Source organism: Photobacterium sp., from assembly GCF_057456235.1.
Genome location: NZ_JBVCPH010000005.1, coordinates 115,343 through 173,013, shown reverse-complemented (window position 1 = coordinate 173,013; position 57,671 = coordinate 115,343). Strand labels below are relative to the sequence as shown.

Here is a 57,671-nt window from a genome sequence, read left to right as displayed (position 1 = left end):
ATTGGGTGGTGTGAACCATTTATTAACACTCAGAATGCTCTGAGTGGAGTTAGTACAGATCCCTATGACGACATCAGACAAGCAAAAACAGCCTGAATCCGATCACAAGCCGGAGTCAGAATTAAAGCCTGATCCGGTATTAAAGCAAGGCGCAGCACGCCAGCCACCAAGTAAACGAAAGTGGCTGAAATTGGGCGGTATTGGCGCCGTTATGTTTACCTCAATCAGTATGGTATGGATGGGGTTTTCACTTAACCAGACAGTGACGGAGAAGTTTGAAGGGCAGTTGTGGCAACTGCCATCCATCGTGTATGCCCGCGAACTGACTCTTCAGCCCGGTACGCCAATCCGATATGAAGATTTGGTGAATGAGCTGGAGGTGCTGAAGTACCAGAAGGTTAATGCGCCGCGTCGAAGTGGCGAATATTCAACCGGACGACTGAACGTTGAGTTTATCCGCCGTCCGTTTGAGTTTAAAGAAGGCAGCGAAGATCAGCGTCATGTGGTTGTGGAGTTTGATTACTCGGCGGTGAAACGTATTTATGAGGCAAAGACGCAGCGAGAATTAGGCTTTTTGCGTATTGAACCGAAAATGTTAGGCATGTTGGAAGCCCGAGCTGAAGAGCAACGTATTTACTTGCCGAAAGATGAAATGCCGGAGCCTTTGATTGATGCATTGATCGCAACGGAAGATCGAAATTTTTATCAGCATGATGGCGTCTCTCCGGTTGCCATTGGCCGTGCATTTTTGGCGAACTTGAAAGCAGGCCGCACGGTTCAGGGGGGAAGTACCCTGACTCAGCAGCTGGCAAAGAACCTGTTTTTGAGCAGCGAGCGCAGTTTATGGCGTAAATTCCGCGAAGCGTATATGGCGCTGATCATTGATTATCGCTATGACAAAGATCAGATCCTCGATGCCTATCTTAACCAGGTGTATCTGGCACAAAGTGGTGCTGATGCGGTCCATGGTTTTGCATTGGGGGCGCGGTTCTATTTTGGGCGTCCGCTTTCTGAGTTACGTATCGATCAGCAGGCCTTGTTGGTCGGGTTGGTAAAAGGGCCGTCGTATTATAATCCGTGGCGTTACCCTGAACGTGCAAAACAGCGCCGTGATTTAGTGCTGAAAATGATGTTTGATAATGGTCAGTTAGAACAAGACGAGTATGACATCGCCATTAAGCGCTCCATTGGGGTGCAAGATAAAGGTCGGTTGGCAAATCGACAGCCCGCCTATTTTGAACAGCTTAAGCACGAACTTGAAGAAAATGTCGGCGATAACTACCAGCCAGGAAAAGGGCTGCGTTTATTCACGTCGTTAGATCCGCTTTCGCAAGAAAAAGCAGAGCAAGCGGTACGAAATGCAATTCCTAAGCTTGAAAAACAGGCCGGAAAAGAGCTGGAAACGGCAATGGTGATTGCAGATAGACGATCTGGTGAAATTCGAGCGATGGTCGGGGGAAGTCGTCCCGGTTATGCCGGTTTCAACCGGGCGATTGATGCAAAACGACCAATAGGCTCTATTGTTAAGCCCGCGATCTATCTTGCCGCACTTGAGCAGCCTGAGCGTTTTTCACTGGCGACCACGCTCCAAGACCGTCCGCTGACCTTGAAGGGGGCGAAAGGAGAGGACTGGTCACCGCGCAATTATGACCGGCAATATCACGGTGAAGTGCCGTTGTTTATGGCACTGGCGAAGTCGTACAATATTCCGACGGTCAACTTAGGCATGGCGGTTGGTATAGACAATGTTATCGACACGATGGAAAAGCTCGGAGTCGATCGTAAAGAAGTCCCTAAGCTGCCATCAATGTTACTGGGCGCGTTTACCTTAACGCCGCTGGAAGTGACTCAGATGTACCAGACCATTGCCAGTGGCGGCCATAAAGCCAACCTGACCGCATTAACGGCAGTTACCGATAGTGAAGGTAATGTGCTTTATCAGAACTGGCCGAAATCTTCACCTGCCGTATCTGAACAAGCTGCCTGGCTGACCATGTACGGTATGCAAAAAGTGGTGAGTTTAGGCACCGGACGTTACCTGAATACCCAGTTCGCATCGTCGCATTTGGCTGGAAAAACGGGCACGTCGGATAATGGCCGAGATAGTTGGTATGTCGGTGTGGATGGTCGTGAGGTCGTGACGGTCTGGATGGGCCGGGATGATAATAAAAGTGTCAACTTAACCGGGTCTTCTGGCGCATTGCGTTTATATGCTGATTATATTCAGCGTCGTGATCCTGAAGCGTTAGTACTGCGCCGGCCCGCAAAGGTCACTGATTTTTCTTATCGACAATCTCAGAGTGGCAGTTTCTCTCAAAGTTGCCTCGGTCAAACTACATTGCCCGCCTGGGATCCCAGCGGCCGCTTAAAACCCAGCTGTGTAAATAATGTCGAACGCTTCTTCCAGCGGTTACTCGATTGGTGATTTTTAATCTGTAATGGTTAGGCCTGTTTATCTCCCCACATTGCAAAACGGTTGAAAGATAAACAGGCTCCAAAAAGAGGATTTATGAAAACAGGCCAACTTACGTTAGAATAGCCGACCTTTCATGCTCCTAAACTGACGTAGACGAACTGAGCCATGCGATTATTAAACTCTTCAGTGCATCCTGATATCGAAAACCTGGATGCTCGTATTTTCCACCGTAAGGCTGCCCGTGGCATTATCTTGAATGGTGAAGACATTTTGATGCTATACACCGCACGCTACCATGACTATACCCTGCCCGGTGGTGGGATAGATGATGGTGAAGATGCTGAAGCGGGTCTGATCCGTGAACTTCAGGAAGAAACGGGGGCGCAAAATATACGAGACATTAAAGAATTTGGTTTATATGAAGAATATCGTCCCTGGTATAAGCCCGAGCACGATATCGTTCATATGGAGTCTTACTGTTTTGTGTGTACGGTCGATGCTGAGTTAGGTGAAACGCGGCTTGAAGATTACGAAATCAAAAACGGCATGAAGCCTGTCTGGATGAATATCTATGATGCGATTGCACATAATGAAGACACTATGGCGAACAGTGAAAAGAAAGGTATGTCGATTGAGCGTGAAACATTTTTGCTTAAATTGATTGCAGAAGAACTTCTGCCGTCGCTCGCGTTAAAACAAGCGAGTTAATAAAAACGTTTGTTGATAATAGTGATGATTAAAAAAACCTGCGAAAGCAGGTTTTTTTATCGCTGTCGCTTTTGTTTCGTTATTAATCATTATCTAATTCCTATGGTGGCTCAATAATAATAAAAAAATAACAAGTAATTCACCTATATTGATTGAATCAGAAACCCAAAAATAGGAACATTCTTGATGAGACTACACCATGTATTGATCACTGGCTGTGCTTTATTAGCAGGGCTACCCGCCACAGTGTTTGCTGACTGGATGTTGGATAATGCGCAGTCGAATGTCAATTTCTTATCGGTAAAAAATGCGGCGGTGACAGAAATTCATCAATTCAGAGAGTTAAGCGGATCGGTCTCTGAGCGTGGTGATGTAATTGTTTCGATTGATCTTACCAGCGTTGATACACTGATCCCTGTTCGGGATGAACGCATGAACAAGATGCTATTTGAAACAGAGTTGTTTCCAGTCGCCACACTGATGGCGCAAGTTGATAAAGCGGCGTTGGTGGCTCTAAAACCGGGTCAAACTATGTCTCTCGAAGCTGAAGTCGATCTGGACCTTCATGGCAAGAAGCAGCTTTTAGTCGCCAATTTGCAAGTGGTGGGATTAGAGAATGGCGGGATTTTGGTTAACACCATCAAGCCTGTCGTGATTGACAGCAAGAACTTCGCGTTGGATAAAGGGGTGGAGGCGCTTCAGAATATCGCGAATTTAAACTCTATCGCGACGAGTGTTCCCGTTAATGTTCGTCTCACGTTTGTGCAGAACACAAAGAAAGAATGACAACACCACCCTGATCCGTGAATTAGTCTCATGTGCTGTTTAACGTGTATTTAAAGGAATAAATATGAACCATGTGCGCTTTAATGACCGTTTATTATCACCCAGTAAAATCGTCTGTGTAGGCCGTAACTATGTCGAACATATTCATGAGTTAGGTAACGAGATACCTGAACACATGGTGTTATTCATTAAACCGAACTCTGCGATTACAGCAAGTCTTACCGCTTTTCATGGCAATGATAAATTGCACTATGAAGGCGAAATTGCTTATCTTTATCAAGGCGGTAAATTTGTGGCTGCCGGTTTTGGTTTCGATTTGACTAAGCGTGCTGTGCAGAGTGCCTTAAAGGCGAAATCTTTACCTTGGGAGCGCAGCAAGGCTTTTAATGGTTCTGCGGTATTTAGTGAGTTTGTGCTGCTGCCAGAAAATGCGCAGCCATTGGGATTGACTCTGTATATTAACGACAGATTGGTACAGCAGGGTGACACGACCTTAATGCTGTATCAACCGGATGAGATCCTCGCCGAGATACAGACCTTTATACAGTTAGAAGATGGCGATATTGTCATGACAGGCACACCAAAAGGTGTGGGCAGAGTGAAAGCGGGCGATGTCTATACTGGTGCGTTAGTGCAAAATGATCAGCTTCTGGTTCGCCAGTCATGGTTAGCTCAAGAGAGTTAACCTGCTGCCATGATTGTTGAAATCGAAGAGCGTGTTACACTGATTTTATAAGTCCGGTGCTAGGTTATAAGGATTGCTTAAGCGATGTTTGAAAAAGAACATTTGGTAAAGCTTGCGAATGTAAAAATGCCGTTTGGTAAATACAGTGGTCGGGTATTAATCGATTTGCCAGAAGAGTATTTGCTGTGGTTTCGAAAACAGGGTTTTCCAGATGGAGAGCTGGGAACGCTGATGGCGTTGGCATTAGAGTTCAAAATCGAAGGCTTGGAAAGTATTATCAGGCCATTAAAACGTGTGTGATTATTAGTTTAAATAAGAGCCCGCAGTTTATCGCTGCGGGCTTTCTGTTATCTGGCGGTTTTTGTAACGTAAGCGCCCATTTCTCCCCATATTCCGATACTCGAATCCTTCCGCGACTGGTTGGATAAAGCTGCCGCAAAACTGCTACCTCAAAGCCCAATGGGGAAAGCGGTCAGTTATGCGCTCAAACAGTGGGTCTACTTGGAAAGGTACGTTGAGGATGGCGACTATCCGATAGATAACAACCGTGTCGAACGGGAAATCCGTCCTGTTGCGACCGGGCTGGAGGCATGGCTGTTCGCCGATACACAAAGTGGTGCTGATGCGAGTGCGACCTTGTTAAGTATCATGCTCACCTGCCGTGCCAATGAGGGGAAACCGTATACTTATCTGCGTCATGTACTGACAGAACTACCACAGCGAGAACAAGGTTGTGATGTCAGTGATCTCTTGCCTTATAGCAATACGACCGTTCAATAGCGAGGTGGATGGGAACACTCGCTTACTTTTCAACCGATCATAAAGCGTACAAGTCTCTATTGCTCTTCTCTGTTTTGAAAAAGTTGGATCAATATATCTGATCTTCATCCTTTTTATTTCGTACTGAAAAAAATGTTGGTTATAATTGCCAGCGACTATATTCAACTGTTTGCATTAATGATCTTGTCAGTGAGGCTATATGGATAATGACCCGTTAGGTGAAGCGAATCGCCGACCACTTGCCGTTCGTGATGTTATTATAACCAGATGTATCGCAATTTGGTTAAGTCAGAAGAACATCACTCCTAATCAAATTTCTCTGATGAGTATGGCGTTTGCTCTTATGGGCATTGGAGCAATGCTCAGTTACCACTTTTTTTACTTTAACGTTTTTCTTCTGATTGCTGCACTGTGCATTCAAATGCGTCTGCTGTGTAACTTGTTTGATGGCATGGTGGCCGTCGAAGGTGGTAAGAAAACACCCGCAGGTGAACTGTTTAATGATGTGCCTGATCGCATTGCAGATCCTTTATTCATTGTAGCAGGAGGTTTTGCTACACAGTCAGTATTTGGAATGTCTTTAGCATGGAGCTGTGCGCTGATTGCTGTCTTAACTGCGTATGTGAGAGTATTAGGTGTGAGTATGGGGTGTCCTGCTGACTTCCGAGGCCCAATGGCCAAGCAGCACCGAATGGCATTGCTGACATTTACTTTTGTTTTTCTTTTTATCCATCGAAGTTTTGAGTTATTACCTGCGGTTTTTGATTACAGTATGGATATGGCTTTATTGATCATGTTGGTTGGCAGTATTTTCACTACTTGGTGTCGATTAGCTTCAATCTATCAGTTCAAAAATACGCAAGAACTCGGCAATGAGGTAAGGGACGGAAATGAATAAGATCCCCCCACACTCACTACAGATGATGGCGGCAATTATCGCCGTTCTTATTGTTGCTACTTTAGTTTACTTATGGCTATCTCGAAAACATCGTGACCGAGATTATCTCGAGTTAAAACTGCGTATTCGCTCGTGGTGGTGGATGATCGGTATTGTCTTTGTTGTGCTTTATCTGCCACTACAATACACGCTTTTCTTTGTCGGTTTCCTCAGTTTTATGGCTCTGAAAGAATTTCTTTCAATTGTTCCGACACGCATGGCTGATCGACGAGTGATCTTCTGGGCTTACCTTTCTATTCCTTTTCAGTATTACTGGCTGTCGATTGGCTGGTACGGAATGTTCATTATCTTCATTCCAGTTTACATGTTCCTCTATTTACCGATGGTGGCCGTTTTAATTGGAGAAACCAAAGGATTTATCCGTTCTGTTGGTGTTATCCATTGGGCACTCATGCTGACGGTATTCTGTATCAGCCACATGGCTTACTTGCTGGTGCTGCCAAGCCAAAACCCAGAGGCAAGTTCAATGGGGATGCTGTTGTTCCTCCTCGTGTTTACCCAGTTTAATGATGTCTGTCAGTACGTATGGGGTAAATCATTCGGCAAGCATAAAATTGTGCCAAAAGTCAGCCCGAACAAAACTTGGGAAGGCTTTGTTGGTGGCAGTTTTACTGTGATTGGTGTTTCTTATTTTATAGCCCCTTATCTGACACCTTTAACTTCTTTTCAGGGGCTGCTCGCAGGAATGATCATTGCGTTTAGTGGGTTTATCGGTGATTTGGTTATCTCTTCTGTAAAACGCGATTTGCAGATAAAAGATACCAGCCAGTTTATTCCCGGCCATGGCGGGATATTGGATCGTATTGACAGCTTAATGTTTACTGCTCCTTTGTTCTTCCACTATATCTATTATCTCTACTACTGAGGATTTATGGCTAAAATACTAAAAGTGTTATTTATACTGCTGATTGTAAAGCCACTTGTCTATATTGGTTTAGGGTTGAATATTATTGAGCGGCAAAACTTGCCAACCAAAGGGCCTGTCATTGTGGCTGCCAACCATAATAGCCACCTCGATACGCTGGTGTTGTTGGCGCTATTTCCAATTAGTTTGGTGCATCGTGTACGTCCTGTTGCGGCTGCGGATTACTTTTTGGCGAATCCCATTGTGTCTTGGTTATCACTCAACGTCATCGGCATTATCCCTATTCGTCGCGCCCCCTCTAAAAGTGAGCGTGCTGCCATTTTTGACGAATGCCATCACGCACTCAATCAGGGGGATATCCTGATCATCTTCCCAGAAGGAAGCCGAGGTGAGCCAGAAGTAATGAGCGGTTTAAAGAAAGGAATTTATCATTTAGTAAAGAACTATAACGGTTGTCCAGTGGTGCCTTTAGTTATGCGCGGACTCGGGCGCTCATTACCTAAAGGGACCGCCATGTTCGTCCCGTTTAATTGCGATGTTGTATTAGGGGAGCCTATTGTGGATTTCATCAGTTCAGAACATTTCGTCGATACCATGCAGGTGGAATACGACAAACTCAGCGAACTATGTATCGTGCAGGCTGTTGAGTCGAAATAAGCCATATACCCAAGTGACCTCAAGATGCAGGATTCAGAGTGAGCTCTGCGAGTTCAAATTGAAAAAGGGTAAAGCGCTGGCTTTACCCTTTTTGCTAACTCAAGCCAGCTTATACCAATCTGGAAAAGTATATGACTATTGACCAGATACTTATCCCGGTTGGTATTACTTGCCCATGTAAGCATAACCGGTCGTAAACGCCGCTTCCTGGAACTGACGTAGTCCAGTACTGCGGAAGTCAATCGCCAAAGGATTACGCTTCAGTTTTTGTTTTATTTCAGCGCTGCTGATGAAGTCTACTTCTAAGCCTTCTATCAGCTGGATCGCCGCTTCTAATTTGAAGCCAGTTGCACTGCCGGCAAATTTACCGCGGGTTTCGCGAGTTCGGATCACGACGCGATCAACCTTGTAATCATCCAACAGTTTTTTGAATGCGAATTGGAAATCTCTCATTTGTTGATTATCGAGAGAATCTTGCATGATGAACTTCTGAGTACGGCACTGAGGAATATCAAACAGACCATTTTGTAGAGACAGAAGGCAAATAATTGCCTCGTTGCTTCTTAGCTCAACTGCACAAACTTTCATGTAAACACCTAATTATTTTATTAACCAGTTATTATAGGCTAAAACACCGCCGCTTGTTAGACCTTCATGCGATTTTTTAAAACAAAAAACGCATGAATTGGATCTGTCCAAACGACTTCAAGGTGAAACGCCTCATGTATCTTGAAGGCGTTTGGCCAAAAGCCTGTTTATGAATAAATTGAGCCAATCATGTCAAGTTGGGTCAGGTATAACCGCATATCGAATTCAAGCTGGTGATAGTTAGGTTCCATGTGGCGGCAGAGTTGATAAAAAGCTTTGTTATGTTCCTTTTCTCTCAAGTGGGCAAGTTCATGAACTGCAATCATACGCAAAAAGGGAAGAGGAGCATTTTTAAAGACGCTGGCAACACGGATCTCATGCTTAGCTTTTAACTTCCCGCCTTGAATCCGGGAGACAAAAGTATGCAGGCCCAAAGCGTGATGAATGACATTGATTTTATTATCGTAATTCACTTTACTGATTGGGGCTGACTTCTTTAGATATTTATTTTTTATATCAATAACAAAATCATATAACGCCTTTTCCGTTTTGACATTGTGTGTGTCGGGATATTTGTTCAGCAAGAACGACGCCAATTTCTGATCATCGATCAGCTTTTTTACCTGCTCGGTTAAATGTACAGGATAGCCTTGGAGGTATTTAAATTCTGGCATTATGAAAATCTCGAAACTAACAAAGAAAAGCGCGAACTGATTCTATAAGTCTTACACTGGTGTGGCAATATAATCATACTATGTCGTGTCATTTAGGGTGTTTTATCAATGGCATCATCGCTCCTGTCGATAATAATCATTATTTTATCTATCGATTGTATATCCAGTGAAATACCTGACTCCTACTATTAGTATCTCAAATCGATGATCTTCTGATATTCTACCGGAGTACGTTAAAAGGAGTCAGGAATGTATCTGAAATTGCCACCGCCACTCGTCCTGCTGATAACATTGAGTGGGATGTATTTTCTTGCGACGTATTGGCCTTTATGGTCTTTTTCGTTTGCAGGTCAGCAGGTTATTGTACTTTTACTGTGCTTGATTGGGGCCATGTTAGGTTTGGCTAGTATCATCTCGTTTGCTAAAGCGCGCACCACCGTAGATCCTCACCGGCCCCACAAAGCGACGCGTTTGGTGACAACAGGGATTTATCGTTTTTCACGAAATCCGATGTATCTGTCTTTAGCGGTATTACTTGTCGCTGCATTTATCTATTTTGGTGCCATCTCTAGTCTGGTGATGATTCCATTATTTGTCTTTTATATGAATAACTTTCAGATAGAACCGGAAGAAGAGGTGCTATCTGAACTCTTCGGTGATGAATATCAACAATATTGTACTCAGGTGAGGCGCTGGTGTTAGGCGATTGACCATAGCAATGCAGGGGGTATTATGTGCGACAGTGATTTACTAACCCTGAATATTCGTTATGAAAAACCCTTTTGTTGCACGTTGGACCTCAGTTGGCAACACCTTATGCCTCGGGCACTGGGAGATGTCGTACAAGGGAAGTCGCCTTAGCATACCTCAAGAGCGTCTGGAAAAAGACATGGGAACTTACGGCATTTATAATTTTATGGATCCTGACGATCTTCTGTATGCGGAGGGGGATAAAGACGATGACTGGATTGTTGCAAATGTCGATTGGCTGGCCGATATGTTCGTCGAACACGACATTCCTATTGATGAAGAACATTTCAGACTTTTTTACCTGGCTGCGAATGCTGAAGACTGGCGCTGCGGTAGTTGTGGTGGGTGTTAAAGCTTTAGGCAAAATTGTAATCGGTGGTCAGATTTACCTGACCACGTTATAGCCCTTTGAACGGATATTAACTCGCCATGGTTTCAGGTCTCAGGTATTGCTGCCAGACTGACTGATACAAGTTAATAGATATATTACGTAACGAATTTATCTGAGAGACTTCCAGCTCGTTCAATTCCCTGTTCTGAGAAGACGCTGTGCGTTCAATCGTTTGGAGCTGTTCATAAATTTTATGTTCAACGCCATTTTTTATATCTGAAATAGCTTGCAAGTGAAGCTGGATTTCAGCGACGTGTTGAGTCTGAGGAAGGCGTACCAGCATTTTTAAGTCGCGATAACCGGATGTAGCTGGCTGCTTGAAACGGTTTCTTACTTCAACAATAGTCACTTTTTTACTGAGTAATTCAAACGCCTGAACTAGGCTGCCTATATCACTGGCGATCAGTGAGCCTCGTGCTAAATCAGTAAGGCGATTTACCTCACCATCCAATTCTGTCGATATTTTGTATTTGGCCCTGGTGAGTGATTTTATACCCGGGAGTTGGCTCTGTGTATCGGTAGAGAGTGAGATTTGCTGTATTAACTGTTCAAGCTCAGTCTGTGCCTGATGTGCTTGTTGGTATAGCGAATCAAAGTCATCGTGGGGCTGAGTGATCTGACTTTGTCTCCAGCTCGGAATGGAATAAAGGCCACTGAGAGAACGTTGAAAAGATTTCTTTGAACTTTGGCTAGAAGAGATAATTTCGTAATCAGAGTCGGTGTCAGCGGGTAAGCTGGCAGCGGCAGCAGGATTACGACTTAATACACACAAAAGAACGAAACAGGTGCGAAGTGCTGATTTTACAATCATTTAAGCTCCATTTTAACCATTCTTAGCGATACATACTAAAGAGGCTGTATCGAATCGGACAAGCGATATGTCCTTTGAATTAAGATATCTGTCCTTCAGGGGTATTTTCAATGGGTGAACACATAAAACCGGGTACTAGATTATTGAGGTTGTGATTAGGCTCTCAATCTAACATTCTCTGGCTCTCTTTGAGTGAGCATTGTGTAACAAATGGTAATCTCAATTGCCTGGGGTATAATCATTGACGTTGAGTTAATTGAAGTGTGAGTAAGATTTTGCAACAAGATCTATTGATTGTATTAATGGTGATCTGGCTGGGGATTTCTGCTGGTAGTGTAATGCTTTTTCAGCGTGGCTCAGATGTTCAACGTAAACGTAAGTTATGGCCGGGCTATACGATATTCAGCAATACGGTCATTGCAGGATTTATCATCTATATGCAACCACCGCTAGTTATGATGATTGGCCTGGTTACGTTGCTGCTGCCTTTGACTTGGTTGACGATACGTTCGACTAAATTTTGTGATTCATGTGGAAAAGCAAGCCGTTCACCATTCTTCATGAAGCCACCAACAGAATGTAGCCATTGTAAAAAAACGTTGTAAAAACGATAGAAAGGGGTTGTCGGCCCCTATTGGCTTTATTATACGGTTAACGCCGCTTTTTTTCTAAAAGAGCATCTCCCGCAAAGCGAATACCCAGCCATCCGTATTTCATGAAGTTACGGATGTTCAGATGATCATCGTTACTAGGGTTTTGCAGTACATCTATTCGATAAAATTTGCCAAAGCAAGCGAGGGTTTCTGCTTCAGATAGTTTATGGCGTTTAGCAAAAGCAAAAATACGGCATGATCCTTCATTCGTTCCTGCAGGGTTAGCGAGTGTCTCATTGCCTAACCCATTGCTAAAGGCGGTTGGCCGGTAGTCATAATGATCGTTAATGGTGTTGATCACCGTATCAAAGCCAACTGATTCTGGTGTGTTCTTTAGAGTACTGAATAGCGCATCCATGGCATTACGCCCCCCGTTTCTATTGTCTATTTTAACGATTAAAAGAAAATAATAGTGCATTGTGAGTAAATAAGCATAACGTTGCACTAAAGAAATAAAAAAGGGCCAGATTGAGCCCTTTTATTGCCATAAAATGTTGGTCACGAGTATAGCCTGGTATTCAATCCCCAAGGGATTATCTGTGTAGACTCTTCTCTGCTAACTAATTGGCTAACCGGTATTATTTCCCTTTTTTCGCTTGCTGCTTCAGTTCATAGTCAAGTTCATCAGGGTATACCACTAAGCCGTCTTCATCCTGGTTTGGAAAGATCACGATGGCAAGACCATCGTCTTCAAGACCATGGGTCCAGCGACTATGCCATTTATTGAGGGAAACCGCTTCAGCTTTACACGAGTCCCATTCACCTGTTGCCCATGCATCTGCAAACTCTTTATTGGGCCAAACTGGCACACAATCTTCGTCATCAGTGTTCAGCATGACGCAGCCGTGCTCATCAATCAGGATCCATATTTGGCGGTTGGTGACGACTTCTTTAACCAAGTACTTGAAACGTTTTTCGGCATCATAGCGTTGAATAGTTTCAATCATCGCTGGCTCTAAAGGGGTGGACATGATTTGTGTTCCTGCTACAGCTTTTACTTAAGAGCCATAGGATAGAACAAAATGAGGCTTGAGTCTTTTACTGTGTGACATAAAGTAAAGCCCCAAAGCTGTAGAAGCAAGGGGCTTTTTGTTGTCATTGGTGGTCGTTTCTATCATGGTTTATTTTGACGTATGTCTAACCGTTGATTCGGCTCTGAAAGCATTAGGGCTTAAGTGTATATGGCACCCTGACTGTCAACTGGAAATCCGGTGCATCAGCCGTAAGACCCGCAGACGCGCCGACATTAATTGTAGTATTTCTGTTAAGCGCATAGTTCGCACCAAAAGAAAGGGAATCTAGCTGCAATAACTTGGCGTCTGATGATGTTGCTCCGTTTACTTTTGATTTAAGGATTGTCTTATGGTTGAGACCAATACTGAATGAAAATTTCGGATTAACGGCAAACCCCATACCGGCACTAAACGAGATGGTATCACCAAGATCTATGGTATCGACACGAATGTTTTCTGGACCATCTTCCGTTTCTATATCGAGGTCAACGCTGACATCATCCTTGATATTCCAGATATAGCCCAGGTTCATGTAAATTACAGCCGGATCGATAGGCATGATCATAGTGATCCCAGGTTCAATACTGGGAAATCCGGATCCGGTTGGCAGATCTTTGAAATCGCCAACATTGTTTACCGGTACATCGTATGGTGAATCGCCCGTGGTACTTTTGAAGCGTAAGCTACCCACCCAGTAGGGTGACGAATCCATATTAAATTGGTATTTGAAAGCAGCTTCGATATCACCCAAGCCACTACCATCAACATCAATTAACTGATTTTCACTGCTGCCTGAGTTGATCCGTCGCTTTGATGTTGAATCTGTTCGGTATACCCAAGGTATACGTGCTTCAACTTCAAAACGGTTGGTAATACCATAACGGCCAGTAAGACCAAAGGTCATTGTGGTTCGATCAATGTCACTGGCTTCAATTAAACCCACAATAAGCGAAGGCAGAACCGTATAGCCAACAACTGAAACACTATTAGAGGAGTTCTGGGTGTAAGACAAGGAGGTATCAAGAACAAATGATCCTCTCGGTGTTAGTACGCCAGGTTGCTCGAAGATATCAGCAACAGTTTGTACTCGCTTCGTTTTTTCAGTTTCTTGGGTCGCTGGTGACTCTGCTGCCACCGCAATACCTGAACAGATAGTAAGAAGCGCAATCAGACTTTTATTTTTTAAAATACTCACGATTCCCTCACTTTTTGCATTTTTCAAAGATGCGTCCCGTAATCGGTCCAGACAGTATGCAACAGGTACTTGACCAATAAAAAAAGAGTAGCCGAAGAATAGTCAGGTTGTTAACTATTCGTCTCAAATAATTGTCTTATTACTGAGAGTTTAATGAAACTGTCTCATTATTAATAATGGTTTCATCATGGGGAAAAATATTATATTTAATCAAAGGTTAATCAATATAAAAAAATAGAATTAAAAGTTATTTTTTAGATGTAAATAAAAATTGATTTATTAAAAATAATACAATTTAAATTTTGACTAAAACTATCATTAAATTACCTCGTGGACAACTGCGAGTTATTATAAAAATAGCAGTACAACATAGTTGGAGTTAAATCATGCGTAAATCAAATATTGCACTATTCGTAGCAGTTGTTGTTAGTTCGCCAATCGCATTAGCTAGCGATGGGCATTGGGGAGGGGGCTGGGGTGGTGGCTCTGAAACTGAAACTAACAAAAATGTGGACAATACCAGTATTGTTATCGATGACGTTGCTAATCATAAGCTAGACTACTCGGCGACTGATAGCTTTAATGACAGCCTTGAAGTTACCGACAGCTACAAAAGTGATGATGACACACTCATCATGACTGATATGAATAATAGCGACATTGAGAAAGAGATAGAGGATAGTTATAATTCTTTTAGTGCTACAGACAACAGTGAGCATACTTATAGCGAGACCTCTACATCTACAATGGAGCACAATGAATTTGTTGCAGAATCTGAGCTTGAGGGTGAAGTGACTCACAGCCAAGTGACCTATGGTGGCGGTAGTGATGGAAAATATGGTGGCCATAGCTATGGTAAAAATCACGGCCATGGGCAAGCTTCGGTAAGTGAATTGAAAGTTACTCAGTCAAACGATATGTCAAACGCCTTTGCGAGTGCCTCTGGTATCAATATTGCAGGTCAGAATGCCGGTAATAATGCTTTGGTTCAGCAAAGTGTAAGTACTAATGCAATTCTTTCTGGGCAGTAACATAAAAGCTGAGAGTTGCGGCTAGCAACTCTCAGGAGGATGTTATGAAATATTTAACACTGATAGTTGCTGTTATCTTATCATGCGGTGCAGTAGCAGATGAGTTGGATATACTAACAAGTTCTGAAGTGCTGAATGATGATTTAATGAACCATTCTCGAGCTGGGCAATACGAGCTGAATCTTGACATTATGGAAGCGAATTCAGACATGGACGGTGAGGTTTCAAATAACCGCGCATACAATAATACTACTGGTGATAACATACTCACTGAAGGATCGTTTAATGGTTCCTCTGGGGTATTTAACGTAGTGCAAAACACAGGTAATAATGTGTTAATACAAAATGCAACGGTTGTTAACCTGACATTGAAGTAGCCTGTTAGTTTATCTAATGCTGGCATATGAAAAATATGTCAGCAAAAACTCTGAGTAAGTCGCTCTCATTAATTAGAGTTGATAGTTTTTCAGGGGCTAACACATTTACTTCGTAGTTCAATGCTTATTCATGTAATAGGTATGCAGTTTGATTTTATAATCTGACAGCTAGCTATTGAACATGGTAAGTAAAAATAGTTTACAAATCATAGTTATAAAAATGTAAGCGATTATAAAAATATACACAATATTTGGAGTGTTATCATGCGTAAAACAAATACTGCACTTTTAGTAGCCGCTATAATGGTTTCTCCTTTAGCTTTAGCCAATGGTGGGGGCGGGATGTATCCTTCTGGCGGTGATACAGAAAGTAATACCAATGTAGGCAATCTTGATTATTCAGCTACTGATATGTTTAATACGGATAAATATGTTGATAAGGAGGGTAGTTATAATCAAGAAACCGTTATCGATGACAGTTTTAAAAGTTCCGACGATTCCATGTTGATGAACGATATTGGGAATGAATATGTTGATGTAGAGATAGAAGGTAGTTATAACTCTGACCTTCTCGAGGACAACAGCGTTTGGAATAAGTCGAAAACCTACAGTATGGATGTAGAGATTGAAAAATATCTTGCTGAATCAGAGCTTGAAGGTGAAGTGACAGACAGTGAAGTGACTTATGGTGGCGCATGTTGCGATAGTAAGTATGGCAGTAGCGATAGTGTGCATGTTTATCAGACCAACACAATGAGTGGGGCCTTCGGCGGGGCATCTGGTATTAATGTTGCTGGTCAGAACGTGGGTAATAACTCACTTGTTCAGCAGACTGCAAGTACGAATGCAGCGTTAGTTGGCCAATAGAAATGATAAGAAGGGCTGTTATGGCCCTTTGTCTTAATTTATTCAGACTTGTAATGTGCGAGTTATCAGTCTGAATAAGTTGAGTGAAACGCGTTGAAATTTATTTTTTGGACTGTGACGCATCAAATTCAGGTTGTATAGACTTGTCGCTAGTGTCATCACACTGCAAGGCCAATTGACTGTGAGTCTATGATTATGAAAAATTCAGTATTAATTATTGCAGGCCTGTGTGCCAGTTTTTCAGTATCCGCACTGGACTATTTCCCGAATCGAGGCGGGTATAATGTTGATGTGAAAAGCTACCAGGAAAAGTTATTTGGTGATGTACAAAGGCAGCAATATGATTTTAGTTGTGGTTCGGCCGCAGTCGCATCGTTAATAACGTATCACTATGGTATTGAGACATCGGAAAACACTGTTTTTGAATATATGTTTTCCAATGGCGATAAGCAGAAGATTGAAAAAAAAGGTTTTTCGCTGTTAGACATGAAAAAATATTTAGACTCAGTCGGTTTAGAAGCAAATGGTTATAAGATCCCGCTGAATAAATTTAAGAAGTTAGGCATTCCTGGCATAACAATTGTCAATTTTGATGGCTACATGCACTTTGTTGTTATTAAAGGTATAAATAGTAAGCAGATTATATTAGGCGATCCATCAAGAGGTACAGTTGTGATGGATATTGAAAAATTTGAACCAAATTATAAAGGCCTGGTTCTGCTGGTAAAAAATAAAATAAAAATAGGAAAAGACAGTTTTATCACAGCAGAAAATTATAGCATTTATACTCCATCGCCTGTAACAGAGGCGATTACCAGAGATTCGCTTGCTACGTTCAGTATAACGCTACCCGGTGCAAACGATTATTAGAGGCTTGTATGAATAAATTATCTAAATTATTTATCGCTTCGACGCTAGGAGGGGCGGCCTTCATGGCCAATGCCACTATCAATTTTCAGAGTCTGGATAATCTTGACTTTGGTTTGGTTACAATGAGCGAGGCTGAGATGTCATCGGTACGCGGTGGGTTTGAGTCAATCGGCGATACAATAATAAATATTGGTTTATCAATATCAACGGCATTGAATGGTGAAAAGATATTTAGTTCCCATATTGCTGATCTTACTATATTTAATGGTGTATTAATGCCTAGGGACAGCTCTGTAGGAGGTGATACTGATTGCATTGTCTGTGTTGTGCAATATGGTGACAATAACCTTTTAGAAAGGCCAAGCTTGGTGGAGGGTAGTATAGCCAATATTGTTCAGAATACGGTCGATGGAGTAACGATTCAAGTCGATACAGTATTAGACATTGAGGCTGATGTTGATGGGTTCGTTCTTCAGCAAATTCAGACAAACCGAATGGAGAGTGCGATACTAAACACAGGGTACTAGAGACAGCTTTATATTAACTTTTCGTTCTTAGTGAAGGTATAGTGTGCTTACTATACCTTTTTTGTTGTGTTTTTTTGCTATTTAGTTGTCATGTTAATAATATTCCTTAAACTTTATGGAACTTTTATTTTTGATTAAGTTGTTGATTGAAAAAGGTAGTTACTGTCCTGTTTGCTATCGATTAATATTAAAACAGATGATTCAAGGTGATTCTCACATTTGATACCCTGCAAGGGTGTCTTTTATTGCCTATATTTTTTAATACATAAAGAAGAAATAATACGAACATTGAAAAGAAGGTGACTTCGATGGTGGCCCAATGTCAAACCAAATCAATTACAGGTCGACTTGTTGCAATTGGTTGTAATTACGAACCTTGGATTGCGCTTCTTGAACAATCAGGTTGGAAAACTCACTGCTGTTATGATCTTCGAACGGCTGACTCAATCCTAGAAGACTACAGTCCCTGTATTTGCATTGTTGATTTAAGCAATAATGATTTTAGCTTGAATAGCATTTCTTTAAGGGCAAATAAGACTAAGCAAGTAAAATGGATTGCTATTATAAAAAAAGAGCAGTTGCAAACGGATGCAATTTGCCAGTTTATTAATAATTTCTGTGTTGATTATTTCACGGTTCCAATTCCAAGTAGCCAGCTATTAGACACGGTTGGCCATCAACTTGGGATGCTTGAAATTGAATCTAGCTCATGGGTTGAGATCACTTCTCAACATGATATGGGATTATTTGGTGAGTCAAAATCGATTAAGCAATTGCGTGACATGGTGCGCCGTGTGGCAGCAACAGAAGTGAATGTCTTCCTAACGGGTGAGAATGGTACAGGTAAGGAGTTGATTGCTAAGTCTGTTCATAATCTATCTAAGCGTAAAAATGTACCATTTATTTCGGTTAACTGTGGCTCTTTAGCATATGATGATAAGAAAATGGCATTCTTAAGATCGTCATCTCAGTCTCAAGACGATGAAAAATCAACATTTAATGGCACTATCTTACTCGATAATGTTGAAGAGTTGTCGAGAGAGTTACAAAATGAGCTGCTGGCCTATTTACAGTCATCTTCAGGGGACTCATTGAATGATGATTCCTGTTGTGATGTTCGGATTGTTGCTTCTTCTAGTGCTGATCTTGAAAGTGCAGTTGCAAATGGTGAATTCAGTAAAGAGCTTTATTATCGGTTGAATGTGTTTCATATTAAAGTACCGACATTAAGAGAGCGCGGTTCTGATATATTCTTGTTAGCCGAAAAGTTTCTAACTAAGTTTGCAAATGAATACAGCACGATGGCATCCAGTTTTTCCGATGATTCTAAGCAGTTATTATTACGGTACAGTTGGCCGGGCAACGTACGTGAATTGATCAACCAGGTTAAGCGTGCAGCTCTGTTAGCTGAAGGGAATGAAGTCAGGGCGGAACATTTTGACTTGCCAAGTAAGTCAAACCTTAAACAAAGTTTACGTAATATCAAAGATGAAGCTGAAAAAGATGTATTAATGGCAGTACTCGAAACCCATCGTGGTCAGGTTGCATCAGCAGCAAAAGATTTGGGCGTGTCGAGAGCAACCATGTATCGCCTGTTGAATAAACATAATATCGTGCCGGATGTGAGGCACTATAATAACAGTTATATGCAAGAATAATGATAACAAATGATTTTAATGCTCATTTTTCCTGATAGGTTTTCGTTCTCCGCTCACAAAAAAGCCCGTTAATCGGGCTTTTTTGTGAGCGGAGAATGAGCAATATCGATTAGGGTATGCTTAAGAAAATAACTTCATTTTTACATACTGTGTGGTCTAGATAGAGGAAAATGCGCAACAATCGGGCAGTGATCAGACAGCTGGTATTGCTTAACATCTTCTTGTTCAAACGGCAGCTGATAGACACTTTCCTGATCATTGATTTTATCAGCAATATCTTGCGACACGAGCATGTGGTCGATCAGCATACGATAAAGACGAAATTGTGTTCGGCCGTTGGCGTTGCTGACTCTTGCCCAGCAACTGGCTGTAGTCTTGGCGGTGAGATTGACCAATGGCTGTTGTAGCTGGCTGTTCAGGTCGGTCAGCAACCATTCGTTCGGATGATTGAGTTGATGGTTGAAATCGCCCAAAATCATATAGCTTTGATGCATTTCTTGTCTTTTATTGATCCAATCAGCCAAAACATTCGTTTGACGTTTTAATTGTTTACAACTTTGACCTGATTTTTGTTGTTTCTTGCTGAAGCAACCGGATTTGAGGTGAACGGACAAAAGATGTAGCTGAGTTTCATTATCAAGCTGGACGATGAGGTAGCTGCCGTAGCGTAACTTACCGGTCTGGTTATTGGCGATACGGTTTAATTGATGAAGATCGTCGGGATCGGATACTTCAAGATGGGAGCGAACGGCAAAGCCAGTGTATTGATTACTGACAAGGTAAGATTCACCGGCTTTGTTACTACGATCTGAAAAGTAAAAGTGATAGTCAGCTTCGGGCACTATCTTTTTTAATACAGCAAGACTATCAACTTCTTGAAAGGCGAAAATGTCAGGCGATAAAGCTGTAAAGATCGATCTCATTTTCCGGTAATCAAGATCACTACGTCTACTGGCCGGAAATTTATCTGATAAGCTCAGCCATTGCATGTTCCAGCTAACCAGGCTCAAATGAGAAGGTACAATGTCGGCCGCTATAGTAGGGGCTATGCTGAGCATCAGCAAGAGACTGATGAAGTGAGAACGCACGGATGTAAGCCATTGTTAAGGGGGATGCTTACTATACTATCGACGTTGACGGAGAAGTTGTACGCGAGAAATGTCAGATATGCGGTGTGTATCGCCTCAGTGTGCGGTTGACTGGTCGCGTTGCCATTACTCGCTGTTACTTGTATCTAAAACCTCCTGAAGATTGTGTTTGATTTCCTTAAAATCAAAGTTGCTGAGAATGGAAAATGCAAGGGCTTTTTTTTCAAAAAGATAAAGTGATCGACAATAAATTTGTTGACAAAAAAGGTTTGCAAAAGAGGTTACATACAAAAATCTGGCACCGCTCATAATCATCGCTCGTTCCCTGTACTGTCCTTTATAAAAAATGATTTAGATCAATGTTTGTTTTCCGGAATTCTCGCCTAATACACCACATCTTGTATTACCCAGATCACTAAGCCCTATATTTTGTGTTTTAGTGACAGTGTCATGTTCGTAGGAGCCCCGTGTGAAGCCTGTTGTGATTAAGCGTGATGGATGCCGTTTGCCGTTTAATACTATGCGTATTAAAGAGGCTGTACTTAGTGCTGCCGAGTCAGTTGAAGCTATGGATGAGGCATATGCAGCGTCGGTAGCTGACGGTGTGCTTTCTCAATTTATGTCTGTTGAGGAAGTGGATATTCATGCTATTCAGGACGCGGTTGAAAATCACCTGATGGTGGGCCCGCATAAAAATGTTGCTCGTGCTTATATCGAGTATCGCCACGATCGTGATATCCAGCGTGAAAAGAAAAGTACGCTAAGTGCCGAAATCTCCGGTTTAGTTGAACAGAGCAATGCTGATCTGCTCAATGAAAACGCAAACAAAGATTCTAAAGTGATTCCTACTCAGCGTGACCTGCTGGCCGGTATTATTTCTAAGCACTATGCGAAGAACCATATGCTACCTCGTGATATTGTTCATGCCCACGAGGCAGGACAAATTCACTACCATGATTTGGACTATTCGCCATTTTTCCCAATGTTCAACTGTATGATTGTTGATTTGGAAAATATGCTGACCAAAGGTTTTCGCATGGGTAATGCGGAAATTGACACTCCAAAATCCATTCAGACTGCAACTGCTGTCACGGCTCAGATTGTTGCACAGGTAGCAAGTCATACTTATGGGGGAACAACACTGAATCGTCTTGATGAAGTGCTTGCTCCTTATGTGACTGCGAGTTACAACAAGCACTTGAAAACGGGTCAACAGTGGGATGTTCCGTGTGCAGAAGATTATGCGAAGAAACTTACTGAGAAAGAAGTTTATGACGCTTTTCAATCGCTTGAATACGAGATTAACACACTGTTCTCAAGTAACGGCCAGACCCCATTCTTATCAATTGGCATTGGCCTTGGTACTTCATGGGAATCTAAGCTGATTCAAAAGGCAATTTTTGAAAACCGTATTGCTGGTTTGGGTAAGAATAAAAAGACCGCTGTTTTCCCTAAATTGTTATTTGCCATTAAAGACGGCATCAACCATAAACCAAGCGATCCTAATTACGATATCAAGCAGCTTGCTCTGGAATGTGCATCTAAACGTATGTATCCAGATATTCTTAACTACGACAAAGTCGTTGAAGTTACTGGTTCATTCAAAGCGCCAATGGGTTGTCGTAGCTTCCTTGGGCAATACATTGACGAGAATGGTCAAGAGATCCATGAAGGACGTAACAACCTTGGTGTAGTCAGCTTGAACTTGCCTCGTATTGCTATCGAAGCGGATGGTGATGAAGCGACATTCTTTAAGCTTCTTGATGCGCGAGTTCAGTTAGTTCGAAAAGCACTAGATACACGTATTGATCGCCTTCGTGGTGTGAAAGCGCGTGTCGCGCCCATTCTATATACCGAAGGTGCACTGGGGATCCGTCTTAACCCCGATGATGACGTCTTAGATATTTTCAAAAATGGCCGCGCTTCGATTTCTATGGGTTACATTGGAATCCATGAAACGATCAATGCCCTTTATGCAGACAAAGGCGAGCATATTTACGATAGTGAAGAGCTTCGTGAAAAAGGCATCGCAATCGTTAAGCGTTTAAAAGATGCCGTCGATTCGTGGAAACGAGAGACTGGCTGGGGTTACAGTTTATATAGCACACCATCTGAAAACTTATGTACTCGTTTCTGTTCATTAGATACAAAAGAGTACGGTGTGATCGAGAACGTAACCGACAAAGGTTATTACACCAACAGCTTCCACCTTGACGTTGAAAAAGCAGTTAACCCATACGACAAGATTGATTTTGAAATGCCATATCCAGCCTTAGCGAGTGGGGGTTTTATTTGTTATGGCGAGTATCCAAATATTCAGCACAACATTGAAGCACTAGAGAACGTCTGGGATTACTCGTATTCACGTGTTCCATACTACGGCACAAATACGCCAATTGATGAGTGCTATGAATGCGGCTTCTCCGGTGAGTTTGATTGTACCAGTAAAGGATTTACCTGCCCGAAGTGTGGTAATCATGATCCTAAGAAGGTCTCTGTAACGCGTCGTGTTTGTGGCTACCTCGGCTCTCCTGATGCCCGACCATTTAACGCGGGTAAGCAGGAAGAAGTTAAGCGTCGCGTAAAGCATATGTAAGCTAACTGGAACATAGCCGGTTGATCGCAAAACAGTGAATGGGAGTGCCTTAATGGCACTTCTTCTTTTGGTGAGTATAGAATGAATTACCATAACTATTATCCAGTTGATGTCATTAATGGACCAGGCACGCGCTGTACGTTGTTTGTCTCAGGTTGTGAGCATCAATGTAAGGGTTGCTATAATCAAAGCACCTGGCGCTTAGACGCAGGGCATCTGTTTACGCAGGCCATGGAAGATCAAATTATTCAAGACTTGAATGATCCCCGTATCAAACGCCGCGGGTTGTCTTTGTCTGGCGGCGATCCCCTGCATCCTGCGAATCTTGCTGCAGTATTACAACTGGTTAAACGGGTAAAAGCTGAATGTTGTGGTAAAGACATCTGGTTATGGTCAGGATATGTACTCCATGAGCTGACCGAGCAACAGCAAGAGGTTGTCAATCTCGTTGATGTGTTGGTCGATGGTAAGTTTGAACAAGAAACGCAGGATCCCTCACTCGTCTGGCGTGGCAGTGAAAACCAAGTCATTCATTATTTTGACAATGTCTAATGGTTCAGATTTGTTGATTCTCTAAAGTTGGAAAACTATTTGATCTTGATGAATATCAAACAAATTGTTGGTTTTATGTCGTTGAGCCGATGGGAAAAGTGAAGTTATCCACTGTTTCTGTGTATAACCATGGGAAAAGCAAGTGCATGAATGTCGGTATATCTCTAGATACAGAGCTTGAGCAGAACCGGAAAACAGGCTGGAGTGCAACGATGGTAAGGGCTCGCCTCTTCATTTTAAGTCTTACGCTAAATGAGACCATTTGTTCTTTCATCCCAAGCGTATCTAGGGTACATTCCCTCCCATTCCTGATCCGTAGGGGACCCCTGATGGCACGTACAATTATCTATACCTATAAAAATCAAGAGAAAGAACTAACCTTCTCATACGAACAATACCGTAACATTCATGAAGCAGTTGCTGTTGAAGAAGGGATTGATTTAAAAGAATTTCTTAAAATGGAACAGCAAATAGAAGCTGTTACAAAGAGTAGCAAAGCCGCAAGAGACTTTCGTGATAGTCACTTTAGAAAGTTAGGGTTCGGCAGAATTACGCTGGCTCAAAAAGAAAATCGTGGTGTAGGTAAAAAGTAATACACACGAAGTTACTTCAGTGATTGATCCCAATTAGGGTGCTGAACTCAGTACCCTCTGTTATTTATACCCAAGTGATATGATTCAGAGTGATGCCAGCTGGGTATATACTCAACGTATCTGCGTGCGTCGCTTAAAACCAAGATAAATATAATACCCTCCGATTGCAGCTATGAGGTGTTTTATGCTGTGTCCGCTAATTCCTCCCAAGAAAGCATAAATCTCGTCGTCATTCGATTCAGCCCACTTTGCTATCACATAAGCAATCAAAGCATACAGGTAGTATTGACGGAGTGAGAAACGAGGTGAAAACAAGTATAAAATTAGCGGGAAGTGGATAATAGGGATCACTTGCACCAGCACATAGGCGGCTATATTACCCCGTCCGGTTATCTGGGTGCCGTGATACCAATAGATGACTGATAGCAGCCCATAGACGACCATTGGAAAGAACAGCCATCGACCAGCATCCCGTGACACATATTCACTGAGCATAATGCAATAAAGCGTAATAAAGGTGAGTGTGATAGGAATGCGGTCCAGCATTAAGGTGAAATGATTCGGAGTAAGGTGATAATAACTGGAACCGAAAAAGGCCATTATCATGCTGATAAAGAAAAAAGGGTAAAGATGGGTGACGGCAGGTTCGTGAGCGAAAGAATGACGATCAGTAAAAAGCGACAGTCCTTTAAAACCGACCCACAAGAACGGCAGGTTGGAGATAACGTTCCAAAAATTTTGAATGCCTAACAGCGTGCGGTTATCGGCGTAATCGTAAAAATGACGACTTTGCCTGATAGGGGAATAAATCAAAGCCAGCAGGATCAGTACAATGGCGATACCAATAAGCAACAGCACTTTTTTGTGATATGGAGATAATGTTTTCATTTATCGCCTGATTTGCTATGACGATTGTCTGTAAAGATAATATGGCAGCTCAGTAGCTAAAGGTCGTGTGAGGGGTGATACTGTCTGTCGTGTTATATCCTATATGCTGGCATCGACACGGCATTCTTTTTTCATGATTTCCATCCCCTCATTAAAACAAGCATGCCATGCCTGTTTCACTTCATCGTCGTACAGGGGGTCGCAAATTTGTACCGCAGACAGCAAGCAGTCGAACCAGATATCAAAATCCATCGGATTGACTCCTAACCCTTCGGGGCCATGGCGTTTACCAAACTTTCTGACAGACTCACGAGCCTCACCGGATGTATTGGCCAGCATAATGATAATTAACGAGGCTTTAAGCATTTTTATTTGTCTGCCCATATCTACATTGGCAAACATGAGCTGAAATTTGTCATTTCGGCTACAGAAAATGTCATAGAAAATCGTAAGAAATCTTGGGTTTCGGAGACATCTGGCATAGCTGTCATTATAGCGTTCATGAAATTCCATACTGCCCCTTTTATATTTTTTTATCGAATATATTTATTGCATGTCTATGTAATATAGCGTTTGTCTGCCACCTTAAACTGACCAATAGAAGTATGCCACTACAGACTTACTCTTTAATACTATGAATAGAATGATTCTATTGGCAACTAATAATATGCAAATTGCACATCGGTGAGCTGATCTCCCTGCTCATTGGACTTTTGGTAAGGGGAAGTCGTCAAAGTTGATGCCATACTTACACATCATGCACTTGGATTGCCAGAGAAAGCGCTGAATCATCCATTTTTAAGTAGTTTGGATATAGTTATTGCCGTTTAATGACGAATTAATCACGCCATTGTCTGATTCAATGATAAAATAGTGCTATTAAGTGGCTTCGACTGTGAACCTGATGCCACAGCATGCCGTACCGGCGTTAGAAAAGAGAGAATAGAATGACTAAGCTAACTGCAGATATTCAAGCGAACAGTGAACTATTTGTTACTGAAACACAAGATACTCACGTGGTGTGGGGGCTGTGTAACGAAGAAGGTGACTGGTTATCTGTTGAATCTTCAGAGTTTGAAGAATCAGAGGTCATGCCTTTTTGGTCAAGCGAGGCAAACGCGAAGGTTCATTGTGTTGAGGAGTGGGCTGAGTTTGTCCCGACGAAACTGCCTTTAGATGTATTTGTTCAAGACTGGATGATTACATTGTCTGAAGATGGCGTGCTTGTGGGATTGAACTGGAATGCAAATCTTGAAGGTTCTGAAATGGAACCTTCAGAAGTTGCAAAGCTGTATCTATAATACGCCTTAAATGAAGAGCCACCTCATCATTGATGTGGCTCTACTTCTCTAACCACTATATTTAGTCTATTTCCCCCGCCATTGCTTCTACAAATACCCGAGATAACCTTTCCTTAACACAGCATAATCTAAGTGTTACCTACGATAGAATTTCAACTATATTTAGAGTGAGTGGTTAATAAGGGGATGATGTTATGGTTTTGTCTGAATGTCGTCAGTTAATGGCAGAACACACCTTAGTTGAAGCACGGATAGTCCATGACTTCCTGAGTGCAGGCTGGAGCATTAACTTTAAAGATCGTGAAGGAAATGAATATCCGGTAACTGATATCACAGGTGTACCCTGTAGCTATGATACATTAAAACAAGCAGAAGGCGTTATTCATCAAGTGGGGGATTGCCCCATTTCAGTGGATAGCTTATTCCGTTTCGCAGAGCGTTAAAATGAATAAGAAATAGGGAAGTTATTGTGAAGTGGATTATGCTTCTCGCATGTTAAGTAGAAAAGAGCATCTAGTGGATGCTCTTTTAATAGTGTAGCTATCGAGATGATGTGCCTTGCAGCTTAAGCTGAAAATATTGAATCATCCTGAATTTGTTTCAAACTGTTTTTTTGATTTTTCTTTTCCCAGTTCTATACATTCGACTTCAGCATCCAGCTCAGCAATTTTATCAGACATCAGCTTGTGACAGTAATCTGCGAGTTGTCGTGCGTCTTGTATCTCGTATTTGCTTACATCAATAGGGGCGAGCATCTCGGCGATAACCACACCATTATCTCGTCGGTTTAGATCTATTTTATTATGCGTTGTGCTGACACACATCGGTATGATCGGCACGCCTGCTTCAATCGCCATACGAAATGCTCCACTTTTAAAAGGCTGTAATCCACGGCCTTTGCTGCGGGTACCTTCGGGGTATACCCAAACAGATAAATTGCGTTTATGGATGGCTTCAGCGACCTGCTGAATGGTATTTCGTGCTTTGGATTTATTTTCACGATCGATCAGAATGTTCCCGGTGATCCAATATAATGTTCCAAAAAACGGAACCCAGAGCAAACTTTTCTTACCGAGAGTGACTGTTCGTGGCTGCAGCATGCCGGGATCAGTGACAAAATCAAAGACACTCTGGTGATTTGAAATATAAACACTCTTGTCGGTACTGGCGGCTTTTTCAGTACCGCGCTGAATAAGCTTTACGCCCGCGATTTTTTGTAGCTGGTTAAACCAGCGGCAGAAAAAATAAACGTGTTTAGGATCGCGAGGGCTGAATAAGCAGTAAATCAAAGCGAAAAAGGTTGTAAAAACAACAAATATCGCCGCAATAACTAAGCGGATAAAAGAAAGCACACGGACTCCTTTGTCAAAAACTATAATCTCGTCGTATCGAGATACTCAAAACGGGTCTCGAAAAATTGATAACCTAAACCGGTTTCCTGCTAGGGGTGTTTTTACTAAACACAACAATCAGTTCTATAGGATTACCGCTGGTAAGCAAATGATCTGTCCGCATTATGAAACTATTTGCTTTTTTTAGCTATATTATGATGCTAATTGGTTGCTTTTCAGTCGTCTTTGGCCGTCATGCGCACACTTTGTATCCAGTTTAAGTCAGGAGAACTGGATTAATGGCCACCAGCGAGATAACCAGTATCGCCATAAGGCGATAAATAGCAGTAATTGATGTGGAGCATTCATTTTTCTCGTGATATCACTCGCACAAGCCAGTATAGAGTACGAATTGTCTGGATATTCTCGCTTATATAATTCATATATGTCTAATATATCGGCACTGCTGATGTGCAGGATTAATTAAAGTGTAATGATTATCTTCTGTTGTGTGAAGTTTGAGGCTAGCGCGAGCATAGCCTCTTTTTTTTGTTCTGAGAATAGACATTCTATCTGTTTTCGCCTAAATACTTAGTCATGTTATAGCGTTCAAATGCAATATTGTTTCTTAGTGAGAGCTCTGTTTCGATTGCTATAAAACCCATTTTTTCAAACATTCCTTTTGATATTTTACTTGCGGTCACACTGATAAAAGTTTGTTTGTCGGCGATGGCGATGGTTTCCAGATGCTGATAAAGCTGTTGACCGACCCCCTGACGTGAGAACTCAGGCAAGACATAAAGTAGTGTAAGATGGTTCGTGGGATGAAGCTGAGCGAAGCCAATCGGGTTTCCCCTATGGTCTGCGGCTAGATAGGTGTACCCTTGCAGCAGGATGGTCTGAAATTCATCAAAATGCTGCAAAGGGAAGCTGGCCCACATATCGATCTGGGCCTGGGTGTAATGTCCTTTACCGGAAATTGCAGCCGCTCGGCTATAAATTTGAGCAAGCCTCGGTGTATCTTCTATTGCAAATGGACGAAGCGTAAAATCTGGCATAACGTTTACTTTTCGAATGAGTTGTTGGCGTTAGTCATGCCGGTCTATGAGGCATGATGATGACTTTTATAGCACTTGAGCTGCAGGAGCGTCAGTAGGACTATTCAATAACCGATAGGTTGTACCATAATGATGACTTTATTAAAACGACCTTGAAATGCAGAATTCAGTGAAGAATAACGCTCATAATGTCTTACTCGGCTTGCTGTTGTCGAGCATCGTCGGATGTTCTTCGACCGTTGTGATCGCGCCGTCTGAGCCTGCTTATCATCCGGTTGGCAATGATCTTTCTCCGGGTAAAAAAGATCGTCCAACCCTCACGACAGATGCTTATGATCCCTCGGGTGTATTTGATTATGTTTATGACAATTGGAAAGGCACACCCTATCGGTTAGGGGGGGCAAGTAAACGAGGTATTGATTGCTCTGCTTTTGTACAGGTGGGTTATTTCACTGTGTATGACAAAATGTTACCGCGAACAACGAGTGAATTGGCGAAGTTGGGGCAGTCAGTTTTGGTGTCTAATGCTAAAGAAGGTGATTTGATCTTTTTCAAAACCGGTTATCGCTTACGGCATGTCGGCATTTATTTAGGTAATTCAGAGTTTTTGCATGCATCCACATCGCAAGGTGTCATTATCTCTCGCTTGGATAATCCGTACTGGCGTCGAGCATTCTGGCAGGTACGGAGAATAAACTGACAAGTCCACAAATCTACAAGCGGTAATAGTCAGTTTTTTTACCGGCTAATCTCCCCCTGTTTACCCCATTTAATTCGCAAAAAAGCGCCTCTGGCACCATACTTTTTCTGTAGACGGAATACCAATCTCACGGCTTCTCCCAATTTTGTTCATTAGGGTGATCAATGGGGCTGGTATACATTACTCAGGAGGTAATTATGGCCATCGCAATTACGGTAGGGCAATTTTTGAATAGTCATAATATTGATTTTAGCCTTACTCCTCATCGTCATACCGATACATCATTCAGTTCAGCGATTTCGGCTCATGTGCCTACGGCACAAGTTGCCAAGTCTGTGGTGTTAAAAGATCAACAAGGTGACTATTTGATGGCAGTGGTTCCGTCAAATCGTCGAGTGATGATTGATAAGATTAATCGTATGACGGGAAAACAGTATTTTCTTGTCGCTGAACATGAGCTTGCTCATGTTTTTCAGGATTGTGAACCTGGCGCAGTACCTTCAATAGGCCAAGCCTATAAAGTGGGTATGTTGATTGACGACTTGTTACTGGAACAAGAGGATATCTATATTGAGGCAGGTGATCATGAAAACCTGATCCACTTAGATGGCAAGCAGTTTCATAAAATTATGCAAGATGTTAAACATCAAAATATCAGTGGCTATCGTATGTTGTTTTCTCAGCAACATGACGGCAGACATTGGGAATGGGAGTAGTGTGTTTGAACGTATCCGGTAAGCCTGCAGGTTTGTCGGATGCGTCAGCTTGTTAAGTTAAATAGCAATACCCGGCAAGAGGTGTGAACTTTTTGCAATGCGATGATTATCTCTTCCCCTGCAAATCAGCATCTGACCTTAGCGTCTAAATTCTCGTTGAAACGCGCATCTTGAGATTACTTGGGTATATAATGGTGTCAGCGAAACTTGACACACATTGAATGTAAGAAAGAGATTTATCATGCAAGATGATTTAAACCTGATTAATCAAGATGAAGTAAATAAAGAACCTGAACTGCCAATCCCTTCGATCGAAGAGCAAAAGCGTATTGTTGCTGAGTTAAAGCGTCTTGAAGATGCTGGCGAACTAACTCCTGAAATTCTTGAAGAATTCATGACGGGCAAACGCAGTTAGACCCAAACCGTTAAGTTTATACTAAGCTTTTCGTCTAAACGGCCTCTTTGCGAGGCCGATTTTAATTAAGCTGAGTAATATTAGGTTGGCTTGGCCCTTATGAGGCGAGCAAGATCAAGCCTTATCGAGTAATAAGGCATGTAACTCAGTTAATGATGCTACCTGGTAGTGAGGCTCTATCCCTTCTGGGACATCGTGGCCATGAACATTTAGCCAGCAGGTATCGATTCCGGCATTCAGGCCGCCAAGGATGTCTGAGTGAGGGTTATCACCAATCATCAACACTTGATCTTTATCCGGGTAACCCATTTGTTCAAATGCATATTCGAAAATACCTGGGTTCGGTTTTGCAACTCCGACTTGTTCCGAAATGATCAGGGAAGAGAAGTGATCTTGCAATCCGGTTCGCGCTAAACGAATGTGTTGGAGTTCGGTAAAGCCATTGGTAATAATCCCTAGGTTGGCTTTTTTTGTCAGGGAGGTGATCAGTTTTTCTGCACCGGGCAGGAGAGTGCAAATGTCAGCCATCGCCGTTAAGAATGCACTATTAAGGGTTTGAGTGGTGACACTCAGTTTTTCAGCCCAGGGCTCAAAACGTATGGTTTGCAGTTGTTGGGCGGTGATTTTCCCATCTTGATAATCAACCCATAATGGCTTATTGACTGTTTGATAGTGGCTAAAATCGTGTTCAGTAAAATTGATGTCAAAGCGTGAGAACATCAGTTGTAACCCTTTAAATGCATCGAAATGAAACAGGGTTTCGTCTGCATCAAACAGTATCCATTGGTATTTCATTATTCTGTTTCTCCAATCACTTTCACGTAGTACTTTGACCGCCGGGGGATCTTATGAAAGGACATTCTAATCTAATTTTCTTTAAATATATCAATATATTTTGGCATCAAATGATCAGCTGTCGTATCTGCATCTGGCCAACCTGCCGCGAAAGGGCTGGCAGGGATGATGATGTCGCCGAGGTTAAATTTGTTGCATTTATGTTTATATAGCTATACTCACATGTATTGAGGAAAAGACAATAAGGACGTTGGTAACCTAGCTTAACTCTCCCTTTATCGCAGGCAAGGAGTGAATGATATGGTTGATGAAATACATTTTTATGAACCCGAAGATGATCATGGTTTCTTATCCAACTTTGCACTAAGTCCCATCTGTTTAAGTGATGTAGTTTGGCCAAGTAGTGAGCATTATTATCAGGCCCAAAAGTTTATCGAACCTGGCATTCAGCAACAGATCTTAGCTGCAAAAACACCTGCAGCCGCGTTTAAATTAAGTCGAATTTATGCCGATCAGGTTAAAAAAGACTGGTTGGACGTGCGCCATGCGGTTATGCAATATATTGTGTTCGAAAAATTTCGCCAGAATCCATTTTTTACTCATTTACTTGTGGCTACCGGTGATCGTGTTCTCAAGGAACATTCGCACCAAGACGCTTACTGGGGAGATGGAGGCGACGGGAACGGGCGTAATGAGCTAGGCAAGATTTTGATGGATATCCGCAGTTACTTTTCAGTGAAAGAACCGTTTAATCTGGTGCATTGTATTGATAGTGCGAAGCTTCCTACCAAGTGGGGAATGTTTCACATGTATGGTTTTATTGAACCTTCCACAGGGAAAGAGCACTTAGCATTAGTTTATGGTGATCTTGTTCCGGAATCGGCGGTATTGATCCGTCTCCATTCTGAATGTCTGACCGGGGATGCACTGTTTAGTGCCCGTTGTGATTGCGGTTTTCAGCTAGCGCGAGCGATGGAAAATATTGTCAATGAAGGTAGCGGTGTCTTGTTTTACTTAAGGCAGGAAGGCCGAGGTATAGGCCTGATCAATAAAATTCGGGCGTATCACTTGCAGGACAACGGGGCCGATACGGTTGAAGCAAATGAACAATTGGGGTTTGCTGACGATATGCGGGATTATTCTTTCTGCCGCGGTATGTTGAGTTTTCTTAACATTACATCGGTTAGACTAATGACCAATAATCCTCGCAAGGTAGATGCATTAACGAAAGTTGGTATCCATATTTCAGAGCGTGTCTCTTTGCAAGAAGGAAACAACCCTCATAATGAATTTTACCTGAAAACTAAAGCGGATAAACTTGGTCATATGTTTACACCTGAATTTATAAAATAGCAAGTTATGGACAAGCCACTTCCAGATAGTTGTGGTTTTTTGACTGATTTTTTCTAGAGATATTTTTTGATGATAGAATCAATTTCTCCTGATTTTTTGATTTTTTTTAAGCGTTCATTAATGAATCTTTTTATTTCTTTATCCATATCAGGATCAAATGCCAAATATATGGGGTAGTCTGGAATGACTGAACTGAATGATTGCATGTGGAAACTGGCGGAATCCAATTGTTGTTTATTGATGTTATATTTAACGCGTGATTCCATTTCAACAAAGGCTGTTTCTCCGGGAAGCTTGTTTATCACACGAAATGCTGCAGTATAATCCTTAACCCTGAGCTCTTCTATGCTGCCGTTTTGGAAATAGGGTAAAAGTGGCGGGTAATCAAAACCATGAAGCAGTACAATTATTTTATCATTTAGATCTTCTATTGTTTTGAACTTAAATTTTTTTTTGCTACTGCTCACAAGGGTATGTTTAACATTATATATTGGTATATCAGATAGGTTTTCGGCTTGTACTCCCCCCCATTCAGGGCTGCCATAGGTAACCCAATTGGTTTTTTCACCGGACTCTAATAGGGAGATCATCCGATTAAAAGGGTATGTGTGATAATCGATTTTATATTGGCTGTTAGCAAAAATGGCTTTAACAATGTCGGTGACCATTCCTCTGTGATTCTCATTGCCTTCCTCGATTTGAAGTGGTGTTGCTTGCTTGGTAATCACATAGTAATTAATGGTTTCAGAATCAGCGTAAAAACTAGTGCAACTTAACGTTAACGCTGCAGAAAGTAGATGTTTTTTTCTCATTATGTATCCTTATCTAACTATTCCAGAGTAATAGTGATTATTATGTTAGTTGAAGACCAATAAGATGCGAGTTAGGGATGAATAAAACGTATCATAAAGCGAAAGCAAATAGAAATGTTGGTTTGGCTAAACAGCTATTATTTACAATTCTATTAATGAGCTCTACGTTTACTCTGATTATTACCGGGTTAAATGTCTATCTTGATTATAAAGAAGACTTGGCCAGTATTGATGAAAGACTGCTGCAGATCGAGAAAAGTAATTTATCGAGTTTAACATCAAGTCTTTGGGTTGAAGACCGTGAACAGTTACAGATACAGGCTGAGGGCATTATGCGCTTGCCTGATATTCACTTTTTGTCGATAACCGATGACGATGGCATTATCCTCCAATTAGGGAGTGAACTGAAAAAATATAAGCATGAAAAATCATGGCAGATGATTCATTCTCTGGCCAAACGCGATTATAAATTGGCCACGTTACGTGTTCAGTCAGATATTTATGGCATCTATCAGGGGGTGTTTGATAAGTTTATCATTCTGCTGCTCTCTCAAACGATTAAAACCTTCTGTGTTGCCATATTTATTCTCTATATCGTCTATAGACTTATCGTCCGTCATATTATCGCAATGTCACAAGCCGTTAGTGCGTTTGATGATGATCGAGTACCGGGAAAATTACATCTTGATGAAAGACTATTTGATGATGAAATCACAGTTTTAAGTAAAACCTATAACCATACGGTTGAGCGTATTCGTATAAATTATCAAGAGTTGCAAAAAGCGAAAAAAGAGGCTGAAGAAGCTAGTCGGATGAAAAGTGAGTTTCTGGCGAATATGAGCCATGAAATTCGGACACCAATGAATGGCATTATTGGTTTGTCTTCTTTACTGCAAGATATGGAGATGCCGGAAGACCAGAAAGAGTATATAACAATGCTTCATACATCATCTCTTACTTTACTGGGCTTAATTAACGACATTCTTGATTTCTCTAAAATTGAGGCGGGTCGTATGGAACTTGAACATACAGCACTGAATTTGTTTGAGTTGAATAAAGAAGTTGAGGCGCTTTTTTTGGTTAAAGCTGCTGAAAAAAAACTCCATTTTGAGTGTCATATTGACCGTCAGATCTCTCCCTTATTGTTGGGTGATGCCACTCGGCTGCGTCAGGTATTGAGTAATTTAGTAGCTAATGCGATCAAGTTTACCGAAGACGGCTATGTGCATCTTGGTATTCGATTGGAAACCGAAACTGACAATGTGGCGACGGTGCGATTTGATGTAACCGATAGTGGCCCTGGCGTTGCCCCGGAGAAACATGAAGTGATTTTTGAACAATTTCAACAGGCAGATGGCACGACGACGCGAAAATATGGCGGTACGGGTTTAGGTCTTACGATTTGTCGAAGAATTGTCCGCCTAATGGGGGGGGAACTGGAAATAGCCAGCGAGATCGGTAAGGGAAGTCGTTTCTTTTTCAGTTTGACGTTTGATAAAAATCTTCTGGCATCCGCATCGCTAGAAGGCAGTCAATCTTTATCTGAAGTTTCGGTGCTTTTGGTCGATGACAGTATGCTGAATATGCGCATCACTTCATCCCAGTTGAATAATTTAGGTGCAAAATCGGTATGTTGTGAAGATGCTACGAAAGCCGCGAGTTATGTGCAAGAGGCTATTATTCGCCAAGACCCCTTTGATTTAGTTTTACTCGACAAGGTGATGCCGAAATTAGATGGCTTCACATTGGCGAGGCAGCTTAAATTACAGTTTGGCCAGCAATGCCCGAGATTGATGATGATCTCCGCCGGGCCACAGCCTGGTGATGAAGCAAGGGCTAAAGAGTGCGGAATTCTTATTTATTTGTCGCGACCATATAAAGAGATCAATTTAAAATGGGCTCTTAAGCGGCTTGTCATGACCGATGTGGCCGAATCAGAAACTGTTGCCAGTAATAGTCTAATGGAGAGTGAATTTACCACACCTGATACCCCGTCTATGACCCCATTGATGCCAATCCCTGAAGCGTTTATTCAATCCGTACAAACAGCGAATAGTCGTTTATATGAAAGTTTGGATTTTGTCAGATCAGATAATCAAGTCGTCGAGACAGAAAAGAGAGGTAAGGCGAAGCCGGCCTCAAGAGGGCGGGTTTTAGTGGCTGAAGATACCAGTGTGAATCAGAAAGTTGCCAAAATGATGCTGGAGAAGCAGGGGGTTGAAGTGTTCATTGCAGCGAACGGACAAATAGCCGTAGAGATGCATCAACAGCAGGCCTTCGATTTGATATTCATGGACTGTCAAATGCCGGTTCTTGACGGATTTGAGGCAACCTTAGTCATTAGAGAGTCAGAACCCCAAGGTTTTCATGTGCCTATTGTCGCGTTGACGGCAAATGTGGTGAAAGAAGAAAGAGATAAATGTTTAAATGTCGGAATGGATGATTTCGTATCAAAGCCGGTTAGTCAGAAAACCCTGTCACAGATTCTGGATAAGTATCTGATATCATCTCAAGGCTCTGATCGAACCTCGTTATAGTTTGTCATTATCGGTAAGTGTATCCGGCGACCAGGTGCAGTTAAACAGTCGGTAAACCTGTAAAAACACCTTGTTCCCGATTGTATAGATTAATAACCACAGTCAGGGTTTCAGCTTGTGTATCTTCAGAAATATTCTGGATAACATAATATTTTATCTCTTTTTTCATTAGTGACTGATCGACTAATGTAAGCAGGCTGTCATTGATATTTCCGGTGACTGTGATGGTTTCTACAAACTGATACCCGCCATATTGTATTTCAGGTTGAGAAATCAGCTCAGGGGCTGCGTTTACTGATAATGTTGGTGTGGATAATATCAGTGCTAGTGCAATACGTTTAATCATCAGATAACTCAAGGGTCTATAATGCTGAACTTTAAGAGTTAAACTTTGCCACGGTTATTTTTTATAATGTCAGGGTACAGTTAAATTCCGATGGCTGGGGGCTGTATTTTCCAGTTAATAATTACGGGCAAGTCAGTGTTTTAACGGAGCGATGCTTAACCTAATTGTTCTTCGGCTATTGGTGGTTTTCATAAAGCTTTTCTAGTGCAACGGATAAGCCATTCCCAGCCACAATGCGAATATGGCTTTTATTGAGGTCTCTGGCATGTGTGACGCCACATGAATGGGCAATTAATCCCAACCCGTAAATTATGTGCTTGTTATAGTTAGCCACCCGCTGAGTTTTGTCTTTTACGTTCAAGCCCTGCTGTAACCGTTTGTTGTGGGTGGTGATCCCGGTTGGGCAGGTGTCTTTGTTACATTGCATTGCCTGGATGCATCCTAATGCAAACATATATCCACGAGCTGAAACGATAAAGTCTGCGCCTAATGCAATAGCCCAGGCAACTTGTTAACACTTAAAGTCATGAAATTAATTATAATCACCCCCATCAGTCGATATCGTAATAGTAGTTTAGGAAAAGCAGAAGGTGATTAAATTTTAAATGAATAAGGGCACTGGCCATGCCCTATAGTTTAGCTGGCTGATCTTAGGGGAGGTTGTTGAATATGACGGTTAAGCCGTTGCTGCGTGTTGCTCTGCGCCTCGTAGCATGGCATGGATTAACTCATTTGCTTCGAATTTCGTCAACGCTTCATGAGCACCAACCTGATGAGCCTGAGATACGCTGATTTCACTTGAGAGAGAAGTATGCAGAATAATGTAAATAGTGTTCAGTTTTTCGTTATTCTGAACCTCAAAAGCCAATTCGTAGCCATCCAAGCCAGGCATTTCGATATCGCTGACAAGAATATCAAAGGGTTCACCAGCTTCAGCGGCTCGTTTCATCATATTCAGAGCATCCAGACCATTAGTGGCAATGAAATACGGAATGCTGATGCTATCTAAAGCTTGTGATAGCTGACGTCTGGCAACAGCAGAATCATCAACAAGAAGAATTTTCAACGGTCGTAGAATTTCCCGTTCAACATCCGTTAATACCGGATGCAAGCTATCTGGATCGGCGGGGAAGATTTTTGACATCAGCAATTCAACATCAAGTAACTGAACCAGCTTGTCCTCGACTTTGGTGATACCAGTGACGTATACGTTATTGCCGAGAGAGGCTGGTGGGGCATCGATATCATGCCAGTTACATTCGGTTATTTTATTGATCCCACGGACCAGAAAACCAACCAGCTTACGTTGACAGTCAGTGATGATGATATAGCACTTTTTAATTTCATCGTTACTGAGTGGCGGATAACCAACGGCCTTAGCCATATCGATCACTGGCAGAGTGACTCCCCTCAAACTCGCTGCCCCTAATACCGTAGCATGAGAATGAGGTATTGCAGTGAGTTTTGTATAGGGAACGATCTCTTTAACCTTGAGGGTACCAATAGCAAAAGACTGGTTTTGAGTGAGCTGAAAAAGCAACATGCCCTGAGACTGATTGGTTGCGCTTTTAATCATTTTTCGATCCCTTATTTACAAGCTAACAGCATACACGATGCGTTGAATATAACACTTTGAAGCATAGTAACCTTTTAAAACCTGTATAGGAATTAGGGGTATCAACTTTCTGATTATTTGTCATTGGTAATAGGTCTGCTGCCGGTAGATTTTCTTTGTGAAATATCCTCAGCAAGCATTCATCTCGGATTGGCATCTGGGATGCACAATTGGGATGAGGGTGCGAAAAACAGCAGAAGATTGAGATCTTATTGCATTATTCGTACAACACACATCTAAGATCTTTAATTATTTTTCGCGAAGGAAAAAAACATCGTTAACACTAGTGAAGCATTAGCAAGTCAATTGATATTTGTTTAACTGACTGTGATTAAAAGCAGTTCTGTATTAAGAGAAATTATAAAGGCGAATGCATATCAGGGCTTACAAATATTGAGCCTGAGCTAATGTGAATTGCAGATCCTTACTGTGAAGTAAAGGTGGCAATTGATGTTTTTATTGACCAATACGTGGAGAACAAAAATGCAAAAAGGATTGAATCTGAGCAAACTGGCCGGCGTGGTTACCGCAGTATTAATGGCCGGGGTAGCTTCTACAGCCCAAGCAGCGCCGACTCATGATAAAAATGTGATTGGCTATCTTACCCAGTGGGAAGCATGGAAAGGCACTAACGAAGGTTTCAGCGTTAAGGGAGAAGCGACACACCTGAATGTCAATATGGATATTTATTCCATACTCAATTTTTCATTTTTCGGTGTAGCGAAAGATGGCTCGCTACACAGTGGCGATTTGCGTAATAAGAGCATCTATCAATCTACAGCGGTGCAAGAACCAGGTCCGTTACTGCATCCTGATGTTTACTCAAGCTGGGATTTTCATATTTTGTGGGGGGAGTTGGAATACATTAACCAGTATCCAGTTAATGAACCCTGGGATGCAGAAAACTATCGTAAAGTGCAGGAGCAGGGCTTCGTAAAAAATGGTAGTGGTTGGTTACATCAACCGACAGGGATTACCGGTCAGTACCCGATCCCTTTGAAAAAAGCCGGCGGCGCTCCGGGGTTAATTGGTTTGGCACATCAAAAAGGGGTCAAGGTAATGGCCTCGTTAGGTGGTTGGAGTATGTCGAAGCATTTCCCAGAAATGGCTAGTGATCCCGTCAAGAAGGCCCGCTTCCTTGCCGATGTCGACAAGCTGATGGCCTTGGGTTTTGACGGTATCGATATTGACTGGGAATTCCCCGGAAGTGGCGGTATGAACTTCGCGGGAAGTCCGACAGACTTTGCTGACTTTGAGCTGTTGATGGAAGACATCCGCCAGCAGATTGGGCCGAACAAACTGCTAACCGCAGCTTTCTCGGCTGCGCCGTCAAAACTCGAAGGTTATAACTGGTCACGTCTTGTTGCTTCCATGGATTATTTCAACATGATGACCTATGACCTTAACGGAGGGTGGTCAAACGTAGCTGGCCATAATTCGCCGCTTTATGCTTATCCAGAAGAAGAGTATGCCGAATTTAACCTGGACTACCTGCGTAGCTGGATGGCAGCTAAAGGGGTTCCGTCAAATAAAATCAACTTTGGTGCCGCGTTCTATGGCCGAGGTGTCCAGACCACTGAACCTGTGGCTTATGTAGGTGCCCCGACAGATAAACGAACAGTGAACTTTAGTGTTGACGGCCCGACAAGTTCGTCCGTTGATCTGGATAACTGGAAAGTATTCGAAGGCCAGCCAAACTATAACTATATTATTAAGCAGCCGGGGTGGGAGCACAAATGGGACGTCAATGCTGAAGTGCCTTATGCGGTTAAAGGGAAATACTTCCTAAGTTATGATGATGTACCCGCTATCGAGAAGAAAGCACAGTACATTGTTGACAATAATCTGGGCGGCGTAATTGTTTGGCAGGTTCACGGCGATATTAAGTGCGAAGGCACCTTTATTAATCGTGGTCCCATGTTAAAAGAATGTACCAAGTTGAGTTCTCCACTTGCAGAAACTATTGATCGTGTCTTCAGCGCTGGCACGGTAGTAAACAATACGCCAGTTTTAACCGTGCCTGGTGCTCAAGCGGCAAATTCCGGTCAGGTGATCAGCTTTATTGTCTCGGCCACAGACGCAGATGCTGATCCACTTACATTTACAGCAGTTAACGCAACGGTTATCGATAACGGTAATGGTAGTGCCACAGTAACCTATAAAGCGCCAAATACAGCCTCTGACTTGAATGAAGTGGTAACCGTCAAGGTGACCGATGGTCGCAAGAGTGTCACTAAAGACGTTGTTGTAAATGTTAAAGGCTCAGGTGTTGTTGAAAACAGCGCACCGGTCTTAACCGTTCCTGCAACGGTTATGGCCAATAGCGGCCAAGAAGTGGTTATAGCTGTATCTGCACAAGATGCTGACAATGATCTACTGACCTATAGTGCGTCAACTGGCACGATAAAGGTTACCGCAGCAGGGGCTGATATTGTCTTTATGGCGCCAGTCATTCAAACAGATACGACCGTTGATGTTGTGGTTACGGTGACAGATGGTCAGGCAACTGATTCTGCAACAGTTGTGGTAACGGTGAACGTTGCTGGCACTGATGCGTGGGATGCCAATATTGTCTATAACACAGGTGACCGTGTTGTCGTTAATGGCGTGACATATGAAGCCAAGCATTGGACCAAGGGCGATAACCCAGAGCAAAGTGGTCCATGGGGTGCCTGGAAAAGAGTGTAATTGATTAAATTTTGCCATTAATCAATAGCCGCCTTCTCAGAAGGCGGCTTTATTATTTCTGAAAGTATGCATTTCTGTTAATCGCATGAGGTAGTTGCAAGGCAGGAAAAGTTGACCAGTCACCGCTATAGTTAAGGGGTAGTGGTGAGTTGTTCAGAAAAGGTGGATGGATATGGAATTGCGAAATAAAGCAGGAGAAATCGCCAAACTGGCTGATAATCTCACATTAAAAGAGATTGTAGATATGGGATTTTCAGTGGACATTTGTGATGAAAGTTATGACGCCAATGAACATTGGACAGTCAACAAGCATAAATCGGATAATCAGCAGAACACCCACCAAAGTGAAGATAGCTAGGCTTTCTTAGTATGTGGATTTTGTTGTGTTCAGCGCTATTTAGAGGAAAAAGCCGACCAAGTCGGCTTTTTGAATAAAAAGCAAAACGACACAGAATATGATTTTACAGTTGTGAGTGTTAAGTGTGCGGGTTGATCGTTAACCGTTCAGTCGGATGATCTTTTTGTGCGTAATGTCACACTTTAAAAATGAGCACTTTATTTCAATGAGTTATCTGCCATCATAACGTCAGTTCGATGCAAAACACCTCTCTGGTTATAAAAATCAGTATCTATGCGGGCATCGTATAATGGCTATTACTCCAGCCTTCCAAGCTGATAATGCGGGTTCGATTCCCGCTGCCCGCTCCAGCTTTTATAAGACTCCATATTATCATGTTGAATTAAAGCGCTTAAGAGCGTTTTTGTTGTTTTTAACGTTTGTAAAAAATCGACCAGACCCTTCCGAACTGCTGTTTGTTGATCATCATGAACCAAAATTTCAGCCTTACTCTCAACGGACAGAAGCAATTCCCATAAGTCACTGTTTATACTTATGCCCTCTTTATGGACATGAGAAAAGATGGTAAATTTTACCAAATAACGAATATCGATTAATAAAGGTAAAAATATGATTTCTAAGTGGGCAGTGCGCTTTTCTCAAATGGCCGAATTGGTAGGTTCCTGGAGTAAAGATCCATCAACACAAGTGGGTGCTGTGATCACGAAAGGCAACCGTATCGTTTCGGTTGGATTCAATGGTTATCCGCATGGTATTTCAGATAGCGCTGATACGGATGATCGCGAGATGAAACTGCTAAAAACCCTTCATGCGGAAGAGAATGCGATCTTGTTTGCCAAGCGTGACTTGGCGGGCTGTGAGCTCTGGGTAACGCATTTCCCTTGTCCTAACTGTGCGGCCAAAATCATTCAAACCGAGATTTCGACGGTACACTGCCCTGAGCAGGGACAAGATTTTCTTTCTCGTTGGGGTGATAAGATCAAGGTCAGCCAAGACATGTTCACTCAGGCTGGCGTTACTGTTAATTGGTTGCCGCTTGAAGAGCTGTCAAAACAGTAAATACGACTTCATTTAGTCTTATGTCTTTATTGAATGTTGTTTTTTGATCAGCCTGAAACAAGAATAATCAGTAATAAAAACCGGCATTCAGCCGGATTTTATTAGAGTTAATTGATGGAAATGCAAAAGAGCAAGGTTATTGGCGAATACCTTCAACATGAATTTCCAGATCAGCATAGCTCGCAGGGCCCATAACCTGAATACCGAAGTCTTTCAGTTCGATGCGAGTTGTGCCGGTAAAACCTGCACGGTAGCCACCCCAAGGATCATTACCTTCACCGATGAACTGGGCATCAATAGTGATGGGTTTGGTTTGACCATGAAGTGTCAGTTCACCATTGATAGCCATTTCACCGTTGCCCTTTGGCGTGACGCTGGTACTGGTAAAGGTTGCTGTCGAGTATTTCTGAACGTTAAGGAAGTCATCGCTGCGTACGTGTTTGTCACGCTCTGCATGGTTGGTGTCGAAGCTGCTGGTATCAACATTCACCTTTACCTTAGAATCAGAGATGTTCATTGGATCATAGCTGAATTCACCATCAAAAGTATTGAAGCGTCCTTTGATCCAGCTATAACCCAAGTGATTGACTTTCAGGTTAATAGAAGCGTGAGCACCTTGAGTATCAATCGCATAGTCTGCAGCTGATGAAACGGATGGAACCGAAATCGCAGTTAGAAAGCCTAGCGCTAATAGGTGTTTATTCATGTTTACTTTACTCCCAACATTTTTTTCAATGTATTGTCTTTGTTTATAAAGTGATGCTTTAAAGCAGCAAGTGCATGTACAGCAGCCAGTCCGATAAGACTGAATGCTAGGTAATAATGAATTTCTCCGGCAATATCTGACTGGTTTGGGAACAGCTCTCCCAGAGCTGGGATCGAGAACCAGTTGAATACCGCGATTTCACGTCCGTCAGCGGTAGAGATCAGGTAGCCTGAGATAAAGAGTCCAAAGAGCAAGAGGTAAATCACACCGTGAGCCAGTTTCGCTCCCAAGATCTCCCAACTGGCACCTTCAATAGGTGGGTGTCCTTTTAAGTACTTCCAGCTCAGGCGGAAGAGAGTCGCAAAAGCCAGACACAAGCCAACCGACTTATGCCAGTGCGGTACGGGTTTGTACCACTGTGAATAGTAGTTGAGGTCAACCATCCATAACCCAACAGCAAACAAGCCGATAATCACAATGGCTGATAGCCAGTGGATAGTGATAGACAGCCAGTCGTAATTATTTGGTGTGTTTTTCATTGCTAACGTTATGTCTTATCAATCCAGAATAATAAACATTTTAGTTTAAATTCTGGCAGATAAAACCGGGAGAAGCCGAACAAGTTCATCAAATAATTTGAATGAACATATAGCCACATAGCCACACTACCTCAAGATACGAGATTCAGAGCTTCCTCTGGGAACTCAATTCGAATGAAATGTATGTAGGAATGACATTTCCTTTCAAACACATTTTGTGAAGAAATGATTTTAGCTCCAGGTTACTTTTATTTGATCGGGTAATTTTTTATCCCTAATATTACATCATTTATAATGAACTTTATTTAAAAGTAAAAGGCTAAGCCATGCATGAGATTATGAATAAATCATTGGTATCTTTTTTCTGTAAACCATCAGATACCTCCTTAGAAATCTCTAATCCGGCAACAGGTGAAGTGATCGGTCATATTCCGACACAGTCTGAATCTGAAATTATATCAGCGATTGAAAAATCTCATACTGCGCAACGAAGATGGGCGAAAACGACCGCGAAAGAGAAAGCGAAGGTTCTCCTGCGTTGGTATAAACTGGTGATGGAAAATCAAGCCGATTTAGCGAGTATTATGACTCAGGAGCAGGGTAAGCCGTTGGCTGAATCCGCTGGTGAAGTTGCCTACGGTGCATCCTTTATTGAATGGTTTGCAGAAGAAGGCAAGCGTACATATGGCGATGTGATACCAGCCCCGGCAAGTGACCGTCGTGTGGTTACTATCAAGCAACCTATCGGGGTAGCCGCGGCCATTACGCCATGGAATTTCCCTCTTGCAATGATCACCCGAAAAGCGGCTCCGGCACTGGCTGCAGGGTGTAGCTTTATTGTTAAACCTGCCAACCAAACTCCGTTATCTGCTTATGCGCTGGCCGAATTGGCTGAACAAGCAGGGTTACCCGATGGTTTGCTGCAAGTTGTGGTCAATCACTCATCAAAAATGGTTGGTGATGAATTTTGTCGTAATCCGTTGATTCGAAAGCTCTCGTTTACCGGTTCTACTGCCGTAGGCCGACAGTTGATGATGCAGTGTGCCGATACAGTGAAGCGGACCTCAATGGAGCTCGGTGGCAATGCGCCGTTTATTGTCTTTGACAATGCCGATGTTGATAAAGCCGTACAAGGTGCAATAGCCTCGAAGTTCCGTAATGCAGGGCAGACCTGTGTTTGTGCGAATCGTTTTTACATTCATGACGCAGTGTATGATGAATTTGTAGAAAAATTCGTTGCTGGGGTAAAGGTACTTAAAATTGGCAATGGATTAGATACCGGCGTTAACATTGGTCCGATCATTGACCAGGATGCCAAGAATAACATCAACGACTTGATCCAACGCACGGTTGATCAAGGTGCCAAAATTGCTGTTGGCGGTACGCCGTTAGATGGCCTTTTCATCGATCCGACGGTATTGATAGATGTCTGCCAGGATATGGACATTGTCCAACAGGAAATTTTTGGTCCTGTGGCACCGCTGATCCGCTTTAGTCATGATGAGGAGCTGATCGCTATGGCCAACGATACTATTTATGGTCTGGCATCATATTTCTATAGTAAAGATATCAATCGTATATGGACTGTGGCTGAAGCATTGGAATTCGGTATGGTTGGTATTAACGAGGGCATTATCTCAACCGAGGTCGCACCTTTCGGCGGAGTGAAGCAGTCTGGCATCGGACGTGAAGGGGGTAAGCAGGGAATTGATGAATATATGGCCGTGAAATACCTCTGCTTTGGAAACATTAATTAACTATATAACATACCCATGAAACCTAAATAGCCATCATGGTTGAAATTTCAAGTGGTTTGGCATATACCAAACCACTTTTTTTATCAGGCTGATGGAAGAGTTGATTTTTCAAGACCCGACAATCAGATGTTATCGCAATATATTGTTTTCGTGACGCCAATCCATGATGGTCCATTCATGCATTTGTGCATGCAGGGCAAGAGCCGGATCAGGATTTACCGCAAAAGGGCGGTCAACAGCGTCTAGCATTGGAAGATCATTGATCGAATCGCTGTATCCATAGATCCCCTTAAATTGTGTGTTATGTGCTTTCATCCATGCCTTCATTTTTATCACTTTTCCATTTTTATCACTTAACGTGCCTTTGGTGCTGCCAGTGAAAATACCATTGATAGTTTCAAGTTCAGTGGCAATAACGTGTTTGATATCTAACATCGTCGCGATCGGTTTAACTAAATGTTCACTGGCTGCCGAGATGATTAAAACTACATCCCCCCGTTTTTTATGCCATGCAATTCTAGCCAGAGCATCGGGATATAATGCAGGCTTAATATCTTGTTCAATGAATTCTACTACAAGCGTGTTGATCGCAGTTGTATCACGTCCGGCAAGAGGGGTAAGCGTGGCTTGCATGCAAGTATTCATATCCGATGGGCCTTTTACATCCCCTTTTATCAGATATTGTTCTTTTTCACGTAAAGTCGCAGGAACAAGACCTTTTTGAACAAGAAATGCATTCCATAAGCTGGCTGAATCTGCGGCGATTAATGTTTCGTCTAAATCAAAAATCGCTAAATAGGGTTGATTGTTCATCATAGGGCTATCAAATATCAAACTACTTTTCCTTGACGTATCGGTTTGTTTTTCTCTTTTGGTTACCGCTAGATTAAGCATGGAGTATGACATTTATTTTTCACTTTCATGTATTTTTGGCGTCAGAGATGGGTCAGCGGTGTTTATGGACGATAGCAATATGCGGTGAACGAACTTACCTATTGGGCCTGGATAAACGTCTAATTAATTCAGAATGTCGCAATTATGAAACACCCGATCTTAAAAAAAAGCGTTACTATAGCAACGTTATCGAGTCTTCCATCTGAATTCATACACTTTTTCGATAAAACACGGACCTAAACTAATATTTATTGCGATAACAAATATTAGTTATGATGTTAAATGTTGCGTACTTAAACTGATACATGATTAAAGAGTAACTTTGTGGGAAAAATACTAAGAGCAATAAGTGAGCTGGAGCAACATTTAATCTTATCAGATGACGATAGTTATAGTGTTGTTTATGACAGGTATGTCATGAAAAGCGCTTTTCAGCCGATTGTATCTTTGTCGGGCAAGTTATTTGGCTATGAGGCATTATTGCGGGTATTTGACGAGTCGGGAGATCAATTACTGACTGAGCCCTTTTTCACCTCAGAGCTTCTGACTGAGCGTGATCGAATAAATATCGATCGGCTTGCAAAAGTGATTCATTTACGTAATTTTTCTCGTTTCTCTTCTGGTGAGCGCTTATTTCTTAACATGAGCCCAGCAGCAGTGATTGATGCCGATACGCATATTCTGACCAAAAATACGTTGATCCCTCGTGTCATAGATTTAGGTTTATCTATAGATCAAATTTATTTTGAATTATTAGAGCACTCTTGTTCCAATGATGTCCGGTTAGTGCAATCCCTGCAAACTATGCGTCAACAGGGATTACGAATTGCCATTGATGATTACGGAGTCGGTGCCTCATCTGAATTACGCGTTCGTGAGGTAAAACCGGAGATTATTAAAATGGATAAAAGTCTGTTAGCTGAATACATCAATGGCGATCCGGGTAAATTGCTTAAGGCGATGGCATTGGCCAGAGAAATCGATGCAAGAGTATTGCTTGAAGGCGTTGAAGACCACGGTTGTTATCTAGCGGCTAAAGCGCTCGGTGTCGATTATATGCAAGGCTATTACATTGGTCGTCCTGAACTGGTGCAATGTTTGTCTATTGAGCCAGAGCGGGCTTATACCGATTAATGAATTGTACACTCCCGCCTTAAACCGGCGGGAGCGTAAAGTCTAGTGAGCAATGCCCCCCTGAGTCAGGTTTTCAGGAGCGAGCAATGCTTCGAGCTCGGCCCTGCTTAACTCCGTTTCTTCCTCTGCGACATCAATAATCGCACGTTGCTCGCTGTATGCTTTCTTCGCAATTTTTGCCGCTTCGAGATAGCCAATAACAGGGTTCAGCGCCGTGACAAGAATGGGGTTCTTGGCAAGTGCCCGCTGCAGATTGTCTTCACGTACGGTGAAACTGCTGATAGCTTTATCTGCCAGAACAACTGATACACTTGCCAGTAACTCAATGCTCTGAATTAAGTTGTGCGCAATGACCGGTAACATAACATTCAGCTGAAAGTTGCCTGATTGGCCAGCAATAGTGATCGTTGCGTCGTTACCAATAACTTGTGCGGCGACCATAGCCGCAGCTTCAGGGATCACCGGGTTCACTTTGCCGGGCATAATTGATGAACCGGGTTGCAATGCCTCCAGTTCAATTTCACCTAAACCGGCAAGAGGGCCGGAGTTCATCCAACGTAAATCATTGGTAATTTTCATGAACGCCACCGCCGCCGTTTTCAGCTGACCAGACAGGGCAACGATGGCATCTTGACTGCCGAGGTTATAAAAGAAGTTGTCGCTGGGGCCAAAGGGGATTTCGGTGGATATTGAAATGTTGTTGACAAAGATAGCGGAAAATTCAGGCTCGGCGTTAATACCAGTCCCGACTGCGGTTCCACCTTGTGCCAGTGCACAGGCATTATCTAAAGCGTAAATAATGCCTGCTTGTGCTTTTTCGAGCTGAGTTTTCCAACCTTGCAGTTCTTGACCTAGGGTCACAGGCATGGCATCCATTAAATGGGTGCGACCGGTTTTAGTAATATGGCCAACCTCGTCTGTTTTAGCGTCTAATACCTCAATGAGGTGGGCTAAAGCAGGGAATAGCTTGAAATGACAGGCTAGGGCAGCACTCACTTGAATTGCGGTAGGAATAACATCGTTACTGCTTTGCCCCATATTTACGTGATCATTGGGGCTGATGATCTGACCTGATTTCTTTGAGGCCAGAGTTGCAATGACTTCATTGGCATTCATGTTGGAACTGGTGCCTGAGCCGGTTTGGAAAATATCAATGGGGAATTGTTCTATATGATTTCCATCAATAATTTCCTGGCAGCTGTAGATAATCGCATGGGCTATATGGTGATCTAATAATTTCAACTCCAGGTTACTGCGAGCCGCTGCTTGCTTAATATAGGCCAGTGCTTTGATAAATTGTTCGGGCATGGTCATGCCGCTGATTGGGAAGTTATCAACGGCACGTTGTGTCTGGGCTTGGTAGAGTGCATCTTCTGGCACACGGACTTCGCCCATACTGTCTTTTTCAATCCGGTAATGTGAAGACATGATGTCGTTCCTTATCGTCAAGAGGTGCGCTGTAGCGAGTTTGGGTATTAGTCATGAAGCTGCTTGATTAGCGTTAAAAACAGCCTCGATGCTCGTCCAATGAGCGCATCAGGAAAGTCATAATCCGGGTTATGCAGCTCGGGGTGATCGACACCACTGCCTAAACAAAATAGTGCGCCAGGAGCTTGCCGCAAGAATTCCCCCATATCTTCTGACCATCGCATCGGTTCTGCTGGTGTGATAACGGGGTAGTTTAAGCTATTTGCTGTTTTTATCACTATATCGGTAGCGATGGGATCATTCACTGTTGCACTGAAAGGTTCGATCCAATCAATGTTCATTCCTAATTGATAGCTTTCAGCTTGTTTTTGCGCAAAATCCTGCAGGCTTTGTTTCATGTATTCTAAGGCGTAGTTGTTGTCACTGCGGATCGTTGCCATAACATCAGCACGGCCCGGCGCAGTACCAAAGCCCTCATTACCGACCTTTACATGCACAAGGGTGACTAGGCTGAACACATCTTCAAATGCTTCCGGCATCTGGTGGAGATAATCCATGATCCTCGCAACAGCAGGGGCCGGACTTCTGCCTTTTTCGGGTTTTGCCGCATGCGATGTTTTACCGAACAGCGTGATTTTCACGCCGATCGATGCACAGGCGAAAACACCGCTTTTGATAACGACAGAGCCTAACGGATGGCCCGGAAGGTTATGGTAGGCAAAAACATAATCGGGTCGCAAATCCTGGATTCGAGGGTCTTTCAACATCATTTTCGCCCCCTGCCCAATTTCTTCGGCTGGCTGGAATAACAGAATAACTCGGCCAGATGCTGGCGGGTGCTGGCTCAGTCGATTAGCAACGGCAAGCAGGGTGACTGTGTGACCATCATGACCACAGGCATGCATACAGCCATGATGACGAGAGGCGTGATCATGTTGGGCTTTTTCACTAATCGGCAAGGCGTCAAAATCAGCACGAAGCAGGGTAATTGGTCCTGGATTCTCACTTTTGATTTCAACTAAAATGCCGTGGCCGCCTATATTTGTTTTAGGTGTTAATCCGAATTTAAGGAGTTGGTCCGTAATTTCAGAGGCGGTTTTCTGTTCGTTGAGTGATAGTTCAGGGTAACGGTGGAGATGATGCCTGAAGCGTATTGGATCGAAATGAGTATCTCTATTCGCAGTCATATCATTGTTCAGTCGTCATTCGATTGCTTCACTTTACTCGGCCCACGTAGATTATTATGTGATCGATTTCACGATGATGTGTTATATCAATTGGCATATTCATCTGGCTTATCTGGAGAATTAGCAGCTCAGAGACCGAGATGATGCCATAAACGTGTTTGAGAAGTCGTATGAAAGTATTAAGGGCTAGTATGCGGTTTATTATATTGGTGAGTTTGATGGCGATAGCGCCAGTAGTGGCTGATCCTGTAGATTCTGCAGACGCACTGGTGTTGACTGTGCCCGAGGCAATGAAATTATTGCAGAGTGAAGGCTACTATGATTTTAGAAAAATCAAAGTGGAACGCGATGAATATGAAGTTGAAATCGAAGCCCGTAATAAAAGTGGCCAAAAAGTGGGGCTGGTAATGGACCTTTATACGGGCAAAGTTCTGGATGCTGAACTCGACTAAGTATCGCTATTGATCAGCATTGCACATGATTTCGCGGGTATTTTCAGGCTCTGCTTATCTCCCTTATTGTTACCATAATAAGGCGTCCCCTGAGCGTGAGAAACAGGCTGAATGAGCAGCACGTTTTGCATGCCAACTAAGTCACTATAGTTCCCTTCGGGCAAGTCAATGCTCACTTGCTGACTGCCTTTGTTGATCACCACCAGTCCTTTTGGGCCACGCGTAAATACCAGAAGATCATCACTGTGCTGGACAATTTCCATGGGTAGACCGTGCATTCGGTTATGAAAGTGAATCATATTGACCAGTATCGGATCACGCCAGCTATTATACCAGCGAGGCTGACCCGCTTTGTTTTTTATCCCGCTGGTATCAAGATCGGTGTAGATCAATGGCACGCCGCCATCCCGGCCCATGATATAACAATAAGCCAGACGTTCATCTTCTTCTGACATGACCTGATCAAGAAAGACATCGTTGTTCGGGATATCATGGGTGATGGCAAAGGTAATTGCTCTGTGGTTAGCGAGGGCATAACCAACTGAATATGGGTTAATAAGGGTTGCCATCGATGCATTGTGATTGAATACATCAGATACGGTGTGGAATAGCGGAAAATCATAGGCACCTAACTGGGTGTTTGCCAGGTAAGGCTTAAGAAAAAGTTCATACTCCTCCTTTGTGGCGCCGCCATCGGTAATGATCTCGCCAAAGATGTGCACACCTTCACTGATATCATCATCCCAGATTTGCCGAATGTGTTCTAATGTCATGTGTTTGGCGGCATCGATTCTGAAGCCTTTTATGCCTAATTGTTTTAATGCTGTGAGGTAAGACTTTTGTTGTTTAATTACATTTTTATTTGATTTTAATGTTGGCAGACCAGCATCTTTGACCCCACTACTGATTCGTCCGTGTTGAACTTGCCATGGATCTTTCCAGTTTTTAATAGGAAATGCGTTTACAAAATCACATTCCGTAAAAAGAGGCTGTGATAAATCGCCAAATATCTTGATAGATTCAAAATATTCTTCGCTATCGCTGTATTCCGAAAGTGTTTTTTTACATGGGTAATTCAGATCTTGTCTTTGTGCCGATTCGTTTGCCATGTGATTGAAGACAATATCTGCATAAGTATGTATCTCATGCCTTTTTAATGCATTCACCATTAATTTAAAATCAGTTGTATTACCCAATTGATTATCAATCACACGATAGTCTTGCGGCTGATATCGCTGCCACCATGGTGTGCCGTTGTCTGACCGGTATGATTTACAGGGAGGTGATACCAGAACGGCTTTGTAGCCTGCATCTGCTATAGCTTTAACGTTCTTTGTTACTTTGTTATATGGCCAGTCGAAGGCATGCAAGATAACATTAGTTGCATGTGAAGGCGCAGTGCCAGGTGAGTGTTTTGCTGTTAATAATGAAGCCATGCTTTTACTACCACGCTTTTTAAACTAATAGTCAACTGAATAAATAATATTCTGATTACCATCATTTGAACTCATCTCACCACCGATTTTATTGGTATGAGATCTGGGGGAGTAGCCTTGCTTAGCTGATATTTTCTAGCCTATATCAGAAAATCAATTTTTTATAATATTTTGTCCGTATGTATGCCGACTGATTTGCCTATAGTTACATCCTCAGTTACATCAGCGATCTCATTCCTTTGAAAACCAGCCACGAGAGTTTCATGTTCTGCTCTGAAAATTATCAAATTTCGTAATTACTCATCAGCATGCATTGCAATTCAATTCTCATTTGGTATGGCGATGTGGTATATATGTGTCTGAGTGCTTAAGTATCAACAAGGAGTGACACCATGGCTGGCGTTTTAGGAATGATTTTAGCAGGCGGTGAGGGCTCTCGTTTGCGCCCTTTAACAGATACACGGACCAAGCCTGCGGTTCCATTTGGTGGTAGTTACCGCCTGATTGACTTTGCTTTGAACAATTTTGTAAATGCTGATTTTCTAAAAATTTATGTTCTTACTCAGTTCAAATCTCAGTCTTTGTATGTCCATATGAAAAAAGGCTGGAATATTTCAGGTATTACCGACCGTTTTATTGATCCTGTTCCTGCTCAGATGCGCATGGGTAAGCGTTGGTATGACGGTACCGCCGATGCCATTTATCAGAACATTCGTTTCATTGAACTGGCGGAACCTGACCAAGTCTGCGTCTTTGGAAGTGATCACATCTATAAAATGGATGTGAAGCAGATGCTTGATTTCCATAAGGAAAAAGATGCGGAGCTAACGGTTTCAGCATTGCGTATGCCATTGAGTGAAGCCAGCGCATTCGGTGTTATTGAAGTGGATGAAAAAGGCTGCATGGTGGGTTTTGAAGAAAAACCGACCCAACCAAAATCCATTCCTGGCGATCCTGATCACGCATTGGTTTCAATGGGTAACTACATTTTTGAAGCGGATACATTATGTTCAGAATTGGAAGAAGATGCAATTAATGAAACGTCTAGTCACGACTTTGGCAAAGACATCATTCCTAAGCTTTTCCCGCAGGGTAAAGTGTTTGTTTATGATTTTAATACCAACATTATTCCGGGCGAGAAAAATAAAGGATACTGGCGCGATGTAGGTACGATTGAAGCGTACTGGCAAGCCCATATGGATCTGCTTTCAGCTGATGCTCAGTTCTCATTGTATAACCGTCAATGGCCGTTACATACGCATTACCCACCGCTACCACCTGCGACTATTTTAGATAGTGATGACTGCAAAGTAGATATTAATAACTGTATGATTTCAGCGGGGAGTTATATTCGAGGTGCGCAAATACATAAATCAGTCCTTGGTTTCCGTACCAATGTTGATTATTGCAGCATGATTTCTGAATCGGTTATTTTGGGTGATGTGAAGATTGGTTCAAATTGTTCAATTCGTCGTACGATCATCGATAAAGGCGCACAGATTGCCCCCGGTACAGTGATTGGTGAAAATCTTGAAGAAGACAGAAAGAAATATCACGTATCTGATGACGGTATTGTCGTGATCCCTAAAGGAGCAAAAATTGGCTTCTAACAAGAATGCGGTGTTAACAGTACCGCTTAAGATTTTATTTGTAGCCTCTGAGGTCGACGGTTTAGTGAAAACCGGCGGTCTTGCCGATGTAGTCAAGTCTTTGCCTGCTGCTTTAAGAGAAATGGGACATGATGTTCGAATTGTCATGCCATTTTATAAGACCGTAACTGGTCGTGATCATGCCGTTTCGCTACTGACCACTGAGCTATATGTTGAACCACAACCTGTTGCTGTCGGTTATAAGATCATGCAGCTAGCAAGTGGTGATGTGCCGGTTTATGCACTTGATGCTCCGCAGTATTTTGACCGTTCTGAGCTGTATGCTGAAAATAACCAAGCCTATGCTGATAATGGCGAGCGCTTTGCTTTCTTGAGCGCTGCCTCTTTGGATATGTGTGAAAAAGTCGATTTCCAGCCTGACTTTATTCACTGTAATGACTGGCATACCGGATTGGTGCCTTTTTTGCTCAAAACCCGTTATGCTCAGAGTGCATTTTTCGCACAAACGAAAAGTGTCATTACTATTCATAATGCGGTATTCAAAGGTGTTTTCAATTACGATCAGTACAGTTTGATCCCTGAGTTGATCCAACACCGTTACATCAATGCTGAAGTCGATCCCTCTCATATCAGTATGCTAAAAGCGGGTGTTGCTTATGCGGATAAAGTGAATGCAGTTAGCCCTACTTATGCGTCAGAATTACTGTCTTACTTAGGTGCTCAAGGTATGGAATCTGACTTCCAGAGCAGGTCCGGTGATCTCTATGGCATCGTGAATGGTTGTGATTATGGTGATTGGAACCCTGAAACTGACCCCTACATAAAGCAAAACTTTAAAGCAAATAAGGTCAGCCTGGCTCGCGGTAAAAAAGCGTGTAAGCGTGATTTACAGCAACAGGTTAATTTGCCTGTCGTTGATTTGCCGCTTTACGGTATGGTTTGTCGGCTGACAGAGCAGAAAGGTATTCATTACCTGATCCCTATCTTGAGCGATTTCCTCGTCAACGATGTTCAGATTGTGCTTGTCGGAACCGGTGACCCCAAGCTTGCCAGTGCACTGCGAGAAATCAGTGAAGCACATAAAGAGAAGTTTGCGTTTGTTGAAACCTACAGTAATCCGCTAGCGCATTGCGTTGAAGCCGCAGCTGACTTCTTTATGATGCCTTCAGAGTTTGAGCCTTGTGGTTTAAATCAGATGTACAGCTTAGCTTATGGTACGTTACCGATTGTACGAGCGGTGGGAGGATTGAAAGATACTGTTATCGATTATGATCAGACTCCGCAAGTGGCGACGGGCTTTACTTTTGAGCAGCCTACGCCAGAAGCACTGCTGATCAAGCTGCAGAGAAGTCTGTTACTTTATTGTCAGCAGCCTAAAGAGTTTAAGCGATTGCAGTTAAATGCGATGGCATGCAAATTTAGCTGGAAAGACTCGGCTGAACAATATCTGGCAATGTACTTAGGCTGTAGACAGACACTGGCGGCTGAAGTACTGCGTTCAGAAACCTGCGTTTGATTTGACTTTATTGTTGGATATTCTAAAGCCCTCTCTCGAGGGCTTTTTCGGCAATTAATCTCGACGAAGGATCGTCATTGATTTTGCGGACTGCATATAGGTGGTTTGTACTTCACGACGTGGAATCTTATGTTCCGAGGTGTCACTAATTATGGTCCAGGCACTGCCGGCTGGCAGTTTGAAACGTGTCGGTATTTTGGTCGGGTTGACCAAATATAGAAGCTCAGCTTGATCTTTGTATAAACCGAGGTGAAGAGCGATAGCTGCATGATTATGCCAGTCATTCATTTGGAGAATATGGCCATCAGACTGCATCCAGTTAATGCGGTGGTGACCGCGGTTTTCACCAGAAAAGGCGCGGATGAATGGTGGCATATATTGATGACGAGCTTTGAGTATTCCGCTTAACCAAGCTGTAAATTCAGCTTTTTCGGGGCTGAAGTCCCAATTAGCCCAGCTGATCGAGGTGTCCTGACAATAGGCATTGTTATTTCCCTGCTGACTATGAGAAAAACTATCAACCGCTAAAATATGGGGGATACCAAAGCTGAACAGCAAAGTCATCATCATATTTTTCTTCTGCTTTTTACGCAGTTCTATGATGCTTGCATTTACCGTTTGTCCTTCAACGCCATGATTGAATGATCGGTTATCACCATGCCCGTCTCTGTTATTTTCCTTGTTGTCGGTATTGTGTTTCTCGTTATAAGAAACGAGGTCTTGAAGAGTGAACCCATCGTGATAGCAGATATAGTTAACACATAGTTTGTCCGGCCATTTTGCAGCACTGAACAGGTCTCGCGACCCCATTAAACGTGTCGCAAATTCACTAAGGTGAGCAGTATGATTCCAGAAGCTGCGAATGGTGTCTCGGTATTTATCGTTACACTCATTCCAGCCCAAAGGAAAGGCTCCTAGCTGGTAACCGTTAGGACCAATGTCCCATGGTTCGGCGATGAGTTTTACCGTTTGCAGTATGGGATCTTGCTGTATTACTTGGAAGAAACCTGAATGGCGATCGAAATTATCACCACGGCGGCCTAATGTTGCTGCCAAATCAAATCGAAATCCATCAATGTGGAATTCCTTGACCCAGTAGCGCAATGAATCCATTACCGTTCTCAGTGCGGGTGGATAGCTTAGATCGACTGTGTTGCCACATCCGGAGTGATTTTCAAACTCTTCTTTATCATTCTTCAAATAGGTTTTGGGGGCAATCAACTTAAAGTTATGGGCCGGGCCGTCTTTACCGCTTTCAGCTGTATGGTTATAAACTACATCAAGGACAACTTCGATATCATGCTCGTGCAGGGTTTTGACCATCGTTTTTAATTCGGCTACGGGGTCATTGAGTGCGAATTTTCCATCGGGGGCAAACCAGCATAGTGGATTATAGCCCCAGTAGTTGGTGAGATTTTTGTCGGCTAAATGGGCTTCATCGAAACTGGTCGTAATAGGCATTAGTTGTAGAGTAGTCACCCCCAAATGTTTAAAGTGTTCGATGACTGCTGGCTGGCATAAACCTAAAAATTTACCTCTCAATGCTTGGGGAATACCCGGGTGCTGCTGCGTAAATCCTTTTACATGAAGCTCATATAAAACTGCTTTTTCTCGTTCAATGCAGGGATGAGCACTTTGCCCCCAATCGAACTCGTGATTATGTATAACAGCGGCGGGAACAGAGGCTATTTCTGGATTAGCCGTTAATGTTTTTGCGTATGGGTCAAGGATCCACTGAATTCGCTGCGAATTAATAATACAGTAGGCATAACGCGCTCCCGGTTGAACTCCCGAAAGGAAAAGAGTGTAAATGTTATTATCATTTTTATTTAGGGGAAGATAAGTCGGGCTTGCATCTTGAGCGAATAAAACAAGATGTAAACCATTTCCCTGAGGTGCGTGGATTGCAAAATTGCAGCCATCGAGTGACAGAGTTGCACCCAGCGGGAAGGGGGTACCTGTTTTTTGTTGCCAGTCCATGGAATCCTCTGATACGACTAAAGGCTGCATAGGCAGCCTTTTAAAATTTTTCAAATAGTTTAGCTTACTTTTTGGCTTCTACCGCTTTAATGAATGTCTCTTTGGCATCTTTGATACCAAGAAGTTCAGCTTCATCAAGCAGTTTCATCGCCTTACTTATATCACCATTATTTACTGCAGTCTGAATAGAATTCAAGTAATAACCTTGGGTTTCTACCGTTGTTGGTGCTTGATCGACCACAGGTTTGCTAAAGCTGACTGCCGCATTGTCAATTTGCGGTGATGAAACGTGTAAGTAAAAACTGCCATATGGGCTATGTTGAGCGATTGGATTCGGGATTTCTGGTGGCACAGTATGTCGGGCGATGGCAAAAGCTTTTGCCGGGTGAAGAAGTTCGGTTGACTGCTGAAGATCACCCGGTTTCGTGAGGATAAGAATACGAACTTCCTTATCTGTGATTTGCGGGATAAAAGTAAAGTTACCTTCCAGCATGTCGTCATCCAGCATTGAAGCGGGCTTATAGACAAACAAACTAGTATCAAACTGTTCAATGATTTCATTATTCTCATTTAAAATAACGACAGTAGGCGCATATATGGTGCTGTTAGCAAAACTTTTTAACTGTATTGTGATTGCGCCTCGATTGGCCGGAACACTGAACGCTGCAACAGGCCCGGCACTTAACGTCGACTGCAAAGCCTGGCTTTGTGCATTGAGTTTAAATATGACACTGGATGGTATAGACAGAGGCTTCCATTCTATAGAAGAGAAAGAAGATGCAGCTTGAACCTCACCCGTCGCTTGGTTTGTCGGGCTGGTATCTATGTTTTCTGCTGTAGACACGCAACCTGTAAGCAGGGCTGCAGATAGACAGAGGGGAAGCAATTTATTCATTATTATTCACCTATATTTTGGCTGTATTTGGCCTAAAAGTTTGTAATCAATTAAACCAAATACAGCCAGTCTCATC

At 42.6% G+C, this 57,671-nt stretch carries 60 protein-coding genes and 1 tRNA gene; 37 read left to right on the top strand and 24 right to left on the bottom strand.

All coding sequences use genetic code 11. The features are described from left to right. Positions 1–64: 64 nt before the first annotated feature. The 9 genes from mrcB (at position 65) to AC2204_RS07745 (ending at position 7,855) form a co-directional block, all read left to right on the top strand. Positions 65–2,425: a penicillin-binding protein 1B gene (gene mrcB / locus AC2204_RS07785; RefSeq protein WP_413466688.1), complete on the top strand. Its 2,361-nt coding sequence runs from the start codon at positions 65–67 to the stop codon at positions 2,423–2,425. 156 nt (positions 2,426–2,581) lie between these two features. Further along, a complete protein-coding gene (locus AC2204_RS07780) occupies positions 2,582–3,124 on the top strand; it encodes an NUDIX hydrolase (RefSeq protein WP_318924950.1) in 543 nt (180 codons plus the stop codon). 186 nt (positions 3,125–3,310) lie between these two features. Continuing rightward, a complete protein-coding gene (locus AC2204_RS07775) occupies positions 3,311–3,910 on the top strand; it encodes a YceI family protein (protein ID WP_318924949.1) in 600 nt (199 codons plus the stop codon). A gap of 64 nt (positions 3,911–3,974) precedes the next feature. Then, a complete protein-coding gene (locus AC2204_RS07770) occupies positions 3,975–4,595 on the top strand; it encodes a fumarylacetoacetate hydrolase family protein (protein ID WP_318924948.1) in 621 nt (206 codons plus the stop codon). Between the two features lie 84 nt (positions 4,596–4,679). After that, on the top strand, positions 4,680–4,895 hold the full coding sequence (locus AC2204_RS07765) for a DUF3820 family protein (protein ID WP_318924947.1): 216 nt from the start codon (positions 4,680–4,682) through the stop codon (positions 4,893–4,895). A gap of 78 nt (positions 4,896–4,973) precedes the next feature. Next, positions 4,974–5,375: an IS66 family transposase gene (locus tag AC2204_RS07760; protein ID WP_318925035.1), complete on the top strand. Its 402-nt coding sequence runs from the start codon at positions 4,974–4,976 to the stop codon at positions 5,373–5,375. A gap of 199 nt (positions 5,376–5,574) precedes the next feature. Continuing rightward, positions 5,575–6,273: a CDP-alcohol phosphatidyltransferase family protein gene (locus AC2204_RS07755; protein ID WP_318924946.1), complete on the top strand. Its 699-nt coding sequence runs from the start codon at positions 5,575–5,577 to the stop codon at positions 6,271–6,273. After that, a complete protein-coding gene (locus AC2204_RS07750; RefSeq protein ID WP_318924945.1) occupies positions 6,266–7,198 on the top strand; it encodes a phosphatidate cytidylyltransferase in 933 nt (310 codons plus the stop codon). The genes AC2204_RS07755 and AC2204_RS07750 overlap by 8 nt, the downstream gene beginning before the upstream one ends. A gap of 6 nt (positions 7,199–7,204) precedes the next feature. After that, the gene (locus AC2204_RS07745) at positions 7,205–7,855 is read left to right on the top strand and encodes a lysophospholipid acyltransferase family protein (RefSeq protein ID WP_318924944.1); all 651 of its coding nucleotides are present in this window, start codon (positions 7,205–7,207) and stop codon (positions 7,853–7,855) included. Between the two features lie 165 nt (positions 7,856–8,020). Here the strand turns inward: AC2204_RS07745 and AC2204_RS07740 are convergent, their stop codons facing one another. After that, a complete protein-coding gene (locus tag AC2204_RS07740; protein ID WP_318924943.1) occupies positions 8,021–8,443 on the bottom strand; it encodes a DUF3010 family protein in 423 nt (140 codons plus the stop codon). A 167-nt stretch (positions 8,444–8,610) separates the two neighbouring features. Beyond that, a complete protein-coding gene (locus AC2204_RS07735) occupies positions 8,611–9,117 on the bottom strand; it encodes a M48 family metallopeptidase (RefSeq protein WP_318924942.1) in 507 nt (168 codons plus the stop codon). A gap of 249 nt (positions 9,118–9,366) precedes the next feature. Here AC2204_RS07735 and AC2204_RS07730 point away from each other — a divergent pair, with 249 nt between their 5' ends. Together AC2204_RS07730 and AC2204_RS07725 are read left to right on the top strand one after the other, a co-directional pair. Further along, positions 9,367–9,819 (top strand): methyltransferase family protein, encoded by a 453-nt coding sequence (locus tag AC2204_RS07730; RefSeq protein WP_318924941.1) that lies wholly within the window; start codon positions 9,367–9,369, stop codon positions 9,817–9,819. 67 nt (positions 9,820–9,886) lie between these two features. Continuing rightward, entirely contained in the window at positions 9,887–10,219 is a 333-nt protein-coding gene (locus AC2204_RS07725) for a hypothetical protein (protein ID WP_318924940.1), read from the top strand. Between the two features lie 67 nt (positions 10,220–10,286). On the opposite strand, the gene AC2204_RS07720 is transcribed toward AC2204_RS07725, so the two are convergent. After that, complete coding sequence (locus tag AC2204_RS07720; RefSeq protein WP_318924939.1) at positions 10,287–11,069, bottom strand: phosphoribosylglycinamide formyltransferase; 783 nt, start codon at positions 11,067–11,069, stop codon at positions 10,287–10,289. Positions 11,070–11,332: 263 nt separating this feature from the next. On the opposite strand from AC2204_RS07720, the gene AC2204_RS07715 reads away from it, so the two are divergent. Next, the gene (locus tag AC2204_RS07715; protein WP_318924938.1) at positions 11,333–11,674 is read left to right on the top strand and encodes a hypothetical protein; all 342 of its coding nucleotides are present in this window, start codon (positions 11,333–11,335) and stop codon (positions 11,672–11,674) included. Between the two features lie 46 nt (positions 11,675–11,720). Here AC2204_RS07715 and AC2204_RS07710 read toward each other — a convergent pair whose 3' ends face one another. The 3 genes from AC2204_RS07710 to AC2204_RS07700 all read right to left on the bottom strand — a co-directional run bounded on the left by AC2204_RS07710 (position 11,721) and on the right by AC2204_RS07700 (position 13,930). Beyond that, entirely contained in the window at positions 11,721–12,080 is a 360-nt protein-coding gene (locus tag AC2204_RS07710; RefSeq protein WP_318924937.1) for a HopJ type III effector protein, read from the bottom strand. A 220-nt stretch (positions 12,081–12,300) separates the two neighbouring features. After that, entirely contained in the window at positions 12,301–12,693 is a 393-nt protein-coding gene (locus AC2204_RS07705; protein ID WP_318924936.1) for a DUF2750 domain-containing protein, read from the bottom strand. 193 nt (positions 12,694–12,886) lie between these two features. Then, positions 12,887–13,930: a transporter gene (locus tag AC2204_RS07700; protein ID WP_318924935.1), complete on the bottom strand. Its 1,044-nt coding sequence runs from the start codon at positions 13,928–13,930 to the stop codon at positions 12,887–12,889. A gap of 386 nt (positions 13,931–14,316) precedes the next feature. Here AC2204_RS07700 and AC2204_RS07695 point away from each other — a divergent pair, with 386 nt between their 5' ends. The 6 genes from AC2204_RS07695 (at position 14,317) to AC2204_RS07670 (ending at position 19,260) form a co-directional block, all read left to right on the top strand. Next, entirely contained in the window at positions 14,317–14,961 is a 645-nt protein-coding gene (locus AC2204_RS07695) for a hypothetical protein (protein WP_318924934.1), read from the top strand. Positions 14,962–15,005: 44 nt separating this feature from the next. Then, entirely contained in the window at positions 15,006–15,338 is a 333-nt protein-coding gene (locus tag AC2204_RS07690) for a carbon storage regulator (RefSeq protein WP_318924933.1), read from the top strand. A 264-nt stretch (positions 15,339–15,602) separates the two neighbouring features. After that, positions 15,603–16,205 (top strand): hypothetical protein, encoded by a 603-nt coding sequence (locus AC2204_RS07685; RefSeq protein WP_318924932.1) that lies wholly within the window; start codon positions 15,603–15,605, stop codon positions 16,203–16,205. A gap of 195 nt (positions 16,206–16,400) precedes the next feature. Then, positions 16,401–17,075, top strand: a complete 675-nt coding sequence (locus AC2204_RS07680; protein WP_318924931.1) for a C39 family peptidase — start codon at positions 16,401–16,403, stop codon at positions 17,073–17,075. A gap of 8 nt (positions 17,076–17,083) precedes the next feature. Then, positions 17,084–17,602 carry a hypothetical protein gene (locus tag AC2204_RS07675; RefSeq protein WP_318924930.1) on the top strand — a complete coding sequence of 173 codons (519 nt, stop codon included), beginning with the start codon at positions 17,084–17,086 and terminating at the stop codon, positions 17,600–17,602. A gap of 308 nt (positions 17,603–17,910) precedes the next feature. Further along, positions 17,911–19,260, top strand: coding sequence for a sigma-54-dependent transcriptional regulator (locus AC2204_RS07670; RefSeq protein ID WP_318924929.1), 1,350 nt, complete (start codon positions 17,911–17,913; stop codon positions 19,258–19,260). A gap of 140 nt (positions 19,261–19,400) precedes the next feature. Here AC2204_RS07670 and AC2204_RS07665 read toward each other — a convergent pair whose 3' ends face one another. Beyond that, positions 19,401–20,249, bottom strand: coding sequence for an endonuclease/exonuclease/phosphatase family protein (locus AC2204_RS07665; protein ID WP_318924928.1), 849 nt, complete (start codon positions 20,247–20,249; stop codon positions 19,401–19,403). 568 nt (positions 20,250–20,817) lie between these two features. Between AC2204_RS07665 and nrdD the strand changes: the two genes are divergently transcribed. The 3 genes from nrdD to AC2204_RS07650 all read left to right on the top strand — a co-directional run bounded on the left by nrdD (position 20,818) and on the right by AC2204_RS07650 (position 24,089). After that, complete coding sequence (nrdD, locus tag AC2204_RS07660; protein WP_318924927.1) at positions 20,818–22,944, top strand: anaerobic ribonucleoside-triphosphate reductase; 2,127 nt, start codon at positions 20,818–20,820, stop codon at positions 22,942–22,944. Positions 22,945–23,025: 81 nt separating this feature from the next. Then, positions 23,026–23,496 carry an anaerobic ribonucleoside-triphosphate reductase-activating protein gene (gene nrdG / locus AC2204_RS07655; protein ID WP_318924926.1) on the top strand — a complete coding sequence of 157 codons (471 nt, stop codon included), beginning with the start codon at positions 23,026–23,028 and terminating at the stop codon, positions 23,494–23,496. A gap of 329 nt (positions 23,497–23,825) precedes the next feature. Then, a complete protein-coding gene (locus AC2204_RS07650; protein ID WP_318924925.1) occupies positions 23,826–24,089 on the top strand; it encodes a DUF2960 family protein in 264 nt (87 codons plus the stop codon). Between the two features lie 111 nt (positions 24,090–24,200). On the opposite strand, the gene AC2204_RS07645 is transcribed toward AC2204_RS07650, so the two are convergent. Both AC2204_RS07645 and AC2204_RS07640 read right to left on the bottom strand, forming a co-directional pair. Further along, positions 24,201–24,977 (bottom strand): hypothetical protein, encoded by a 777-nt coding sequence (locus AC2204_RS07645; RefSeq protein ID WP_318924924.1) that lies wholly within the window; start codon positions 24,975–24,977, stop codon positions 24,201–24,203. A gap of 99 nt (positions 24,978–25,076) precedes the next feature. Further along, on the bottom strand, positions 25,077–25,490 hold the full coding sequence (locus AC2204_RS07640) for a globin (protein WP_318924923.1): 414 nt from the start codon (positions 25,488–25,490) through the stop codon (positions 25,077–25,079). A 434-nt stretch (positions 25,491–25,924) separates the two neighbouring features. Between AC2204_RS07640 and AC2204_RS07635 the strand changes: the two genes are divergently transcribed. Beyond that, positions 25,925–26,278 (top strand): DUF2750 domain-containing protein, encoded by a 354-nt coding sequence (locus AC2204_RS07635; protein WP_318924922.1) that lies wholly within the window; start codon positions 25,925–25,927, stop codon positions 26,276–26,278. Between the two features lie 194 nt (positions 26,279–26,472). Next, positions 26,473–26,721 carry a hypothetical protein gene (locus AC2204_RS07630; protein ID WP_318924921.1) on the top strand — a complete coding sequence of 83 codons (249 nt, stop codon included), beginning with the start codon at positions 26,473–26,475 and terminating at the stop codon, positions 26,719–26,721. A gap of 141 nt (positions 26,722–26,862) precedes the next feature. On the opposite strand, the gene AC2204_RS07625 is transcribed toward AC2204_RS07630, so the two are convergent. Next, positions 26,863–27,630 carry a 1-acylglycerol-3-phosphate O-acyltransferase gene (locus AC2204_RS07625; protein ID WP_318924920.1) on the bottom strand — a complete coding sequence of 256 codons (768 nt, stop codon included), beginning with the start codon at positions 27,628–27,630 and terminating at the stop codon, positions 26,863–26,865. Between the two features lie 548 nt (positions 27,631–28,178). Then, positions 28,179–28,667 carry a GNAT family N-acetyltransferase gene (locus AC2204_RS07620; RefSeq protein WP_318924919.1) on the bottom strand — a complete coding sequence of 163 codons (489 nt, stop codon included), beginning with the start codon at positions 28,665–28,667 and terminating at the stop codon, positions 28,179–28,181. A gap of 169 nt (positions 28,668–28,836) precedes the next feature. On the opposite strand from AC2204_RS07620, the gene AC2204_RS07615 reads away from it, so the two are divergent. The 3 genes from AC2204_RS07615 (at position 28,837) to AC2204_RS07605 (ending at position 30,498) form a co-directional block, all read left to right on the top strand. After that, positions 28,837–29,367: an NlpC/P60 family protein gene (locus AC2204_RS07615; RefSeq protein WP_318924918.1), complete on the top strand. Its 531-nt coding sequence runs from the start codon at positions 28,837–28,839 to the stop codon at positions 29,365–29,367. Between the two features lie 197 nt (positions 29,368–29,564). Further along, positions 29,565–30,083 (top strand): aminoacyl-tRNA deacylase, encoded by a 519-nt coding sequence (locus tag AC2204_RS07610; protein WP_318924917.1) that lies wholly within the window; start codon positions 29,565–29,567, stop codon positions 30,081–30,083. Between the two features lie 241 nt (positions 30,084–30,324). Beyond that, a complete protein-coding gene (locus AC2204_RS07605) occupies positions 30,325–30,498 on the top strand; it encodes a restriction endonuclease subunit S domain-containing protein (protein WP_318924916.1) in 174 nt (57 codons plus the stop codon). Between the two features lie 114 nt (positions 30,499–30,612). Here AC2204_RS07605 and yjjG read toward each other — a convergent pair whose 3' ends face one another. Continuing rightward, on the bottom strand, positions 30,613–31,293 hold the full coding sequence (gene yjjG, locus AC2204_RS07600) for a pyrimidine 5'-nucleotidase (protein ID WP_318924915.1): 681 nt from the start codon (positions 31,291–31,293) through the stop codon (positions 30,613–30,615). A 300-nt stretch (positions 31,294–31,593) separates the two neighbouring features. Here yjjG and ribA point away from each other — a divergent pair, with 300 nt between their 5' ends. After that, on the top strand, positions 31,594–32,646 hold the full coding sequence (ribA, locus tag AC2204_RS07595) for a GTP cyclohydrolase II (RefSeq protein ID WP_318924914.1): 1,053 nt from the start codon (positions 31,594–31,596) through the stop codon (positions 32,644–32,646). A 53-nt stretch (positions 32,647–32,699) separates the two neighbouring features. Here ribA and AC2204_RS07590 read toward each other — a convergent pair whose 3' ends face one another. Continuing rightward, entirely contained in the window at positions 32,700–33,458 is a 759-nt protein-coding gene (locus AC2204_RS07590; RefSeq protein WP_318924913.1) for a substrate-binding periplasmic protein, read from the bottom strand. Positions 33,459–33,535: 77 nt separating this feature from the next. On the opposite strand from AC2204_RS07590, the gene AC2204_RS07585 reads away from it, so the two are divergent. Further along, positions 33,536–35,995, top strand: a complete 2,460-nt coding sequence (locus AC2204_RS07585; RefSeq protein WP_318924912.1) for a response regulator — start codon at positions 33,536–33,538, stop codon at positions 35,993–35,995. 40 nt (positions 35,996–36,035) lie between these two features. On the opposite strand, the gene AC2204_RS07580 is transcribed toward AC2204_RS07585, so the two are convergent. The 3 genes from AC2204_RS07580 to AC2204_RS07570 all read right to left on the bottom strand — a co-directional run bounded on the left by AC2204_RS07580 (position 36,036) and on the right by AC2204_RS07570 (position 37,917). Further along, a complete protein-coding gene (locus AC2204_RS07580) occupies positions 36,036–36,341 on the bottom strand; it encodes a hypothetical protein (RefSeq protein ID WP_318924911.1) in 306 nt (101 codons plus the stop codon). A 175-nt stretch (positions 36,342–36,516) separates the two neighbouring features. Next, complete coding sequence (locus AC2204_RS07575; RefSeq protein WP_318925034.1) at positions 36,517–36,837, bottom strand: glutamate synthase-related protein; 321 nt, start codon at positions 36,835–36,837, stop codon at positions 36,517–36,519. A gap of 180 nt (positions 36,838–37,017) precedes the next feature. Continuing rightward, positions 37,018–37,917 carry a chemotaxis protein gene (locus AC2204_RS07570; RefSeq protein ID WP_318924910.1) on the bottom strand — a complete coding sequence of 300 codons (900 nt, stop codon included), beginning with the start codon at positions 37,915–37,917 and terminating at the stop codon, positions 37,018–37,020. A 522-nt stretch (positions 37,918–38,439) separates the two neighbouring features. On the opposite strand from AC2204_RS07570, the gene AC2204_RS07565 reads away from it, so the two are divergent. The 4 genes from AC2204_RS07565 to AC2204_RS07550 all read left to right on the top strand — a co-directional run bounded on the left by AC2204_RS07565 (position 38,440) and on the right by AC2204_RS07550 (position 42,061). Continuing rightward, positions 38,440–40,644: a glycosyl hydrolase family 18 protein gene (locus tag AC2204_RS07565; protein WP_318924909.1), complete on the top strand. Its 2,205-nt coding sequence runs from the start codon at positions 38,440–38,442 to the stop codon at positions 40,642–40,644. Between the two features lie 172 nt (positions 40,645–40,816). Beyond that, on the top strand, positions 40,817–41,002 hold the full coding sequence (locus tag AC2204_RS07560) for a hypothetical protein (protein ID WP_318924908.1): 186 nt from the start codon (positions 40,817–40,819) through the stop codon (positions 41,000–41,002). Positions 41,003–41,277: 275 nt separating this feature from the next. Continuing rightward, positions 41,278–41,352, top strand: a tRNA-Gly gene (locus AC2204_RS07555). Between the two features lie 259 nt (positions 41,353–41,611). Then, a complete protein-coding gene (locus tag AC2204_RS07550; RefSeq protein ID WP_318924907.1) occupies positions 41,612–42,061 on the top strand; it encodes a dCMP deaminase family protein in 450 nt (149 codons plus the stop codon). A 136-nt stretch (positions 42,062–42,197) separates the two neighbouring features. Here AC2204_RS07550 and AC2204_RS07545 read toward each other — a convergent pair whose 3' ends face one another. After that, positions 42,198–42,767: a YceI family protein gene (locus tag AC2204_RS07545; RefSeq protein WP_318924906.1), complete on the bottom strand. Its 570-nt coding sequence runs from the start codon at positions 42,765–42,767 to the stop codon at positions 42,198–42,200. Positions 42,768–42,769: 2 nt separating this feature from the next. Then, on the bottom strand, positions 42,770–43,306 hold the full coding sequence (locus AC2204_RS07540) for a cytochrome b (RefSeq protein WP_318924905.1): 537 nt from the start codon (positions 43,304–43,306) through the stop codon (positions 42,770–42,772). A gap of 326 nt (positions 43,307–43,632) precedes the next feature. Between AC2204_RS07540 and AC2204_RS07535 the strand changes: the two genes are divergently transcribed. Continuing rightward, positions 43,633–45,063, top strand: coding sequence for an NAD-dependent succinate-semialdehyde dehydrogenase (locus AC2204_RS07535; protein WP_318924904.1), 1,431 nt, complete (start codon positions 43,633–43,635; stop codon positions 45,061–45,063). Between the two features lie 129 nt (positions 45,064–45,192). On the opposite strand, the gene AC2204_RS07530 is transcribed toward AC2204_RS07535, so the two are convergent. After that, positions 45,193–45,969, bottom strand: coding sequence for an HAD family hydrolase (locus AC2204_RS07530; protein ID WP_318924903.1), 777 nt, complete (start codon positions 45,967–45,969; stop codon positions 45,193–45,195). A gap of 405 nt (positions 45,970–46,374) precedes the next feature. On the opposite strand from AC2204_RS07530, the gene AC2204_RS07525 reads away from it, so the two are divergent. Beyond that, entirely contained in the window at positions 46,375–47,091 is a 717-nt protein-coding gene (locus AC2204_RS07525) for an EAL domain-containing protein (RefSeq protein ID WP_318924902.1), read from the top strand. A 42-nt stretch (positions 47,092–47,133) separates the two neighbouring features. Here AC2204_RS07525 and AC2204_RS07520 read toward each other — a convergent pair whose 3' ends face one another. Together AC2204_RS07520 and AC2204_RS07515 are read right to left on the bottom strand one after the other, a co-directional pair. Further along, entirely contained in the window at positions 47,134–48,519 is a 1,386-nt protein-coding gene (locus tag AC2204_RS07520; RefSeq protein ID WP_318924901.1) for a class II fumarate hydratase, read from the bottom strand. Between the two features lie 47 nt (positions 48,520–48,566). Then, a complete protein-coding gene (locus AC2204_RS07515; protein ID WP_318924900.1) occupies positions 48,567–49,706 on the bottom strand; it encodes an amidohydrolase in 1,140 nt (379 codons plus the stop codon). A gap of 170 nt (positions 49,707–49,876) precedes the next feature. Here AC2204_RS07515 and AC2204_RS07510 point away from each other — a divergent pair, with 170 nt between their 5' ends. After that, positions 49,877–50,158: a PepSY domain-containing protein gene (locus AC2204_RS07510; protein WP_318924899.1), complete on the top strand. Its 282-nt coding sequence runs from the start codon at positions 49,877–49,879 to the stop codon at positions 50,156–50,158. Here the strand turns inward: AC2204_RS07510 and AC2204_RS07505 are convergent. Next, a complete protein-coding gene (locus tag AC2204_RS07505; protein ID WP_318924898.1) occupies positions 50,155–51,594 on the bottom strand; it encodes an alpha-amylase family glycosyl hydrolase in 1,440 nt (479 codons plus the stop codon). The genes AC2204_RS07510 and AC2204_RS07505 overlap by 4 nt on opposite strands. Before the next feature lie 392 nt (positions 51,595–51,986). On the opposite strand from AC2204_RS07505, the gene glgC reads away from it, so the two are divergent. Next, positions 51,987–53,204: a glucose-1-phosphate adenylyltransferase gene (gene glgC / locus AC2204_RS07500; RefSeq protein WP_318924897.1), complete on the top strand. Its 1,218-nt coding sequence runs from the start codon at positions 51,987–51,989 to the stop codon at positions 53,202–53,204. A 10-nt stretch (positions 53,205–53,214) separates the two neighbouring features. Beyond that, positions 53,215–54,720: a glycogen synthase GlgA gene (gene glgA / locus AC2204_RS07495; protein WP_413466687.1), complete on the top strand. Its 1,506-nt coding sequence runs from the start codon at positions 53,215–53,217 to the stop codon at positions 54,718–54,720. A gap of 54 nt (positions 54,721–54,774) precedes the next feature. Here glgA and glgX read toward each other — a convergent pair whose 3' ends face one another. Next, entirely contained in the window at positions 54,775–56,700 is a 1,926-nt protein-coding gene (gene glgX, locus AC2204_RS07490; protein WP_318924895.1) for a glycogen debranching protein GlgX, read from the bottom strand. Positions 56,701–56,764: 64 nt separating this feature from the next. Next, complete coding sequence (locus AC2204_RS07485) at positions 56,765–57,595, bottom strand: MalM family protein (RefSeq protein ID WP_318924894.1); 831 nt, start codon at positions 57,593–57,595, stop codon at positions 56,765–56,767. Positions 57,596–57,671 lie beyond the last annotated feature (76 nt).

Bases quoted from the DNA above. Each gene is read 5' to 3' on its own strand.
- AC2204_RS07520 (WP_318924901.1), bottom strand. From the start codon at position 48,519: ATGTCTTCACATTACCGGATTGAAAAAGACAGTATGGGCGAAGTCCGT.
- mrcB (WP_413466688.1), top strand. From the start codon at position 65: ATGACGACATCAGACAAGCAAAAACAGCCTGAATCCGATCACAAGCCG.
- AC2204_RS07560 (WP_318924908.1), top strand. From the start codon at position 40,817: ATGGAATTGCGAAATAAAGCAGGAGAAATCGCCAAACTGGCTGATAAT.
- AC2204_RS07565 (WP_318924909.1), top strand. From the start codon at position 38,440: ATGCAAAAAGGATTGAATCTGAGCAAACTGGCCGGCGTGGTTACCGCA.
- AC2204_RS07620 (WP_318924919.1), bottom strand. From the start codon at position 28,667: ATGCCAGATTTTACGCTTCGTCCATTTGCAATAGAAGATACACCGAGG.
- AC2204_RS07670 (WP_318924929.1), top strand. From the start codon at position 17,911: ATGGTGGCCCAATGTCAAACCAAATCAATTACAGGTCGACTTGTTGCA.
- AC2204_RS07505 (WP_318924898.1), bottom strand. From the start codon at position 51,594: ATGGCTTCATTATTAACAGCAAAACACTCACCTGGCACTGCGCCTTCA.
- AC2204_RS07680 (WP_318924931.1), top strand. From the start codon at position 16,401: ATGAAAAATTCAGTATTAATTATTGCAGGCCTGTGTGCCAGTTTTTCA.
- AC2204_RS07730 (WP_318924941.1), top strand. From the start codon at position 9,367: ATGTATCTGAAATTGCCACCGCCACTCGTCCTGCTGATAACATTGAGT.
- AC2204_RS07515 (WP_318924900.1), bottom strand. From the start codon at position 49,706: ATGACTGCGAATAGAGATACTCATTTCGATCCAATACGCTTCAGGCAT.
- AC2204_RS07650 (WP_318924925.1), top strand. From the start codon at position 23,826: ATGGCACGTACAATTATCTATACCTATAAAAATCAAGAGAAAGAACTA.
- AC2204_RS07705 (WP_318924936.1), bottom strand. From the start codon at position 12,693: ATGTCCACCCCTTTAGAGCCAGCGATGATTGAAACTATTCAACGCTAT.
- AC2204_RS07590 (WP_318924913.1), bottom strand. From the start codon at position 33,458: ATGAGAAAAAAACATCTACTTTCTGCAGCGTTAACGTTAAGTTGCACT.
- AC2204_RS07775 (WP_318924949.1), top strand. From the start codon at position 3,311: ATGAGACTACACCATGTATTGATCACTGGCTGTGCTTTATTAGCAGGG.
- AC2204_RS07635 (WP_318924922.1), top strand. From the start codon at position 25,925: ATGACTAAGCTAACTGCAGATATTCAAGCGAACAGTGAACTATTTGTT.
- AC2204_RS07550 (WP_318924907.1), top strand. From the start codon at position 41,612: ATGATTTCTAAGTGGGCAGTGCGCTTTTCTCAAATGGCCGAATTGGTA.
- AC2204_RS07630 (WP_318924921.1), top strand. From the start codon at position 26,473: ATGGTTTTGTCTGAATGTCGTCAGTTAATGGCAGAACACACCTTAGTT.
- AC2204_RS07645 (WP_318924924.1), bottom strand. From the start codon at position 24,977: ATGAAAACATTATCTCCATATCACAAAAAAGTGCTGTTGCTTATTGGT.
- AC2204_RS07510 (WP_318924899.1), top strand. From the start codon at position 49,877: ATGAAAGTATTAAGGGCTAGTATGCGGTTTATTATATTGGTGAGTTTG.
- glgX (WP_318924895.1), bottom strand. From the start codon at position 56,700: ATGGACTGGCAACAAAAAACAGGTACCCCCTTCCCGCTGGGTGCAACT.
- AC2204_RS07755 (WP_318924946.1), top strand. From the start codon at position 5,575: ATGGATAATGACCCGTTAGGTGAAGCGAATCGCCGACCACTTGCCGTT.
- AC2204_RS07675 (WP_318924930.1), top strand. From the start codon at position 17,084: ATGAATAAATTATCTAAATTATTTATCGCTTCGACGCTAGGAGGGGCG.
- AC2204_RS07540 (WP_318924905.1), bottom strand. From the start codon at position 43,306: ATGAAAAACACACCAAATAATTACGACTGGCTGTCTATCACTATCCAC.
- AC2204_RS07685 (WP_318924932.1), top strand. From the start codon at position 15,603: ATGCGTAAAACAAATACTGCACTTTTAGTAGCCGCTATAATGGTTTCT.
- AC2204_RS07765 (WP_318924947.1), top strand. From the start codon at position 4,680: ATGTTTGAAAAAGAACATTTGGTAAAGCTTGCGAATGTAAAAATGCCG.
- glgC (WP_318924897.1), top strand. From the start codon at position 51,987: ATGGCTGGCGTTTTAGGAATGATTTTAGCAGGCGGTGAGGGCTCTCGT.
- AC2204_RS07535 (WP_318924904.1), top strand. From the start codon at position 43,633: ATGCATGAGATTATGAATAAATCATTGGTATCTTTTTTCTGTAAACCA.
- AC2204_RS07580 (WP_318924911.1), bottom strand. From the start codon at position 36,341: ATGATTAAACGTATTGCACTAGCACTGATATTATCCACACCAACATTA.
- AC2204_RS07530 (WP_318924903.1), bottom strand. From the start codon at position 45,969: ATGTCATACTCCATGCTTAATCTAGCGGTAACCAAAAGAGAAAAACAA.
- AC2204_RS07585 (WP_318924912.1), top strand. From the start codon at position 33,536: ATGAATAAAACGTATCATAAAGCGAAAGCAAATAGAAATGTTGGTTTG.
- AC2204_RS07525 (WP_318924902.1), top strand. From the start codon at position 46,375: ATGAAAAGCGCTTTTCAGCCGATTGTATCTTTGTCGGGCAAGTTATTT.
- AC2204_RS07720 (WP_318924939.1), bottom strand. From the start codon at position 11,069: ATGATTGTAAAATCAGCACTTCGCACCTGTTTCGTTCTTTTGTGTGTA.
- AC2204_RS07780 (WP_318924950.1), top strand. From the start codon at position 2,582: ATGCGATTATTAAACTCTTCAGTGCATCCTGATATCGAAAACCTGGAT.
- AC2204_RS07735 (WP_318924942.1), bottom strand. From the start codon at position 9,117: ATGCCAGAATTTAAATACCTCCAAGGCTATCCTGTACATTTAACCGAG.
- AC2204_RS07740 (WP_318924943.1), bottom strand. From the start codon at position 8,443: ATGAAAGTTTGTGCAGTTGAGCTAAGAAGCAACGAGGCAATTATTTGC.
- AC2204_RS07710 (WP_318924937.1), bottom strand. From the start codon at position 12,080: ATGGATGCGCTATTCAGTACTCTAAAGAACACACCAGAATCAGTTGGC.
- AC2204_RS07485 (WP_318924894.1), bottom strand. From the start codon at position 57,595: ATGAATAAATTGCTTCCCCTCTGTCTATCTGCAGCCCTGCTTACAGGT.
- AC2204_RS07695 (WP_318924934.1), top strand. From the start codon at position 14,317: ATGCGTAAATCAAATATTGCACTATTCGTAGCAGTTGTTGTTAGTTCG.
- AC2204_RS07690 (WP_318924933.1), top strand. From the start codon at position 15,006: ATGAAATATTTAACACTGATAGTTGCTGTTATCTTATCATGCGGTGCA.
- AC2204_RS07605 (WP_318924916.1), top strand. From the start codon at position 30,325: ATGCAAGATGATTTAAACCTGATTAATCAAGATGAAGTAAATAAAGAA.
- AC2204_RS07745 (WP_318924944.1), top strand. From the start codon at position 7,205: ATGGCTAAAATACTAAAAGTGTTATTTATACTGCTGATTGTAAAGCCA.
- yjjG (WP_318924915.1), bottom strand. From the start codon at position 31,293: ATGAAATACCAATGGATACTGTTTGATGCAGACGAAACCCTGTTTCAT.
- AC2204_RS07665 (WP_318924928.1), bottom strand. From the start codon at position 20,249: ATGCAATGGCTGAGCTTATCAGATAAATTTCCGGCCAGTAGACGTAGT.
- AC2204_RS07725 (WP_318924940.1), top strand. From the start codon at position 9,887: ATGAAAAACCCTTTTGTTGCACGTTGGACCTCAGTTGGCAACACCTTA.
- AC2204_RS07570 (WP_318924910.1), bottom strand. From the start codon at position 37,917: ATGATTAAAAGCGCAACCAATCAGTCTCAGGGCATGTTGCTTTTTCAG.
- AC2204_RS07750 (WP_318924945.1), top strand. From the start codon at position 6,266: ATGAATAAGATCCCCCCACACTCACTACAGATGATGGCGGCAATTATC.
- AC2204_RS07640 (WP_318924923.1), bottom strand. From the start codon at position 25,490: ATGGAATTTCATGAACGCTATAATGACAGCTATGCCAGATGTCTCCGA.
- AC2204_RS07545 (WP_318924906.1), bottom strand. From the start codon at position 42,767: ATGAATAAACACCTATTAGCGCTAGGCTTTCTAACTGCGATTTCGGTT.
- AC2204_RS07610 (WP_318924917.1), top strand. From the start codon at position 29,565: ATGGCCATCGCAATTACGGTAGGGCAATTTTTGAATAGTCATAATATT.
- ribA (WP_318924914.1), top strand. From the start codon at position 31,594: ATGGTTGATGAAATACATTTTTATGAACCCGAAGATGATCATGGTTTC.
- AC2204_RS07770 (WP_318924948.1), top strand. From the start codon at position 3,975: ATGAACCATGTGCGCTTTAATGACCGTTTATTATCACCCAGTAAAATC.
- nrdG (WP_318924926.1), top strand. From the start codon at position 23,026: ATGAATTACCATAACTATTATCCAGTTGATGTCATTAATGGACCAGGC.